The organism is Caenimonas koreensis DSM 17982 (genome assembly GCF_009646335.1).
In the GTDB taxonomy this organism is placed as follows: Bacteria; Pseudomonadota; Gammaproteobacteria; order Burkholderiales; family Burkholderiaceae_C; genus Ramlibacter; species Ramlibacter koreensis.
Genome location: NZ_WJBU01000023.1, coordinates 1 through 56,070 on the forward strand (window position 1 = coordinate 1; position 56,070 = coordinate 56,070).

Below are 56,070 nucleotides of genomic sequence, written 5' to 3' on the forward strand. Positions count from 1 at the left end.
AGCCATCGCCGTGCTGCTGCTCCTGGCGGTCGCATCGGTGTTCGGCCTGCTCTACGTCTCGTCCGGGCTCCTCGTGAAATACCTCGCATTGCACGACGTGACGCCGCATCTGAGTCTTCCGTTCGAGCTGGCCAAGTTCGGAGAAAAAAAGCAGAAGGGCTTCGGCGTGATCGCGCTGGCCGCCAGCGTCGGACTGCCGGTTCTGGTGTTCGGTCTCGTCGGATTCGCCGCCCTGATGCCGAAGAAGCGCGAGCTGCACGGCTCCGCGCGCTTCGCGACGCGGCTGGAGCTGGTGAAGGGCGGTCTTCTTCAGCCTGACCAGGCCGGCGACAAATTTCCGTCCATCGTCGTGGGGAAGCTGCAAAACGAGTTCCTGCTGTTCCGCGGGCAGCAGTTCATGTTCCTGGCCGCGCCGACCCGATCGGGCAAAGGCGTCGGTGTCGTGATTCCGAACCTGCTGCACTACCGCGACTCGGTGGTGGTCCTGGACATCAAGGGCGAGAACTTCGAGGTCACTTCGGGCTTTCGCGCCAAGTGCGGGCAGGAGGTGCATAAATTCGCGCCCGACGACGAAAACTTCCTGACCTCTTGCTGGAACCCGCTCGGCTATGTGCGTGACGACCCACGATTTCGCATCAGCGATCTCATGTCGATCACGAACATTCTCTATCCCCCATCGGATGACGTGTGGTCGTCGACGGCCGAAAGCCTGTTCCTCGGCCTGGCGCTGTACGTGATGGACACCGCGAAGCTGCATTCCAGCTTCAACGTGGCCACGATCAAGAAGATGCGCGTCGGCCTGGAATGTCTGAAGGACGAAGAGACCTTCATGCAGCACGTCAAGGAGCGTGAGCCCTTCGAGCCGCTGTCACCCGACTGCATCACGCATCTGCGCAGCTACGCGCAGACCAGCGACAAGCTGCGCAACAGCATCGGAATCTCCTTCGATCAGCCCTTGGCCATCTTCGCCGACCCGATCACGGCCCGAGCCACGGCCAGGAATTCTTTCGACATGCGCGACGTGCGTCGCAAGCGGATGAGCGTGTACGTCGTCATCAAGCCCGCGAGCATCGACAAGTTCGGCAAGTTCTTGAACCTGTTCTTCCAGCAGCTGCTGGTCCTGAACATGGACAAGTTGCCTCAAGACGATCCGAGCCTGAAGTTTCAGTGCCTGCTGCTGCTCGACGAATTCCCGGCAATGGGCCGGATCGCCATCATCGAGAAGGCCTCGGCGTACATGGCGGGCTACAACATGCGCCTGCTGCTGATCTTCCAGAGCAAGAGCCAGGTCAAGGATCGCAAGCTGTACGACGAGACTGGCGCGCAAACCATGCTGACCAACATGGCCCTGCAGGTGTGCTTCGCTCCGCGCGACGAGGACGACGCGAAGGACTACAGCGAGATGATCGGCTACATGACCGAGAAGGGCCTCTCGAAGTCGCGCCAGTTGTCCGGGAAGACCGGACGCAGCGAGTCGGAGAGCGATCAGCGGCGCGCCGTGCTGTTGCCGCAGGAAGTCAAGGCCATCGGCCAGGCTAAAGAGATCGTGAGCATGGAGAACATGCCGCCCGCGCTGGTGGACAAGATCTTCTGGTACCAGGAGCCGATTTTTCAGGCGCGTGCGAACCTGCCGCAGCCGGCGGTGCCGGACCAGGGCGAGCGATTCAACGTGATCGAGGCCGCGCCGGCGTCGCCGGCATTGCACTTCGCGGGCGCGATCGACGAGCAGGCGATTCCTGCCGGCGCGACCTTCGAGGTCGGTTTCTCACCGAAGCGCAATGCGTTGGAGGTCGTGATGTCCTTCATCCTTGGCGCCAAGTCCGAACTGCTGGTGGCCGCCTACTCGTTCACCAGCAAGGAAATCGCCTTCGCCCTGGTGGAAGCAAAGCAACGCGGTGTCGATGTTCGCGTGGTCGTCGACCACTCCCAGAACAGCGATGAGCAGGGCGGCTACAAGGCGGTGGATTTCCTGTCGGCGCAGGGCATCCCCGTATTCCGCAGCGAAAACTACGCGGCCATGCACCACAAGTTCATGGTCGCCGACGGCGAGCACGTGCAGCTCGGCAGCTTCAACTACACGGCATCGGCCAATTCGCGCAACGCCGAGACAGCGATCGCCATGCGCCATGCCGGCGTGCTGGCCAGCGTGTACCGCACGGAGTGGCTGCGGCTGTCCACCGAACCGAAGGTGTCGGTCGAGACCGTGATGGCGGTGGACCGCAGCCTGGCGATCTTGAAGGAATTCGGAATCTAAGGAGAGGCAATGGCGACGACACCCACCAACGACGATTTGCGCACGAGGCTCCGCGGCGAGCCCGAAGTGACGCCCGAGGACACCCGCACCGAACTGCTGCAGGACCTGGAGACCCAGGACTTGCGAGGCCGCCTGCGAGGCGAACCCAGTGTTGCTCCAGAAGACACGCGCACCGAGCTCCTCGAGCGCGACGAACACCTGGCCGAGGAGCATCGCAAGATGCTCGAAAAGGAGGAACGCAAGGCAGCTGACGCAGCAGCAATGCGGCAAGAGCGCGAAGCGCGGGCCCGCGCCTGGACGCAAGAGCAGGCGCGGGCTGAGGCGGCTCACGACACCGCTGATCACGGGGTACTGGCGGCGATGGGTTCTCGTGGCGAGTCGGATGCGTTCTATCTCCGTAGTGACATGGCCGAACGCGCGAAGGCAAGCCCTCTTTACGACACGGCGCTCGAGCAGCTGGCGCCCGAGCTCTATTCGCGGGTGCAGGACAACGAGAAGGACATGGTGACTGTGGATCTGGCCGCGAGTAGAGCCGCCGGTGAGAAGAGCATGGCCGCCGGCGCCGACCAGGCGCAGCCCGAGGTCGTGCAGCGCGCACTGGACCAACAGCTGGAGGATGAGGTGCGTCGTCGCAAGGCACGCGAACAGGAGCAGGCTGGCCAAGGCCTCAACGCGGTCGACGTGCAGCGCACGGGCAAGGAACTGGAGCGTGGCGAATTCATCGTGCCGCGCCGAATCACGCAGGTCTACACCGAGGTGGACGGCAAGTTCTTCGCGAAGGAATCGAACCGAGTCATGTTCGAAGACAAAGGTGAGAAGCTGGCCACGTCGACCACCGACAAGGCCGCGATCGCTGACATGGTGGCCTACGCGAAGGCCAAGCAGTGGGAAGCGCTGAAGCTCACCGGCTCGCAGGAGTTTCGGCGCGAGGCTTGGCTGCAGGCGGAGTCGCAAGGCATCAAGACGCAGGGCTACACGCCCAGGCAATCCGATCTGTCGGCGCTGGAGACGCTGCGGCAAGAGCGATCGACAAACGCGATCACGCCGCTGCAGGAGCGCAGGACGGAACGTCCAATCCTCGCCGCGTCAAAGGAAGCAGCTGCGCCAAGGCACGACTTGAACAAGAACCAGGCCGTGATGCACGTCGAGGCCTCGAAGAACGTCACGACGAACATGGAGGCCTTGCGCAAGCAGCCCGGCATGCTGGACAAGTCGGTGGAAGACTTGACCCGGCTCGCGTATCTGCGAGGCATCGTCTCCGAGGAGAACAAGTTGCAGCCTAAGCCCGTTCAGGACGAAGCCTTGGCCCGATTCGACAAGCAAGCCATCGATCCGCAGTTCATGAAGCGAATCACGCAGGAGACCGAGCCCAAGATTCAGGATAAGACGACCGAGCGCGTTCAGAAGCGCGATACGCTCGAACAATCACTGTGAAGCTGAGAGGAACAGCGAATGACGTTCTTGACCGTCGTATGTTGGATCATGGGTCTCAGCGCGGCCGGGGTTGTCGTGCTGTGGATCGTGGGATGCGTCCTCAGCGTGTTCAACGACGAAAAGCGCAACGCCGATCTCGCCTCCGAGTACGACCACTAGATGGGACAGTAGGTCATGAGCGTCTTTGATCCGCTTGATGGATGGTTCGAGAAGGGCTTTCGCGTTCGCTCGCAGAAAGCCGCGACGGCGCGGCGCGACCAGGCGCGATCGCGCTCTGGCTCCGCGCCGTCGTCCACCAGCGGAGTGAAGTTTTCAGCCGGCGCGAAATCGAAGAACGTGGCGAGCGTGATTCGAAAGGCTCCGGAAGTGATGGTGAAGATCACGGGCAGCAGCTCCGGCCTGGCCACGGTCAAGCACCATCTGGACTACATCAGCCGCAACGGCGACGTCGAGCTCACGAATGAATGCGGCGAGAGCATTCACGGCCGCGAAGAGGTGAAGGAGCTGCGCGAACAGCTCAAGGCCTCGCAGGTTCCCCATGACAGCAACAAGCGCGAGTTCTTGCATGTCGTGTTCTCAATGCCAGCAGGAACACCCGAGAAGGCGATGCGCGAGTCTGTCGCGCAGTTCTGCCAGGAGGAATTCGCGAATCGACGTTACGTCATGGCGTTCCACGGTGACACGGATCACACGCACGTTCACGTTTGCGTGAACACTCGCGACATCGATCGAGCAGACGAGCCGCGCCTCAGTCCACGCAAAGCCGATCTGTTCCGCTGGCGCCTCGGGTTCGCCGACAAGCTGAGGGAAAACGGCATCGACGCGGCCGCCAGCGAGCGCCGACACCGGTTCAACTATCGCAAGCCGGAGCATTCGGCGGTGCGGCAGATTCGAGCCGACAACCCGTCTTCTGCCGTCTACAACGTGCGGCGAGCAACGGCAAATGCGGAGGATCGAGTGATCAAGGCTACGCTGCAGCCGGAAAAGGCCTTTGTCGGGCCCATCCGACCACCGCGCCTAGCCAAGGTGCAGCAAGCCGCGAAAAGCGAGCTGCAGGCCGCTTTGCGGGCTGGAACAAGACCGCCTCATCCTGCCGAGCAACGAATTCAGGCGAGCAAGATCAAGACGCTGGCCAGCTGGAGCGAGGTGGTCAGGAACCTGGACGCTGCGGGCGAACGGGACTTGGCGCAGAGTCTGGCCAAGATGATGCGCGAGGCAGACAAACCAGTGACCTCGCGGGCGCAAGAGCTTTACGACCTAGCCAAGTCGCGGCGAAGCCAAGACAGGGATCACGATAGATAGCGAGCGGCAGTCCTCCCGGTGCGATATGGACGGCTGCGCGATGCAGCCGCGCAGTGACGCCGCCGAGCGTGCGGCTGTGCAAGCCGAGGAAGGTCGCGGTGAACATCCTGCCGGCGTCGCAGCGAGGCGCTTTCGCCAAGTAGGACGGCCAGCGCGTTGTTGACGAACCGGACCGTTGAGTAGAGCCGTAGCGCTGAAGGCGCGACAGGCGCCGGCAATCGTGCTGATCGTGCGCTTCAGACGTGTCGGTGAGCACGCCCCCAACACGCGCGCGCTCATCACTTCCGCCTTGGCGAGGCCTGCATTGCGTTGGACCGGTTGAGGGCCAGGGCAAACGAGGAAGCCTTGGCCGCAATCGACGAGACGTCACTGCTAACGTCGATGTTCTTCGTGGGATTGTGGCGCTGCTGACCATCGAGAGGCGGGTCTAGTCACTGATACCGTTCGGACTACCGACTTCAGCACCCGTAGCCGGGTCATCGACGTCGCGCTACACTTCGTTTGCTCATGGTTCGACGTCCCGCCCACCGCATGACCACCACGTTTTTCGTGGTGCTGTCGCTGCTGTTTTCCCAGCTGGCGCTGGCGAACTACATCTGTCCCCCGGCAGTGCCCGCTCAGAGCGCGCCAATGGCCATGGAGATGGCATTTGGCCAGCCGTGCGAAAGCATGAGCATGGCAGCGGGCAAGACCATGGATCAGGAACAACCGGCCCTGTGTCACCAGCACTGCGTCAACGCGCCGCAGTCGTTCGACCCGGTGCAGATCCCTGTCGTCAGTCTGCCCGCCATCGTGCAGGTGCTCGTGGTGCCGCTCCTGCTAAATGCGAACGCGGGCGAATCGGTCGTCTTCACCCGCGCGGGCCGAGAGCGACCACCTCCAGACCCGCTCTTCCTGTCCACGCTCAGACTTCGAGTCTGACCTCTCCGTCGACAAACCGGCGTCGCCGCGGCATGCCCGCTGGCCGACAACTGCCTCGTTGTCTTCGGAGGTTCCATGATTTCGCACTTCCTCAAAGCGGCTGCCACGGCCGCCGCACTTCTCCCCGCGCTGGCCGCGGCCGCTCCACTAAGTCTTGAGCAGGCCATCGACCTGGCTGCACAGCGTTCGCAGGCCGCACGCGCCGCGCGGGCCGGCGCCTTGGGCGCTGAGCAGGCTGCTCGCGCTGCGGGCCAGCTGCCGGACCCCACGTTCAGCGTCGGCGTCGACAACCTGCCCGTGACCGGACCAGATCGGCTGCGCACCACGGCCGACTCGATGACGATGAAGCGGTGGGGTATTAGCCAGGAGTGGGTGTCGGCGGACAAGCGCGCGCTGCGCCAAGCATCGGCGCAAGCGCAAGTTGGCCGCGACGTGGTGGCCGAACAAGTCGCCCTCGCCGACGCCCGCCTGCAGGCCTCCTTGGCCTTTTTGGACGCGTACTACGCTGGTGAGAGCATCAAGCTCACCACGTTGACCGAACACCATGTCCACGAAGAGGCCGAAGCCGCGAAGGCGCGCTTGTCATCGTCGACTGGCACCAGCCCGGAGGTGCTGCAGATGACCGCGGCCCTGGGTGTGGCGCAAGACGAATCGGCCGACGTGCAGCAGCTACAGGCCTCGGCGCTGGTAGCGCTGCAGCGATGGGTGGGCATCCGTCCTGACGGGCTCACCGCGCCGGCGTTGCCCACCACTCCCGCAGAGCAAGCCTACGTCGCGGCGCATCCCGCGGTCGTGCAGGCGCAGCGCGAGATGGAGGTCGCTCGCGCGGAGGCCGCGGCGGTCGCGGCGAACCGGCGGCCGAATTGGACCTGGCAGGCCTCGTATGGTCAGCGCACGGGCTTCTCCGACATGGTCTCGATTGGCGTAAGCATCCCGCTCCCGGTCTCGCCTGGCGAGCGCCAGGACCGCGAGAGCGCGGCCAAGCTATCGCTCGTGGACAAAGCCGAGGCTTCCCTCGAAGAGGCAACGCGGATGGCCACCGCCGAATACCGCGCGCTCTCGGGCGACGCACAACGCCTCGCGCAACGCGTGGAGCGATACCGGTCGGCTGTCGTCGTACCCACGCAGCAGCGCACGCAGGCCGCGCTGGCGGGCTACCGATCCAATCAGGTTTCCCTCATGACGCTTTTCGAAGCGCGTCATGCAGAGGTTGACACGCTTCGCAAACTCCTGAACCTGCAGCGCGACCTCGCCAAAGTGCACGCGCAGCTTGCGTTCAAACCCATTGCCGGAGGTGCTCGATGAAGCGCACTCACATCGCAGCGGCGGCCGTTGCAGCCGTCGCACTGGCTGCAGGCGGATTCCTCGCAGGCCGGCACGCTGGGCCAAGCATGGAGACGGCCAGCGCACCGGCTGCCACGCAGCCAGGCGAGCGCAAGGTCCTGTACTGGCACGATCCCATGGTCCCAGGCCCTCGCTTCGACAAGCCGGGGAAGTCGCCCTTCATGGATATGCAACTCGTGCCGGTGTACGCGGGCGAGTCGGGCGACGCGGGCGTCAAGATCAGCGCCGGCGTGCAACAGAACCTGGGTATCCGCACGGCGACCGTCACGCGAGCCCAGATCGCGAGCTCGTTCGATGCCGTCGGCACCGTGCAGTTCGACGAGCGCCTCAACGAAGCAGTTCAGACCCGCGTGAACGGTTATGTGGAGCGGTTGCTCGTGCGCGCGCCCATGGAATACGTGCGCCGCGGCCAGCCACTCGCGACCATCTACGCGCCTGACTGGCTTGGTCCGCAGAACGAGTACCTGGCCCTGAAACGCACAGGCGTCTCCGAAGATCTCTTGGCCGCCGCGCGCGACCGGATGCGTGCGATGTCGATCCCGGATTCGCTGCTTCGCCAAAGCGAGCAGGCGGGAAAGGCGCAGGCACGGTTCAACGTGTCCGCGCCGGTCAGCGGCGTGGTCGCGGAGCTGGGTGTTCGCGACGGTGTCGCCGTGACACCCGGCATGACGCTGTTTCGCATCGCCGGTCTGGAGCGGGTGTGGGCCGTGGCTGAAGTCCCCGAGGCCCAGGCGGTTCGCCTTCGCCGAGGGCAGAAGGTCAAGGCCGCAATGCAGGCGGACTCTTCGCAAACATTCGACGGCGAGCTCAAGGAGATCCTGCCGCAGGTCAGCGCGAATACGCGCACGGTGCAAGCGAGGATCGAGCTGGCCAACGCCGGCGGCCGCCTGACGCCGGGCATGTTGCTTCGCCTGCAGGTTGTTGGACCGACTTCGTCGCGCTTGGTAGTGCCGGCCGAGGCGATCATCCGCACCGGCACGCGCGCGGTGGCCATCGTTCGCAATGCCAACGGCGCCTTCGAGCCGCGAGAGGTGAACCTCGGCGCCGACCTTGGAGAGCAACTCGAAGTGGTGCAAGGCCTCAATGAAGGCGACCAGGTGGTGGCCAGCGGCCAGTTTCTGCTGGACTCCGAAGCACGGCTGAAGTCCGTGTTGGGCGGCATGGCCGCTGCTGGTCAGGCTGCGTCCGCGGCGAGCGCACCCGCTTCGCAGGCAAGAGCTGCCGCCGCTGCCGGGATCTTCACGGCCGAGGGGAAAGTGGAGAAGGTAGATGCCGAGTCCATCACGCTCTCGCATGGTCCCATCCCCGCGCTCAAGTGGCCGTCCATGACGATGGGATTCAGCAAACCTGATCCGAAGGCCTTCGCCGGCGTCAAGCCCGGAGACACCGTCAAGTTCGAGTTCAAGCAAGGCGGCGCGATGGGCTACGAGCTGGTCACCGTGCAGCCCGCGGGAGCGGGCAAGTGATCGCCGCGCTCATTCGGTGGTCCATCGGCAACCGGTTCCTGGTCCTGCTTGCGACGGTGTTCATCGTGGTGGCAGGTATCTGGTCCACGCAGCGGATATCGCTCGACGCGCTGCCCGACCTGTCGGACACCCAGGTGATCGTGCGCACCCCGTATCCGGGCAAGGCGCCGCAGGTGGTGGAGGACCTGGTCACGTACCCGTTGACGACGACCATGCTCAGCGTCCCCGGCGCGAAGGTCGTGCGCGGGTACTCCTTCTTCGGCGACTCGTTCGTGTATGTGCTCTTCGACGACAAGACCGACCCGTACTGGGCCCGCTCGCGCGTCGTGGAGTACCTGAACCAGGTGCAGAGCCGGCTGCCACCAGGCGCCAACGCCTCGCTGGGCCCGGATGCCACCGGGGTGGGCTGGGTCTACGAGTACGCCCTGGTCGACCGCACCGGCAAGAACGACATCTCGCAGTTGCGCGCGCTGAACGACTGGTTCCTGAAGTTCGAGCTCAAGACCGTGCCCGACGTGGCGGAGGTGGCCAGCATCGGCGGGATGGTGCGTCAGTACCAGGTGGTGCTGGACCCGGACCGCATGCGCGGGCTGGGCGTCACGCAAGGCATGGTGACGCAGGCGCTGCAGAAGGCCAACCAGTCCGCTGGCGGCTCGGTAGTCGAACTCGCCGAGGCCGAGTACATGGTGCGCTCACGCGGCTTCCTGCGCTCTCTGGAGGACTTCCGCACCATCCCCATCATCGTCGCAGGTGCGACGCCCGTGCTCCTGCGTGACGTCGCGTTCGTACAGATCGGCCCGGAGATGCGACGCGGCATCGCCGAACTGGACGGCCAGGGTGAGGTGACCGGTGGCGTGGTGATCATGCGCTCGGGCAAGAACGCCCGCACCACCATCGAAGCCGTGAAGGCGAAGCTGGCAACGCTCAAGGCCAGCCTGCCGCCGGGTGTGGAAGTGGTTGCTACCTATGACCGCTCGCTTCTCATCGACCGCGCCGTCCAGAACTTGAGCTGGAAACTGGTCGAGGAGTTCGTGGTCGTCGCCCTGGTCTGCGCGGTGTTCCTCTTTCACCTGCGATCCGCGTTCGTGGCGGTGGTGACCCTGCCCGTGGGCGTGCTCGCCGCCTTCTTCGTCATGCAGTGGCAAGGCGTCAGCGCGAACATCCTGTCGCTCGGTGGTATCGCCATCGCGTTGGGAGCGATGGTCGACGCGTCCATCGTCCTCATCGAGAACGCACACAAGCACCTCGAAGCCTTCGAGCACCAGCACGGACGCGACCCAACACTTACCGAGCGCTGGGACCTGGTCACCGAAGCGTCGGTCGAGGTCGGGCCGGCACTGTTCTTCTCGCTGCTGGTTATCACGCTGTCCTTCGTTCCGGTGTTCACGCTGGAGGCGCAGGAGGGTCGGTTGTTCTCACCCTTGGCGTACACGAAGACCTACGCCATGGCGGCTGCGGCCGGCCTGTCGGTCACGCTGGTACCTGTTCTCATGGGCTACCTGGTGCGCGGACGCATCCCGCGCGAAGCGTCCAACCCGCTGAACCGGTTTCTCACGACCATCTACCGGCCCGCGCTCGAAGCGGTGCTGCGATTCCCGAAAGCTACCCTGGCTGTTGCCGCCGTACTGCTGGTCCTCACGGTCATTCCCGTGATGCGGCTCGGTGGCGAGTTCCTGCCGCCGCTCGACGAAGGGGATCTGCTGTACATGCCCTCGGCCTTGCCGGGCCTGTCGGCGTCCAAAGCGTCGGAGCTTCTGCAGCAGACCGATCGACTCATCAAGACCGTTCCCGAGGTGGATCGCGTGTTCGGCAAAGCCGGTCGCGCGGACACCGCCACGGACCCCGCGCCGCTGGAGATGTTCGAGACCACCATCCAGTTCAAGCCACGCGAGCAATGGCGCGCCGGCATGACCCCGGACAAACTGGTCGAGGAGTTGGATCGCATCGTGAAGGTACCCGGGCTCTCGAACGTCTGGGTTCCGCCCATTCGCAACCGCATCGACATGTTGGCCACGGGCATCAAGAGTCCGGTGGGCATCAAGGTCGCCGGCGCCGATCTCGCGACCATCGACCGCCTGACCGGCCAGCTCGAGGCCGCCGTGAAGAAGGTGCCCGGCGTGTCCTCGGCCCTGGCCGAGCGGCTGACGGGTGGCCGGTACATCGACGTGGACGTGGATCGGGCTGCGGCAGCCCGCTACGGTCTCTCGATGGCGGATGTTCAGGGCATCGTCTCGACCGCGATCGGCGGCGAGAACGTCGGGGAGGTAATTCAGGGCCGGGAGCGCTTTCCCATCAACGTGCGGTACCCGCGCGAGATTCGGGATTCGCTGGAGCGGCTACGAACGTTGCCCTTCGTCACCGATAAGGGCGCCCAGCTCCTGCTGCAGGATGTGGCCCGCGTGAACATCCAGGAAGGTCCGCCGATGCTTCGCAGCGAGAATGCGCGCCTGTCCGGGTGGGTGTACGTCGACGTGCGAGGCAGGGACCTGCGCTCGGTGGTGGGCGACATGCAGGCGGCAGTGGCGAAGGAAGTCCAGCTGCCAGCCGGTTACTCGGTCTCCTGGTCCGGTCAGTTCGAGTATCTGGAGCGGGCCACCGAGCGTCTCAAGGTGGTGGTGCCGGCCACGCTCGCGGTCATCTTCGTGCTGCTGTACCTGCTGTTCCGCTCGTTCAAGGACGCTGCGCTCGTGATGGCCGCCGTGCCGTTCGCTCTCGTGGGTGGCTTCTGGCTTGTCTGGGCGCTGGGCCACAACATTTCAGTGGCGACCGCGGTGGGCTTCATCGCCTTGGCCGGCCTCGCTGCGGAATTCGGCGTGGTGATGCTGATCTATCTGAAGAACGCGCACTCCCGGCGTCTGGCAGCGGGTGAACCCGACAACGACGAGACCCTGCTGGCTGCGATCCGGGAAGGCGCCGTACTGCGCGTGCGGCCCAAGGCCATGACGGTGGCCGTCGTGATGGGGGGCCTGTTTCCCATCCTGGCGGGCAGCGGGACTGGCTCCGAGGTCATGACGCGCATCGCCGCACCCATGGTGGGCGGCATGGTCACGGCGCCGCTTCTGAGCATGCTCGTCATCCCGGCCGCCTGGTACCTGATTCACAGTCGTCGTCGGTCCCGCTAACCGAGAGCTAATTGACTGCCCGGAAACGATCCATGGGCGTCACGGCCTGGTTCGTCATCCTGCCCTTTTCGCTCGCATCGCTCGTGACCGGCATCGTCCAAGCGCTCGGCACTGCATGGGGATTGCTGCGCCACTACTGGATCGTGTTCGCGACGGCGGTCTTGCTGATGAAGATGGCGCCGATCACGGAGTTCGCCGAAGCGGCGCGTACCGTCTCCTTCGATCCGGCGGTCTTCGGTGGGCTGAGCAATTCGCTACTGATCCATGCCGTTGGAGGCTTGGTCGTCTTGCTTGGCGCGGCGGCCCTGGCCATCTTCAAGCCACGCGGTCGCATTCCCGAGGGCACCTTTCAATGGAGCACCATGCCCGCTTGGGTTCGCGCCGCCGCCATCGCAACGGGCGCTCTCGCGCTTGCTCTCATGCTTGTGGGCGGGCATCACGGCCCTGGCATGCACATGCACATGCACATGCACGGAGGATAGCGCCGCCCGCATCACTTGCGCGGCAACGCATCGATCAAGACGTATTTGCCGTCGCGATAGACCGCCTTGAACCGCACCTTGTCACCGCGCTTGAGCCGGTTCAGAAGAGTGCGATCATCCACTTCGAATTCCATCGCCATCGGGTCCATGCCGAGGTTCACGATGAATTCGTGCCGCATGACGATCGTTCCCGCCTTCCGGTTCACCTCCAGCACCTCGCCGTTGGTGTATTGCGCCGGAATCGGTAGGACTTGTTGCTTGTTAAGCGTTTGCGCGAAGGCGAATGGTGCACCGAAGAAGCACAGGGCCGCCGCGACTGGCACGATCCACATTGGCTTCATCATTCCACCTTGAAAGTCCGCAGGCGCAGCGCATTGGCGATCACGCTTACCGAGGACAATGCCATGGCCGCCGCGGCGACCACCGGCGACAGCAGAAGCCCGAAGAACGGATAGAGCACGCCCGCGGCCAAGGGAATCCCCGCCACGTTGTACACGAAGCTCAGGAACAGGTTCTGACGGATGTTGCGCATGGTCGCGTGCGAGAGCTTGCGCGCGCGCACGATGCCCATCAAGTCGCCCTTGAGCAAGGTGACGCCGGCACTTTCCATCGCGACGTCGGTGCCCGTTCCCATGGCGATGCCCACTTCCGCGGCAGCCAGTGCCGGTGCGTCATTCACGCCGTCCCCAGCCATGGCGACCACACGGCCTTCCTTTCGCAGGCGCTCGACGATGTTCGCCTTGTTTTCGGGGAAAACCTCCGCTTCGACCTCGTCGATGCCGAGTTGCTTGGCGACCGCCTGCGCGGTCGTCTTGCCGTCACCCGTGAGCATCACGATGCGCACGCCGGCCTCCCGCAGGCTTTTCAAGGCTGCGGGCGTGGTGGCCTTGATCGGGTCGGCGATGGCCACGAAGCCGGCGAGCTTGCCGTCGAAGGCCACGAAGATCACCGTCGCGGCCTGGGCACGCTGGCGTTCGGCCACCGCTTCCAAGGCGCTCACCTCGACGCCTTGCTCTGCCAAGTACTTGGCTGCGCCGCTGACCACCTGCACACCCCCCACGCGGCCGACCACGCCCTTGCCGACTGGGGAGTCGAAATCCAGGACGTTGGCCAGCGGCAAATTCCGCGCGCGCGCTGCGTCGACCACGGCGGTGGCCAGCGGATGCTCGCTCGCACGCTCGACGCTGGCGAGCTTTTGAAGCAGGTCATCCGCGCTCACGCCTTCCACGGGCTCCACGTGGACGACCTTGGGACGTCCCTCGGTGAGCGTTCCAGTCTTGTCCACCACGAGCGTGTCGACCTTCTCCATGCGCTCAAGCGCCTCAGCATCCCGGATCAGCACGCCATGCTGCGCACCGCGCCCGACACCGACCATGATTGACATCGGCGTGGCCAGGCCAAGCGCGCAGGGGCACGCGATGATCAAAACGGCGACGGAGGCGATCAACGCGTACGAGAACGCCGGGCTGGGTCCCCAAATCATCCAGGCAGCGAACGTGACGATCGCGACGATGATGACCACGGGCACGAACCAGCCAGCCACCTGGTCGGCCATGCGCTGTATCGGCGCGCGGCTTCTTTGGGCAGCGGCGACCATGTGCACGATCTGCGACAGCAGCGTATCGGCGCCGACCTTCTCCGCGCGCATCACGAAGCCACCGGTCTGGTTGATCGTGCCCGCCGTCACCTTCGAGCCCTGAACTTTGACCACCGGCATGGATTCACCCGTGACCATGGCCTCGTCGATCGTCGCCTTGCCTTCGACAAGCTCACCGTCCACGGGAACCTTCTCGCCGGGTCGCACCCGCAGCAGTTCGCCGACCTGGATGGTGTCGATCTGCACCACTTCGTCCGAACCATCGGCTTTGACGCGCACGGCTGTCTTGGGCGCCAGATCCAGCAGCGCTTTGATGGCGCCGGAGGTTTTCTCGCGCGCACGCAACTCGAGAACCTGACCGAGCAGAACCAGCACGGTGATCACGGCGGCTGCTTCGAAATAGATCGGCACCGCGCCTTCCATGCCGCGCAAGTCGCTCGGGAAGAGACCCGGCGCAAACGTGCCCACCATGCTGTACAGCCAGGCGGCTCCGGTGCCCAACGCGATCAGCGTGAACATGTTCAGGTTGCGCGTGCGCAGGGATGCCCACGCGCGCACGAAGAACGGCCATCCGGCCCACAGCACCACGGGCGTGCCCAGCAGCATCTGAATCCAATTGGAAACTTGCGGCCGAACCAGGTGCCCGATGTTGAACACGTGTCCGCCCATCTCCAGCACGAGCACTGGCAGGGACAAGACCAAGCCGATCCAGAATCGCCGGGTCATATCGCGCAGCTCCGGGCTGTCTCCGCTTTGCTCGGTGGCGATCATCGGCTCGAGCGCCATGCCGCAGATCGGGCAATGACCCGGACCCAACTGGCGGACCTGCGGGTGCATCGGACATGTGTATTCGACGGCCTTCGAGGTGCCCGCCTTCGACGTGGCGCCCGGCGTTGTGGCCGGCGGCGGCGCACCGTGATGATGATGGTGTTCGGGTTCGTACTGCATAGCTCCCTCGATATGTTCGGATGATCAGGATGTGAGCCGCATGACCATCCATCCAAGCGTCGCGCCCAGAAGTGCCCAGCAAAGCCAGTACAGCGACCGCTCCCAATAGAGGGGCTGCCGCATCTGGCTTTCCATCCGGTGCTTGAGCGTCATACCCGCGGCATGAACAAGGATCCCGGCGCCCAGAACCGGCAGTGCGATTTCGCGCAATGATGACGGCGCCACCAGGCCAAGACCGATGCCCAGAACAATGGCGCCCAATGCCGACGCGAGTTCCGCCGCCTTAATCGCGCTTCGGGGTGTCATCGCGTTGTCCATGACCATGGGCGCCGTGGCCGTGGCCGCGGTGCATGAATAGATGCATGAGCGGGCAAGCCGCGAGGAACGCATACGGCAACAGTGCGAGCAGATGATTCCTGTGCTCGATGTAGAGATAGATGCTCGCGGCCACTGCGATCACAGTCGCGCCGATGCCGAATGGCGTCTTCCAGAAGGACGGGGTTGGCTTGGAATCGTTCATGCGAGCTCCACCGGGTTGGGTCTGCACAGCTTGCCTGAGGCCACCGCGCCGACGGTTGACATTCATCAACACGGCGGCAGTGCGTCCTCAGGCCTTTGAACCAGCGCATCGACACTCGATGAAGCCGTGCACATCGCAAGCGCTATTTAGTCGCCTTGTCCATGGGATGTCCATGCTGCGCGAGGAACTTGTCGATCTGGGCGATCTCCTTTTGCTGCGCGGAGATGATGTCCTTGGCCATCTTCTTCATCTTCGGTTCCTTTCCGGCGCTCAACTCAGCCTGTGCCATGAAGATGGCGCCTTGATGATGAATCCGCATCATCATGGCGAAATCGATGTCGGCGTTTCCGGTCATCTGCATTGAAGCCATCTTGTCGTTCATGTCCTTCATCATGGACTTCATATCCATGCCGCCAGAAGCCATCGGCGCCATCCCCGTCATTGGGGACTTCGAGGCGGTTGCGCTGGCGGACGCCTGAGCCTGCGCCAGTGGCGACATCTGCGCAGAAGCAAGCGCGATGGCGGCCAGGACCAGGAATTTGCGAATGGTGGTTTTGTTGATCATGTTGTTTGCCTTCAGACAATATGTGGTGGTTGTGTGCGTCACGCCATGGCTGACATCTGGCGGCACTGCTCGGCGCAAGCGCGGCAATCCCGCGCGCAAAGCTGGCAGTGCTCCATGGGGTGCTTCCCACATTCCTTCGCGCAGGACTCGCAGATTTCCGCGCACAGTGCGCAGATCGCCTTGATATGTTCGCTGCCGCGAGCCATTGCCGCCGCCGCGAGCTGGCAGATCGCCGAACAGTCGATATCGAGCGCAACGCAGCGCGCCATCATCGCTACGTCTGGCTCGCGAAGGCACGAGGCTGCGCAGTGATTGCACGACACGGCGCACGAGTTGCAGGCTTCGATGCATGCGGTGAACTTCTGGTGAGGCATGGAATTTCTCCAAAAAATGTACCGCCGGGACATTCCGGCTGAACGGATGCGGCAATTGCCGCACCCTCCCTTCCGATGCAGTCGCACCGGCTGCCCCTTCTCCATAGCCACCCCGTTGAATTCGTGCAGGGTTCGGCACTCTCATCTGCAAACAACGCCACCGCCGACCGTCGCGGTGGAGGAGTCATAGGTTCCTATTTACTCGGCTGAATCTCGACGACGGTCATCTTGCCGCCCTCGTTCAGCGCCTTGAAGCGAACCTTGTCGCCGTTCTTGACCTTGTCGAGCGCGGTGGCGTCCTTGACGTCGAACACCATCGTCATCGGTGGCATCCCGAGGTTCTTGATCTCGCCGTGCTTGAGCGTGATCTTCTTGTTTTCCTTGTCGACCTTGCGCACTTCGGCGTCCGTGTAGTCGGCGGGCGCCGCGGCGCTCGCCGCAGGCATGCTCATCTGAGCGTGGGCTGCGCCGTGCGAGATCGAAGCGCCAAGCAAGGCAGCAAGAACGAAGCGATTGAGGGATTTCATGGTTTCTCCTTTGAAATGGATGGAAGAGTTCAGGGGTTGACGGTGATCTTGCCGACCATGCCGGCCTGGTAGTGGCCGGCCACGAGGCAGGCGAAGTCGAACTGACCGGGCCGATTGAAGGTCCAGACGAGCTCGCCGCTCTTGCCCGGCTTGACGTGTGTCATGTAGGGCTCGTCGTGCTCCATGTTCGGAAACTTCATCATCAGCGCGGCGTGCTCATCAAGTTCCTTCTTGGTGCCGATGACGAGTTCGTGCAGCATCTGGCCCGCGTTCTTGACGACGAGCCTGACGGTCTCGCCGCGCTTGACTTCGATGCGATCGGGGGTGAAGCGCATGTTGTCGCTCATCGTGAGCTCGACCGTGCGGGTGACCTTCTTGGCATCGGCCGCGATGCCCCACGGTTTCTGTTCTTTGCGCACGGCGCCCGCCTTAGCTGGATGCTCTTCGTTGCCGTGTGCGAAGGCTGCCGTGCCGGCGACAGCGATCAGGCCTGCGATAAGGAAGTGGATGGATTTCATGTCTTGTTCCCGTCAGTGGTGGCCGGAGTGGCCGTTCGGTTTGCGGATCTGTACCTCGGTGTCTTTGGGCGGCGCGACCTTCGCCGGCATCGAGCCGGAGCCTTGCGTTTGCGCCTTGGGCGCGGTGGGCAACTCGCCCCGCCACTCGTAAGCCTGCGTGCCGGGCGCGTGCTTGTACCAGCCCGGGTTGCGATAGTCGCCCGGCTTCTGATCGCGCCTGACCTTCACGACCGTGAACATGCCGCCCATCTCCACGGAGCCGAACGGGCCGTCACCGGCCATCATGGGCGCGGTGTTGTCCGGCAGCGGCATCTGCATGTCCGTCATGTCGGCCATGCCGCGCTCGCCCATGACCATGTAGTCGGGGATCACCTGCGTGATCTTCTTGACCACCTCGCGGTGATCCACGCCGATCATCGTGGGCACGTCGTGGCCCATCGCGTTCATCGTGTGGTGGCTCTTGTGACAGTGGAAGGCCCAATCGCCTTCCTCGTCCGCGATGAATTCGACCTGCCGCATTTGCCCGACGGCCACGTCGGTCGTCACTTCCGGCCAGCGCGCGCTCTTGGGCGTCGGGCCGCCGTCGGTGCCGGTGACCATGAACTCGTGGCCGTGCAGATGGATCGGGTGGTTGGTCATCGTCAGGTTGCCGATGCGGATGCGCACCTTGTCGCCGCGCCGCACGTTCATCGAATCGATGCCCGGGAAAATGCGGCTGTTGAACGTCCAAAGATTGAAGTCCAGCATCGTCATGATCTTGGGCGTGTAGGAGCCCGGCTCGATGTCGTAGGCATTGAGCAGAAACACGAAGTCGCGGTCGACCTCTTCGATCAGTGGGTGTTTGGACTTCGGATGCGTGACCCAAAAGCCCATCATCCCCATTGCCATCTGCGTCATCTCGTCGGCGTGCGGGTGATACATGAACGTGCCGGGTCGCCGCGCGACGAACTCGTACACGAAGGTCTTGCCGGGCTGGATCGACGGTTGCGTCAGGCCTGCGACGCCGTCCATGCCATTGGGCAGGCGCTGGCCGTGCCAGTGCATGCTCGTGTGTTCCGGCAGCTTGTTGGTGACGAAAATCCGCACGCGGTCGCCTTCGACGACTTCGATCGTGGGTCCGGGAGACTGGCCGTTGTAGCCCCACAGGTGCGCCTTGAAGCCCGGTGCCATTTCGCGCACCACGGGTTCGGCGACCAAATGGAACTCCTTGACGCCGTTGTTCATGCGCCAGGGCAAGGTCCAGCCATTGAGCGTGACGACGGGGTTGTAGGAACGACCGCTCGATGGATGAAGCGGTCCGGCCGTATCGGCCTTGGTCTGCACGGCGGGTTCGGGCAAGGCGGCCATGGCCACCTTGCTCACGCTGGCAGCCGCCACGCCCGCGGTGATCGCGCTGGCGCCAGTAAGGAAATTGCGTCTGCTGGTGGTCATGTCAATGGCCCTCGCTGCTGCCGGATGTGCTGTTATTGATTGAAGCCGGTCCGAAGGCGACGGGCTTGCCGATGAGGGCGGCGGACATGGCGGCATCGGCCAGCCAGAACTGCTGCTGCGCGTTGATCGACGCCATCACGCTGGCGATCTGCTCGCGTGTGTCGGCCAGCAACTCGAACACGCCGATCAGCATGCCGTTGTAGCGAAGCACGTTCTCCTCGGACATGGTCTTGCGCAGCGGCACGATCTCGTCGCGGTAGTGCTTGGCGATGTCGTACGCAGTGCGGTAGGCCGAGTAGCCTTCGCGAAGCTGGGAGCTTGCCGAGCGTGTGACCAGCTCATAACGGCTCACGGCCGCGAGCGTCTGCGCGTTCATCGCAGCGCGCTGCGCGCCGCCCCAATCGAACAAAGGCAGACGCACGTCCAGTTCGTAGCCCCGGCGCGTCGCCCGCGAGCCGGTCGCGTTGTCGAAGACGGTGTCGCGCCTCACCCCAACTTCGGTGTCGACAAGCCGAGAGAGCAGGTCGAGGCGCTGCGCCTTGCCGGCTGCCTCGAGCTGCAGACGCGAGAGTTGCCAGTCGAGCCGCTGCTGCAGCGCGGCCTGGCGGGTGTCGGCAGGCGACGGCGGCGCACCGGGTAGCTCGGGCAGTCGATCAGGCAGCTTCAGGCGCGCGGCCTGCGCATCGTCCAAGCCGAGCAAGCGAATCAACTCTTCTCTCGCGGCCGTCGCCGTGTGTTGCGCTGCGGCCAGCTGCGCAGTGGCATCGGCGTAGAACACCTGCTGCCGTGCGCGCTGCAGCTTCGTGAAATTGCCCACTTGCTGCATTCGGCGCGCGAGCTCCGCACTGGCTTCGGCGGCGTCTTTGATCTGCTTTGCGTACTCATGCTGCTGGCTAGCCGCTACCGCGCGAACCCAGGCCTGCCGCACGAGCGTGACTTGTTCGATGACGCTGCCTGTCAGCTGAAGCTGCGACTGGGCCAGGCGGTTGCGCGAGATCACCTGCCGCTGCGGCAGGGTGAGCAGGTCCAGCAAACCCATGGAGAGCAGCCGGCCGATCTCCAGTTCGTCCGCAAAGCGCATGCGCTCGAAGCTGAAAACTGGATTGGCGATGCGGCCGGCCTGGTCGGCGGCCGCCAGCTGCGTCCAGCCCTCGGCGATGAGCGACTGGAAGGCCGCACTGTTGGCGAGCGCGAGTTGAACGGCTGCGTCGCGAGACAACGGCGTGTCCAGCAGCTCGTCCACCAGCTTCTGCCGCTTGGCCTCCGGCGCATCGCCACCGCGCGCGGCCAGCTTGCCCTGCGTGAAGGATGCGGCTGTCTCGTTGGTCTTTTCGATGGCCTGATCGACATTCACCGAAGCGCAGCCCGCGAGGACCAATGCCGAGGCCGGAATGAGGAGGTTTCGCAAGTGTGTTCGCATGCCCGCTCCTAGTGCTGATGGCCGCTGCCGACCTGCGATGCGGGGCGCTGCGACCCGGACGCGGCTGGAGTCGCCGGACCCGCTGCAGCAGGAGCGGGCTTTCCCTGAACCTCAGCGGCGTAGGCGCGCCAGCCACCGATGCGGCCGACCGTGCCGTTGGATTCGGGCCAGGTCAGCACCTTCTCGTCGGTGAAGGGGCGGTAGCCATCGAAGGCCGATCTGTACGTCGCCGCAGCGGGCGGCTGCGGACTTGAAGCCACAGGCTGTGGCGGCTGCTGCGCAATCGCTGTCGCGCTGATGAAGATCAGCGCCAGCCAGCGCACGGGCTTGAAAGAAGACATGTGCATCCTCGCGAATGGACGGACGACGCCGCAGCGTGAGCAGCGACGGACGGACGTGTTGCGTCACGCCGTGCGGGCTTGCCGCACGGCCGAAGCGGGATTCACGCGCGAGGCGGTTTGTCGGGGACCGGCGAAGGCCGGGTGGGGAAGGCGACGAAGAACTCGGACCGCAGGACATGCGGCACCGGCGTCGGGTTCACGAGATGAGGTGTTTCGGTGATTGCCACGCTGTGGCTGCACGCACCGCAGACTCCGCAGCTGTGGCCGGCATCGGGCAGTTGCTGGTCTGCCTCATGAGGCTGAGAACCTGGCGACACGTGATCGTGTTGATGATCATGAGCCACTTTGCCGTCGTGGGCATGCGGTTCACCGTGGGCATGCGTGGCCACGCTCGCCAGCGCGGCTTTGCCCGCCGGCCCGCAGTAAAGCATCGAAGCAGCGGCGAACCCCTGCAGCGGAAGCGCGAGCAGGAGCAGCCAAGCTAGAACGACACGAAGACGGAGCATCAAGAATTGATTCTAAGCAACCCGGCGAGTGTGAACCTTGCCCCCAGGGCAATGTCAAGCTCTACAGTTCAAACGGAAGAGCATCTGTTCGTATCACACCTTCGGCTCGCCGCTCAGCAATGCGTCGTCGCACCCTTGGAGGGCAGCGAAGCGACCCAACGTCGGGTAATTGCGGACAACAGTAAGGCTACCGGGTGCGTCTAGAGCGATTGTCCGACCTCGCTGCGGTCCCGCAGTAGCGCAAAAGGCCGTTCGAATTCGCCCATATCAGGGAGCTTGCCCAGCGCCGCGCGATCGGCAACCTTAGCGTCGAACTTCTCAAAATTTGGTACGAGATCGTGGAATTGAGCTGCCTTCTCGTGAAAGCCTCGAAAGTAGGCCGCCTTAACCAGCTCGTTGCCAGTGTGCTGGGCAAAGCGCGAGTCCCTGGCGAACGTCGCGGCGTTGGCATTCAACCTGGTCATCGCATGATCGTGAATCCGCGCTTTCTGCATGTCCTGGACTCGTCGCTCGTGCCCTGCGATAGCCTCAAGGTAGGCTGATGGAGCGCTGCGGGCCGCCGCCGCAGCCTCGACGGCCGTCCACGCCTTGCCAAGCGCGCTGAGCTTGGCGTCCGACAACGCGCGGCCGGTGGCCAGCGCTTCAAAGGCGTTTCCCTGACTATTGCGTGGCGAGTTGCTGTCGTACAGCAACTCGCCGGTACGATTGACCACGCGCACGCGATCGAGCTGCGTCGCCGTCTTGGCCACGGTGGTATCGAAGCCTTGGAGCGCATCGTCGTGATACGACTCGGCGATGAAGCGCGGGTTGTTCGAGCCGGCGGCGTGCTGCATCTCGTGGCGCTGATAAACGCCTAGCAGACTTTCCTCGCGCGGCGTGGCCACAGCCACGAGCTCGACCCTGTATCCCTGCTCTCGAAGACTTTGAATGAACTTGCCGGCACCGTCGGCATTGCGGAACGTGCCCTCCTCCACCATGTTGCGCCGTCCTTGCATGGCCAGCTCGCGCAGCGAGGTGACCAGGCGGCCAGCGTCAGCTTGTGTCTGCTCGGATGGCGGCCTGCTGTCTCCGATGCGGATGCGTTCGCGCATCCGGTCGGCGTCGACATGAATGAACCCACCCTGCGCGGCAAGCTCGGAGCGCACCGCGGCGGCCGCCACGCTCTTGCCCGCGCCAGGCTGACCACCTACCAAGACGATGGTGGGTCGGTTTTGCGCTTGCGTCTTCGCTTGTCGATCGGAGAAGTACGCGGACGCAATCTCGCGGACCTCTGCGTCGGACAGAGGCTGATAAGCGGCCGTCGCCACTACTAAGCGCGGAATACAGGATCGCTCTTGGACAGGATCCGTTCGATCGTGGTCCTGTCGGCCGGCTGCAAACTCTCCTGCAGCTCGTCGATCGCCTTCAGGCGAGCTTCGCAATACGCAATCAAGGCTTGCGACGGTGCGACCTTGCGGCGCTCGTCGTGAATCGCTTGCATGAATGGTTGGCGGCTTTGGCCCAGCACTTCGAGTGCCACCTCGTAGCTAATGCTCTCGCTGTTGATGCCCAGGTCTAACACGGTCTTCCCTTCAATAACTATGAACGCTTGCGCACGCGCTGCCCGCGTCCCTTCTGTTCCCAAACTGTAGTGCCCGCATTCAGCACCCGCAACACCTTGCCGACGTGCTCGGTGATCTCCTTGCGCAGCGAGGCGAGCTTCTTGCCGACTTCCGGCATTTTCTCGCCGCCGCGCATCTTGACCAAGGAATTGAAGGCGCGCGCGATCTGGTTCAGATTCGTGCCCACCTTGGCCAGCTCGTAGTTGGAACGGCGCAAAACCTCGATCTCGTCACCCTGCAATTGAGGCTGCCCCAGGTGGGCAAGGATGAGGCTCGTGATGTAGTAGTTGCGCGCCGAGAATCGGCCTTCGGCCAGGTCATTGATCTTTTCGACGGCAACGCGCGGCAAGCGCAGCTCCACGCGCACCGTGTCTTCGGCCTGGTCGGGAGTCAGCGGCAACGCCGTCGCCGGCGACTTGGCCAAGTGCGACGCGATCAGCGAACGGACCATCAGGGACGCATTCGCCTGGCCATACAGATGTCTTGCAGCTTCCTGAAGCTGTTCCCTGGTGTCGGGTGGTACTCCGTCCACCCTGAGCATGTCACGCGCCACAGCGCTCTCCCTTCACGTCGTCAAGCGTGCCTAGTTGTAGCAACAACTTCCGGCGGTAGCCTATCCTGCATTAGCAAAATTATATCCCTTATCACCACCTTTAGATTGCCATTTCTCCAATGAACATACAAACAAATCACCAATACAAAAGCGAAATATCACCACGACTCACAATATCACCAATTGCAAAGCAAGTTGTCACCAAACTACTGAGTTTCTGGTGGAAAGGACCGACAATACGAGCGCGCAAAAAGGATGCGAGCCAATGAATCGAACGCAGAGCCTGGCTGGGTACATCAGGGAACATCTCAGTGAGCTTGAGGAACGCCTGTCGTTCGGGGTACGGCAGGAAGTCTTCGTGTCCGAGCTCGAAGCCCGCGGATACAAGACCACGCTGAAAGGCTTCCGCAATTTCTTGTATCGCGCCCGCCTTGGAGCCGCGCAGAAGCAGGTCCGCCCTCCGCCCATCCCGGAAACGCCGACAGATGCGCCATTCGTGACGGCCGCCTCTTCGAGACTGCCCCCGCGACCTCCGAACAACCCGCTGACGAAGAGCAAGGGGTTCGAGTTCGTTGGAACAAGCGCCATTGACGAATCCGAATTGATCTAGGGGAAACCAAGAACCCATGGCCACGAACACAGCGAAGAAGTCTTTGAAGTCTTCCGTCCATTTCACTTTGCAGGGCAAGGGCGGCGTCGGCAAGTCGCTCGTCTCCGCCCTGCTCGCTCAGTTCTTCCAGAGCATCGACGGGTGCACCGTGAAGTGCGTCGATACCGATCCGGTGAACCAAACGCTGGCCAGCTACAAGGCCCTGGGCGCTCAACACATTCAATTGCTGAGCGGCTCGAAGATCGACGAGCGAAACCTCGACCAGCTGATGGAACGCTTGATGACCGAGGACGGCATCTTCGTGGTTGACAACGGCGCCTCGAGCTTCGTCCCATTGTCAAACTACCTCATCGAGAACAATGCAATTCCCATGCTGCAGGAGGCCGGGCGCGAGGTGTTCATTCACAGCGTCGTAACCGGTGGCCAGGCCCTCACGGACACGCTCGCCGGCTTCAAGCAGTTGGCCGGGCAGGCCGAGACCAAGAACATCGTGATCTGGCTGAATGCATTCTTCGGCGCGATCGAGGCCAACGGAAAGACTTTCACGGACATGAAAGCCTATGCCGACCATTCCGACAAGGTGCGCGGCATCATTCGCATCGCCAAGCGCAATCAGGACACGTTCGGCAAGGACGTGGAGGTGATGACCTCGAAGAAGTTGACCTTCAACGAGGTCCTGAGCAGCAGCGAGTTCACGTTGATGGCCAAGCAGCGGATCAAGACCATGCAGCGCGAGATCTTTGAGCAGCTCGCCGCGGTGGACTTCTAAGTGGACCGACGTCAACTCATCGCGGCGCTCGTCGAGAAGACGGGCGTCAAGCTGGACGAGGACGACCCGGCCTTCCTGCTCGTCGACCTGAACCTGATGGTGCTAGACAGCCGAACCGATGCGGCGGCCGAGAAACTCGCTGCGGCGACCCGGGACTTCAATGCGGTGACGACACGAAACGTCGATGACTTCGTGGCGGTGGCCAACGAGGCGTTGTCTAAGTTCATGCAACGCACGGCTGAACTGAAGTCAACGCTCGACGCATTGCCGCGCGGCGGGCACCCCGCGCCTGTTGTCGCGACGGCACCCGCGGTGGCAGTTGCTCAAGTGGTGGCGAACAAGTCTCCGGCTTCGGTGCTGTTGTGGCTGGTGCCGCTGGTTTTCGCGACTGGTTTGGTTGTTGGGCTGGGCACTTCTTTCATGCTCGGGAAATAGGACTCAAGATGCTGACCTCTCTTGAATGGACCGGTTCGCTGCTCGGCCTAGTCGGCGCGTACCTCCTCGCCACTCACAGCCGCGTCTCACGCTATGGGTGGATCGCCTTCTTGGCGGCGAACGTCGCCATGATGGTCTTCGCGCTCGGTATCGACCGCTACGGCCTGCTCGTTCAGCAGGCCGGTTTCATGGGTACGAGCTTGCTCGGCCTGCATCGAGCCGGTCTCTGGCCGCGACGGCGCATTGCCGAATAGGCATCAGCCCGCGGCCAACACGCCGGGCCGCAGCCCCGCGTGCGGCATCACGCCTTGAGCTTGCGCATTTCCTCCGCGAGCATCCACAACGCGCGATTCATCTTCACCGATTGATCGATGCCCTGCACTGCCCGCGTGCGCTGGCGGCGGCCGTTGGCACTGCGCATCGCCAATCCTCCGCGAATCATGTTCTCCTGAACACGGTTGAACGTGGTCCACAAATCCGGCTTGTCGTCGGCCGAGCGGCGCGGCAGGAGCAGCTGCGCTTCGGTGATGGGCGCGGGCTTCGTTTCCTCGGGCTCGTACTTCAACGCGAGCGCGGAGCGTGCGAAGATTTCCGCCTCGGCCGGCTCGAGCGTGATGGCGCGCATGGAGTCGCGCACCTCGCGCACAAGCTCGAAACCATCGAGCACGTCGAACGCGCCTTGAATCACGTTTTCAACCACATCGCCTTTGTGATGCACGCGTACGTCGCCCACTACGTCACCGCATACGAGCCCGTTCGTACACACGAAGCGCAGCATTCCAGCCATCATCTGGTAGCTGCTCGTGCCATCGTGGCTGTTCAAGAGGATGATCTCGTTCGCTTCAGCGTCGTTGATTTGGCTGGCGTGCCGAAGGCGCAGCAAGTGTTTCGTGAACTCGCGTTTGCTTTCGTCGCGCACGCGCGTTTGCGCCACGACGAACGGCTGAAACCCTTCGGTGCGCAGCTTGGTCAACACCGTTGCCGTGGGAATGTAGGTGTATCGCTCCGACCTGCTGTCGTGAGGTGCAGGCGCGAAGATCGAGGGCGCAACCTTGCGCATCTGGTCCTCGGTCAATGGCACCGTACTCCGCAGGCAAGAAGAGTTGCGGCCGAAGCGAGATGCGAGTCGTGTGGTCATGATGTGATTCCTTTCGGTTTTCAGTGCTGCCGGGTCCCTAGATTCAGGAGCCCTCTTCGTTGAGGGTTCTTCAGGCGCTCGGGCCGGCTCCCGGATGTCGCCGCCGTTTCCCTGAGTTCGTTCGCCCAGGGGAAAACAGCGGGCAGGCGCGATGGGGAGCAAGGGGAAGCATTCGTAACGCGCAGCGTTATGAACACCCCTTGCAGGCGCAGCCGGTCCTCAGCGAGCCGGGCCGCAAAGTCCCCGGTGAAGGCGAAGAACACAGGGAATCGGAGATCCAAAGCGATCCGGCTCACGCGACTGAAGAACCGCCGCGCGGCGAGCGCTTCTAGCGCCGAAGGCGCTCACTCGCGACGGCACACGCCGGCGCCCAGGGCGAAGCCCGCACCCCGATCTGGCGTTGCCAGGTCGGAAGCCTTCACGGGGAGATCAAGCGAAGCGCGATGGGGGATTGCGCTTGCGCATTCCCCCTGTAGGCAAGCCGTGCGCGCAGCTGCGCAGCAGCGTAGGCGTCATGGGATCGTCACCCGCATGGCCAGGACCGGCAGGACCTGGTCGCAGCGGCCCTGGGCCGCGCAGATAGAGCCCAGTGGCCAACGGCCAGACGCCCACACCAAAGTCGCCCCCGTGCGCGGGTAAAGTGCCGCCTCACAACGAACAAACCTCACACCACGGAGCGATGCACATGGCGAACTATCACGGACTCGAATTCAGAACGGCACTCGAAGCGAGGTGGGCCGCATTCTTTGACCTGGCTGGTTGGCAATGGCGCTACAACCCAGCCGCCGTCGACGACTGGAAGCCGGATTTCGAAGTGACCTTTCCGTGCGGCCACTCAGAGTGCCCCGACACCCACACGCTGCTGATCGCGGTCCTGGCCACCAAGGACCTGGATTCGGTGCGTGGACATCCAGCACTGCAATACACCTACCAGGAACACTTCACTGCTGATGCAGGAGCACTGTTCGGAAGCGAACCCGCCGCCACGACATGGGACATGTCCCACGGCGCCGGCGGTGGACATTTCGACGTGGCGTTTTGGGTCGATGACGCGGCGAAGCTCTGGGCCCAAGCCGGCGCGCAAGTCACCGCCCCAACGCGTTAGGCTCGCCACACATCGCATTCCGTGGACGAGGCGACGAGGACTGAACCGTCGTCGTCGCCCCTCTTTCCTCCGACCAACGGATAGCAGCTACCGGCCGCAGGCGCGTGCTTGACACTTCTACAATCGAATCGCGCGCGAGCACTAACCCGACACGGGTCCCTCGACGTAGTAAAGACCTCCCTCGGGAGGTCGTTTGCTTTCTGGCCACCGCGCAAGCGAACGCGCGGCGCTGCCCTTGCGCATAGCGCGAAGCGCTGTGCGCGGACCCCAGGGATAAGCCGAGCGGCGAACGGGATATCTGGCCCGCGGTGGACGTGGTTGCTGCCCGGCGAGGGCGGCGTTCCGGCCATTGCGGGCTAGATTTCCCTTCTTGAGCGACCTGCGCTTAAGCCAGGCGCGCAGCGCCTCTCTTGACGCCGCGCGCCGGCGAAGCCACTCGACGGCCGTTACCCCAACGGCATGGGATTGCGGTAGACAAACGTCCCCTTGATCGGATGCCATATCTGGCCGTTTTCGCCGGCCGCAACGCGGCATGCCTCAAAGAAGGGATGCGACAGCGAGTAGTCGTCATCCAAAGAGCACTGGCGAATGTGAACCCCCACTATGGGAAAGCCTGTGTGCCCTAAGCGCCGAATCGCTTTCGTCACGAACTCGGGAACGATTGGCAGTTGAACGTCGATGATCGTGATGTCGTCCGCGCGGACGTGCCAATCGATCCCATGAAAGAGCTCGTCCTCCGCCAGAGGATCGGACAGCGGCGATTCATCGTCGATAACGAAAGTGGCCAGCGAGTACAAAGAGCCTCGGTCATCTTGGACATTCTCGGTGCGGGCGAGAAACAATGGAGCACGGACCTGCGCTTCCTCCTTGTCGCCGCCCCAGTCGTAGTTGAGTTGCGCGCTTTCGACCTCGAACCTCGCGTGGGCGAGAACCGATCGCCCGAGCCGCTCCAGGAACAGCGAGGCGCGCACGTCGACCTTGTGACCCGAGTACGGCCGCTCGGTATCGACCTCCATCGTGACGTGACCGACGATCTCCTCCTCGTGCACGTCACCGATTCCCGGCAGATCGGCGATCGACACGTCAAACGGCATGTAGATTTCCCTCACGCCATCGTTGTTCGTGACCGCCATCGCGCTGCCGGTCTGTCCGTCGTTGTACGTTTCGCGCTGGACCATATCGTGCATCGCGTCGAACCAGGCGTTCTCCGACCCGTGCACTGCGGCCCGAGGCAAACACCCCGAGACCGCCTGACGGATCAACGCCGCGATCGAGGACACTTCGGCTTGCGGGACCAACGCCGAACATCGTTCCTCAAGGACATCCGCCTGGATCACGACATGAGCAACCTCGGCCAGATCGGACGATTCGTCGCCCGCAGATACCGCGGCCTGGTAGGCCGCGAGTGACCCATAGCCCAATGCGGCAACGACCAGCTGCTGGGCGTGCCCGAGCTTGAGGGGATGAAGGGTTTTTTCGCTGGCCTTGCGAAGTTCATAGGCCAAGCGTGAGACATCAACTGTCATGCAAAGCTCCAATATCGGCACAGGGCAATCCAGCGATTACTTGCCCCACACCGTGCGGAGTCGCATGCGGTTGAAGGAAGGCGAAAAGGAAACCGATCTGTTTTGAGCCGCTGGAAGCTCGGGCGGATGCCTAGCGTGCATTATGCCGAGCATCGAGCATGGAGCCAAGCCGCAGATTGATCGCGGCCCCGGCCGTGCATGGCGCGAAGCGCCAAGCAAGGACGCAAAGGACAAGCCGCGCAGCGGCTCACTTCAGGCCGTCCTCACCCGCCCACAAAAAAGCGGGCCGAAGCCCGCGCAAAGTTCACACCACACACAATCAATCGGCAGCGACTTCCTCGCGCTGCTTGCGGCGCAGCGGCTTCGGCAACCACCGCTTGCCGTGCAGTTGCGCGGCCGCAGCAGCCACGGCCGCATCCTTCTTCATCGCAGCGATGGGTTCGCCCGCCTTCGCGTCCACCGCCTGCGTCACGGCGTCGATCAGCTTGGCCTTCGGCACCGCCTGCAGGTAGGTGTCCGGCGTGGCTTCCCACCAGTCGGCCATATCGTGAGACAGCGCCTCGGCGAGCTCGTCGCTCGGCTGGAAGTGCTCGCGCTCACGACCGTGGACAGCATCGATGCTCTGCGCGGTCAGGTACGTAAGCAGGTCCAGCAGCACGTCCATCGACTGCGTGATCAGCCACGCAAACCACTGCCCTTCCTCTTCGGGAAGCGCCTCGTCCCATCGCTGGGCAACGGCGTCGAGGGACTTGATCGCGCGACCGTCAGCCGATCCAGCGGCCAAGTTCTCCGTCCTGTGACGGCTCTCGGTCAGACTCACCTTCGCGCAGCTGCGGTCACTGCAATGGCGCGAGGACATCAGCAGACCATGCGCGAGCGTGGCGATCGCCACATGCTGGTTGTCGAGCAGCGCAGCTTGAAGAGCGAGCGTGCGATGACTGGTCAAGGACAGCATCAGCTTCTCGGGAACGTCGGGCTTTGCCTTTGCAGGCCTGTCGCATTCGATCCCTGCGGCATCCAGCCCGCGCGTGGACTTCCGGTCCTCGGGCCGCACCAAGCCGCGATGTGCCGCCAACACGCCGTTTTCCAGCGTCACGACCACACCGGCCATGGCCTTGCATTCGTCCGTCCAGCAAAGCAGCCCTGCCCGCATTGCCGTCAGCTCGTTGTCCAGCCGATCCGATTCATCGGCGAAGCGTTCCCAATTCTCATCGCCCGCCTCTTCGCTCGCTTGCTCGTTGGCTTCGATCTTGCGCTCCAGTGCAGCGAGCGCCGCAGCCTCGCCCTTGGTCAGCTCACGCATCGCAGGACGAATCGCCGAGTACGCGGACTTGTCCGAGTAGTCGAAACGCGCGCGCACTTCCACCCAACGCCAGCCCTCGGCACGGATAGCGTCGGCCTCGCCGTCGAGCTTCTCTGCCAGCAGAAGGTCGAGCAGCGGAACATCGGTGAGATACGTCTGCTCCTTCGGTGAGAACAGGTCGAGCCGCGTGGTCCCGCCTGCGGCCTTGTACGCGCTCAGGCCAACGAACTTCACGCGCGCATCCGTCGTTAGCACTTCCTCGATCAAAAGGCGATTGCGCAACGTGTGCGCGTGCCGCTGGTAGCTGTCCAAGGAATTCCAGACCGCGACCTGATGCTCCTGATCGTCCGTCGCAGCCAGCGCCTGCATCTGATCGAGCGTAGCCTTGCCCTGCCGATACTGCGCCAGCAACACCGGAGCGACGTTCGCCAGCTTGAGCCTACGCTGTACAGATTTCACCGTCACGCCGAAGCGCGCGGCCACGTCCTCGATGCTGCGGCCTTCTTCGACCATTTTCCTGTAGCCCTCGAATTCGTCAGCCGGGTGCATTGCCTCGTGGTGGTTCTCGGCCATGCTCACCTCAGTCGCGTGATCGCGGCACACGACCTTGCATTCGACCGGCGAATCGGCCTCAAGCCTTCCCTGCTTCACCAGCAGCTGCATCGCACGCAGGCGACGCCCACCAGCGACAACCTCATAGCGCCCCGTCTCGCGACCATCGACCAGCTCGGGCACTACGTGCAACGCCATGAGCAGGCCTTGCGAGTAGATCAACGCGGCCAACTCAGCGATGCCGTCCGCGCTCGCCGTCGTCCGCACGTTGTCTTCGGACACCACAAGCATGTTCAAGGCGATGAACGTCGAGGGCTGTGAAGCCAGCGCGATGGCATTGTGTGCAGCCTTCGCGGCCTTGATCTTGTTGGTGGTCTTTTCATTGGTGCGTGTGAGCATGTCGATTCCTTTTGCGTGTGTTGATGTGATTCGGACTTCCCGAACCCCGCTGACCGGATTCCAAGATTCAGTCCAGCGATTTGTGTTGTGCTGAGACTGGAAGGCCTTGGAAGCCTGCCGCCGTTTTTCCTGAGTTCGTGTCCGTGGTCCGCTCAGCGAGTGAATGAAGGGCCGGCCGGCAATGGACCGTGGAATAAATGAGGGGACCCGCGCAGCGGGGAGGCGCGTTTATCCCGCGAAAGCCATTGCCGGATGGACCGCACTCGCTAAGGTCCACGAACAAGACGCGAACTCAGGGAACACGCGGTACAGGCCCACTCCGATCGAGGCACAACGGCGCGCGCCGAGCGCCTCTAGCGCCGCAGGCGCTCACTCGCGACGGCTTCGCCGGCGCCCAGGGCGAAGCCCGCACACCGATCTGGCCCAGCCAGGTCGGAAGCCTTCAGGGGGCGGCCAAGTGCAGCGCGGCGGGGGATTGCGCGTGCGCATTCCCCAAAGAGGCAAGCGGTCGCGCGCAGCTGCGTAGCAGCGCAGGCGTCATGGGATCGTCACCCGCAGGGGCCAGGACCGCAGGGCCTGGTCGCAGCGACTGCGAAGATAGAGCCCGGTGGCCAACGGCCAGACGCAAAATCAATCTCGACATCAAGCTGCGCCGCTCGGTTGCGCCTGCAGAGAATCGCTGCTAGAGTGTTCGGTCAGAGGGAAACCCCTCACGTTTGTCAGCGAATGCTGGCCTGTCTTTATTTGGAGAATCTATGCAACCCGCCAGACCGCGGATCATCCGCGCGTACGTCCCCGACCGCGAAACGAAGGTCGAACCCTCCCCGCCATGCGCAGTGTTGATCGACGGATCCGCACTCTATCTCGCAAGCGCACATCGGCCCGATAACCAGCGCCTCAACTACCCTGTCTTCGTCGACGTCCTTGCCTTCAAGGTGCCCGGACTGCATCCGGCGGGCGAAGGCGAACCGAAATCCATCTGGTCCATGTGGACCAGCGCCGATCCCTCCAATTCCAGCCAGACACGATTCCTCGATTTCGCGGAAAAGCGGCTGCAATGGGAAGTTCGCGCATGCAGACCTTGGCAGGCGCACGTAGTGTCGCCAGACCTGCTCTTTGGCGTTGGCGCCGACCTGGCAAAGGCGAACCGCCTCATGCGTTTTGACACGTCGATCGCCTTTGCGATGGCACGCCTGTGCGACACACATCGCGTGATAGTGGTCTCGGATTCATTCGCACTGCGCGAGCCGATCGCACGCGTCAACGAGTACCTACCCAAGCACGGCAAGGTCGTTCTCGCGTTTTTCGGGCAGGCCTTGGACCCGCGCTGGCGCGGCAACCTGCAAGATCCTTTCTCCCCCGAATTCATTGACCTCGACGATCACGAGAGTGAATTGTTCGGAGTCCCCAATCAGGAGGTGCGTGAGCCGGAAAAACGATCCGGCCTGATTTTCTAGTTCAACGACCGGGAATCCGGTCATCAAATTATTTTGAAAGGCTACACATGAAACGAGTCCATCACGGGATGAACCGTGCCGACTTCGACCATATCTGGATCGAGCTCGTCGGCGAAATCCTTCACGCCCGACGCACGGGCGAAGTCGTCTACCGTCACTCACTGCTCGACTACAGCGTTCGAGTGAATGGGAGACGAAAGGACACGACGCGCAGGCTGACTGCTGCCGGCATGGCCCTCGAGCGCCTACTCAATACGCCAGCCGCAAACGACGACAACTTCTAGGGCTGCACGCCCAGGGCGCGGCAAGATGCCGCGCCCGTTCGCGGCGCCTTGACGCCGATTACGCCGCAAGCCGATGCTCGTAATAAGGCCGCTCGCGATCATCAAGAATCGCAAAGCACGCAGCGAGATTCGCAGGATCTGGATTGAGCCAGGCATCGATGTTCTCCGGCTTGATCGGGATGATGCAACGATCGTGCCCTGCAGCTGACACTTCCGCCGGCGGCTCGTCGGTGATCGCGGAGAACGAAAGCAGATCCTGCTCGCCTGGCGCCGACCAATGCGACCACAAGCATGCGACAAGCATCGGGTCGGTCATCGACGGCTTAAATTCGAGCACGACGTTCGACCCATCGCGATCGACGTTCTCATAGAACGCGGTGACCACCTCGATCGCGTGATGCCGGCCGAACTGCCCTTTCCAAAATCCCTCGAGGTTGTCGCGACGCGCGTTGTAGGTGCCGGGATACTTCGTGTCGTAGAAGGCCGGCTTGCCGGCGGGCCGACAGCCATAGCGCATTGGCCGCAGCACGCGTTTCCCGTTTTCCGAAACGACGACGTGCGTGAACACATTCGGGTAGATGCGCGCGTCGCGCGGCTTTGATTCGGTGCGCTCCAGATCCGCCAGCCAACCGAGGATCTGCTCAGTCTTGCTCGACGCGATGCGCTGGTCGTGCTGGGCTTTCTTCGTGATCTTCGTCGCGAGAATTCGCTCCGCGGCCGCCAGGCGCTGTCGCTGCTTGAAAAGCTCCTGCTGCAGCCGTGTTTGTTCCGCCTCGCGCCATTCGTCGATCAACGCCTTCACGTCGCGCTCGGCCTGCGTCTGCGGATCGGCAAAGCCGTCCTCAAGCGCCTTGGGAATCTTGATCTTCTCGCCGGCACGCCGGCGCCAAAAGAGATCGAAGTAATCCTGCACGCTGATCTCGACGCCGAAATTGCGCTTGTACTTCTTCCACTCCGCGACGATCTGGGCCGAGTAGCACATGGGCAAAGTATCGCCTCGACCGCGGCTTTCCCGCTCCTGGTCAAATACTGTATGCTTGACCAGTGTTTGTAAAGGTGTGCCTCGGCTACGACGGCGGGGTTCCGACGCCCGGCCACGGTGAGCAGCGGCCGCTGTTCGGGCAGCTGTACTCCGACAAGGTCCGCCACGTCGACGTGCTGCTGCTTTGGCCGCTGGACTTCGCCACGAACACGCGAGCGTCGACAACGACAAAGCCGCTAGCGACCCTTTGGCGCCCTACCCTCAGCACCGTGATGGTCAATGAGATGTCATTCGGCGGATTCGAGCGCGTGCAGCTGGCCAGCCGGCGCCGCTGGATGATTCAACGGTGGCGGTGCGAGCCAATGACCTACCAGGACGCGAAGCGCCGCGAGGCCGAATGCAAGGCCGAAAAGTGGCGGTGGGCATGAAGCGGTAAGGTACGCCGCGCGGTCGTATATTGCCCGTATGGCTGACTTCGTCATCCTGCGTTTAGAGCGAAAAAGCGTCGCCGCGCTGAACCTGCGCGCGCCGCTATACGCGCTTGAGCAAATGATCGTGAGCGCAGGCGCCGTCCGCGAGTTCGCTGGTCGTGTGCGAATCGAATTCGAGGGCTGCTACGAACTCGGCGAAGTCTGGCTCGACGCGTGCGTACAGCGGTACATGCGCGAGCTCACCGACCTATTTCCCTACTGGCTTCATTTCGTCGATAAAGAAGACGAGTCTTTGCGTATCCTCATGTGCTGCTTGCTGCCGCCGCAGCAGGTCGAGCCGCACGGCAACGGCGAGCCACAAATGCAAATCAACGTCTTAGCCTGGAACGATCAGTTGCGGCGCCTGCGCCTCTACATGAGTAGGCTCCACGCCCAGTACGGTCTGTCGCCGGAAGAATCCAGTGCAATCGATCAATTGATCGCGGCTTGGTCGAGGCGCGTCGGGTTGACTCCCGCCTAGGCCTCGTTGTCCGTCATTGGAACAGGCACAGCACCTTCGAAATCAGAAGCCGCGAGCGGCGTTGCTTTTCCTCGAACATTCGCCAAGAAGGTTTCATAGTCTGTCTTGGCCTTGGCCGTCAGCTCAGCGCGCTTATCTTTGGTGATGTCTTCCACCGCGACCGCGTTGTCGTCGCAATACTGCCTCACCTTGCGAGCGAGCAGGTCCTTTGCAACTCGCTTACGGCACGCGATGCGATCGGTCTCGACCAGTTTCTGCAGCTCAGGATCAACAGGCGTCCAGAGTTCGAGAAGGAGATAGCGATACTTCGGCCATTCGGCGGGCTGCATTTCGCCTGTAAGCACGACGCCGCGAAAGGTCGGTCCACCAAGGACCACGCGCACGTCGGGATCAGACTCTAGCTTCCCTTCGAATGTCTGCATGAGTCGTTCCAGGTCCTTGAGGCTTCCGGGCCGGAAGAATTTGTGCAGCGAGTCCACATAGTTGTCGAGCGCTGAAGCCTGGGCCGACTCATCCGCGATTTGTGCCTGCTCGATAGCTTCCGTGAACGTGCAGATCAATGCGGTTTGGAACGCAACTGTCTCAAAGACGTTCTCGTACATGCGATCAATCGCGTCGCGAAGGCCTTGATGCATCTGTCCGTCCGGTGCGAGCTTCTTCAGCGTCGCGGTTGACAGTGCCTCAAGAAGGTGTGCGGCCCGCTTAGCTCGCATCTCTCCAATCAGCTCGCGCCGCTTCTTAACGAGCCCTTCGACCCGAGTAAGCGTCTCCACGATTGCCGGCGAGGTCCAACCGGGCTCCTTGTCTTTGAATCGGCGGTCCAAGCCCTCTCGAAATTCATCGAATGTGCGTGCGGTGCCTTCGCCGTCAAAAAGGATGCTTTCAAGCTCTGGCTCGTGGCGCCCCTTCAATTCCTCCTTCAACCACAGCGTTGCTCGCGCGAACGCGGACAGCGGCACGAATTTTCCGAAGAGCTTGTCGATTACCGGCACGTAGCGAGCGCGCCATTGCGCGCGGAACTCTTGAGCAATTTCGTCCGAATAGTTCGTGCGAGTATTCGCCTCTCGCTTGTCCTGCGGAATGGTGTCCTTCAGACCCAAGCGCTGATATGCCTCGGCGAGCTTGCGCTTTGGAGCGCCAATTTTGCTGCGCGCTTCTAAGCCGCGAACGTAGTCGCTGCTCATTAGGATGTGCTCGGCCATGTGGTACAGGTGGCTCACACCGCTAAAAGCAACGTCACTATTGACCTTGACGCGATCCCCCTCCTGGTCCAGCTCCACATTCCATATGCGCACTGCGGTGTCGTCCTTTTCCGCAAGCTGCTTGATGTGCGACAGAGTCTCGCGCAAGCATTCCGCAACAATGTCCTGGTCGTTAAGCAATCTATTGCGCGACTCGGAAACCTTCTTGGCCGTCTTGTTTAGGGTCAGAAATACGCGGCGCGCGGCCCGGACAACGTCGAGATTGTCTTTGCAATCGACGTCCAACTGCGGGAACGTGCAAATGATCATCGGCATCTGCAAGTCGTCAAGGTTGTACGACCGTATTTCTTTCTCAGGCCAGACCTTGTAATACCGTTCGTACGGCGCTCGACGAGAGTCCGTCCACGTACCCGTCAAGTTACGATGAAGGGCTAGGAGCGCCATGGCACGATGCTGCCCGTCCACAATCGCGAGCGCGCAGTTATCGCGCGACAACAGCAATCGCGCGCTATCAGGAGACACAGCTCCGTTCGAGTCGACGTACTCAAGAAACTGAAATTGCTCCTGCCCCAGCTGGCCGGCTGTCAGGCGCTGCTCGGAATATCCCGAGTGGGCAGCGGAGGGTGTCTTGGCGAGTTCGACCTTGTTATACAAGTCAGCCGGCATCTTGCTCAGCGGCTTCAATGGAAGCACGATCACCACGATCGGCGGGAAAAGCTTGATCTGTCCGGACACAGAGGCGTCAAGCAAATATGGAATTAGCTCCAGCGACACACGAGAGTCCTCGATGTCGCGTTGCATTATTTCGTCGAAGTCGAGTTGCTTGAGGTCGAAGACCTCACGTACCGGTGCGAGCATATCCAATAGCTGCAACTGACCTGCCTTTTGCGACAGCGTTACGTGCGTCAGTATGTACTTGACCTCTACTCCTGCCTTTTCGCCGTCCTCTTTTGAGACCCTGAAAGAACCCACGGTGCCAGGGATGTCTACGTTCAATGCGGTGCTTTTATTTGAGAGAAGGACCATGATTAGTTCCGTCCAAAGATAGGAAAGTTGATTCGATTTAGGATGTTCTCGATATCGTTGTGCTCTGACGTGTCGACCGGCACTTCGACAATCATGACAAATAAGTTCGTTGGTTCGAAACCTCGTGCCGCGATTTGGTTGGCGAAGCCAGCGTCCACGATGTCGTCTGTGGATGGACTTCCACCCGTGTCTCGCAGTTCGATAATGCGGCGCTTGTGCTTCCTAAGACGCACCCGAAGGTTGGCGGCCATGCCTATGTAAAGCGGCGCCGTGAAACCCGGGGCAACGCCAGCAAGAATTTCCGCGATGCTTTTGAAGCGGTCCGGTTGCTCCACAACACGATCCACGAGCGAGCTCGAACGGCTCGGTTCGTGGTTGACTTCTCCACCATAGCGCGGCTTCAACGCACCGCGGAGCTCGACCCGATATGGCGTCTCGCGGTAGGGATTGAAAACGAAGCGATCAAGTGCCCGCTCAACCGCCATCTTGGCTCGCTGTTCGTCGCCACTCGTCTTGTGGCTTTGAATATCCGCTACCACTGCCTCCACGTCGGCGCGACTGATCTGCAGCCTCGAGTACCAAGCGTAGACCCCAGATGTCTCTGGCGCCTGGTCGATTTCCAGCCACGAGTACGCGCTTCCTAAATCGACCTTCATTTGTGGCACACAAGGCAAGCGCCGCCGCCTTCTTCCTCGTAATACAGGTCATCAATCTCGACCGGGTCGCAGCTCACAGGACGCAAAGGGTTGGGCTTGCGCCTAGCCAATTCGCGCTGCTTCCGGATCTCAAAGTCAGCCTCAATCTCCGCCATCCGCTCTGGCTTCTCAAGCTCCGTCAATGACTCTCTGTGCGACCAGGTAAAAGGCGACCCGTGTTCGATCGCCGACTTTTCGTAGGCCTTCGCCTCCTCGAACGCCTCTGGGTGGATCCTCTTGAGCTTGACCCACTCGACCTTCTGCTGGAAGAAGCAGAAAGTGCATCCACTGCGCGAACGCCAGTCGTAATACTTCGGCAGGCCGAGACCCGATGCCTCGAGGATTTCCAGCACACCTAACCTGTCGACGCCATGATCCCGAAACGGAAACTTCACCACCAGGTTGTCATGTTGGGCCACCATGCCGTCGCGGTGATCTTCATCGGCGCGGATCGCGACGTAGCTGTTCACGATGTCACCAGCCTGCAGCAGAGGACGAATCCAATGCTTGAACGGCAGCAGCTTGAGCTGACGGGTGCACCAGCGCGTCTGCGCCGACGGCAAGAAGTGGCCGTATTGGCGCAGCCAGAAATCGAAGTCGCGGTGCGGGTTGAGATATTCGATAGGTCGTCCGAGAAAACCTTCGAGCCGCCCAAGGAAGTCGTATACCTCGGGCAACTCTTTGCCCGTGTCGGTGAAGAAATATCGGATGTTGAGATCCGGGTAGTGCTGGCGCATGAAGACGGCCAGGGCGGCGCTGTCTTTGCCCCCAGAAAGTCCCAGAACGTGGTGTTCAGCCATCACGCCACCTCCTTTCGCGTTTGTTGGGTCATCAAGAGTGCGCCCGTTTCGGCAAGAGCTGCGAGGACGATGTCCGGACGCTCTGTGTGCACTGTGGCCAGGAGGCGCTTAACAAGCGTGTCCACCTCTGCCGCATCGGCTTCGGCCACATCTACCGAGCCGCAAGCATCTTGGCCATGTTTTGCGCCGAAGACGACGCCGATTACGCGGCGTGTAGCCGGGCGCCCGCGGAGTGGTGCCATTGTCTCAGCGCGACGAAACTCCAACGCCCACTCGCCCAACTGCAATAACGCCGCGTCGATGTCCCGATCGACCCAATTCGCATTTGGCTTGCTCACGGCGAGGCTGATTAACCCCTCGATGGCATCGCTTGATCCGTCGTAAACCTCCAAGCGCGCAGCAAACGCATCCAGTCGGAAGTCGCCGGTTATTCCCTTGACGTTAACGGCGCGCGCATGAAGTTCCTCATGCGTCCGGCCCGTGTGGTCGAGTGCCGACAGGACAGCCCGCTCGACTCGCCGCAGCATCGTTTCGTACGCGGTAGCAAGCTCTGTGGTGATCTCGCGAAGCGTATCTACCAACCTGGTTGGGTCCGAAGTCTGCAACAGGGCTGGTAGGGCCGTGAACAGCACTCGATGCGGATCGTTGGCTTTCAGTAGCATCCCGCGTACATCTTGCGCCAGCTGGCCCACGAGGGCTGTGCGCTTGGTCCAGCCCGGAAGATTCAGGACCATTCCCACGAGAGCGCGCGCCGCATCGAGTGGCACAGCGGCCACGACCGTCTGCGTCTGCTCGGACACGGTCTGAGCAATTGCACTGACCAACCGCTTTTGGTCCTCGTTTGCCGCGACGAATTGGAACTTCACTTGCTTGGGATCGAGCAGCCACTCATCAACCCCGGACTCGGACATTTCGGGTGTGAACACGCCGCCGATATACATCGCCAATGTTGACCGATGCGCCATGTAGAAAGCGAGGGCCAAGACTGGCATCACGCCGGCGCGCACGCCGAATGGCGGCGCGGCCCAAAGCGCATAAAGCTCGGAGAGCGTGATCTCCTTGCGCGGTTGGCTAACATGCTTGTGCGTCCAGCTCCAAAAGGGACTCATCGAGCGGCCGCGTTCGCTCGAGTTGGGCGGACCAAAGGACCACCCCTGTTCTTTGCGTTCCGCGTGAAGCCCAGGCGCGTGCAGCAGGTTGAAATACAAGCCCGCGTCCGCCGGCATCCCCTCGTAGCCAAGCTTGGCGCTGTCCGAATGACTCACCATTCGGTACATCAGGTCCTTGCGCGCCTTATTCGAGTTGCTCGACGGCTCCTCGCGATTGACCAGCTCGCTAAAGAGCCAAGGCGCCTTGTCGTACAGGCTCGCACCAATAGAGGAGGCGATCGCTGAAAGCGAAGCGGGCCGCTCCTTGCTCTGAACTTCGCCTTTGAAGTACCACTTGCACAGACTGAAGGCGTCGGTGAGTTCCTCTTCAAGATTGCCTCGCACCGCGGCAATTCGCCCGAGCAATTCACGTCGGGCCACCGAGTCGCCCTCCAGCTCGGGGCGGCTCTTGAACACGCGCTCCGCCGCAGCAAGTTCAAGACTCAGTTCCGCAATCTGCTTGGCGTTTGCCGGCACGCCAAGCAGGGCCGGAACGTCAGCGAACTGCTCGCTCAACTTGTGCATGCGCGCATCGGCGCTCTTGTCCGAATGTTCGGCATCGTGCAAGCACAAGATGAAAGAACCGAGGCTGCCGCGATCAGGCTTGAAGCGCTGCAGGACAGCCTCGATGTCGTTCATTCGAACGATCCGCCGTGTCATCCACCGCATCGTGCCCGTCTGCTGGTACAGGCGCTTGGCCAAAATCGGCTGCAGGTCAGTGAGCGCCGAGACCCGATCGAGCGAGGGCTCACCCAGCTCACCGCGTGCCTGGTTGATCGCGCCCTCGATGTCGAAGTCGCTACCCGCATATACGCCGTAGGCCCCAAGGTGCTTGCGCTCAATGAGGATCTTCCACTCGACGAGCTGCCGAAGAGCCGCCTTAATCTGCGCCGGTTCGAAGCCTTGAACGGACACGGCCAATATGGCCTCTTCGGGAGCCAATCCCGAGCCGTTGCGGAACATCTCGATCAGGGCAACCGTCTTTGTCACTTCGACGTGCTGCGTCTCACCCTTTGCTTCCGACCGCTCTACGGCTTCGAGTGCGACCGCCCAGCGATGAGCGTCAGGTGACGCGAGGATCGCCGGCTCAAGATTCGCCCGCAGATAGTCCCAGAATCGCGCCGGTCCATACATGGACCGCCAGTCAGCGGGTTCGGCCTCCAGGAACTCCGCGAAACCCAGCGGCTCGCGCGACGCGAGGAAACCGAATGTGCTGCGCTCGTTCTGTCCGAAGCGGCGTTTCGATATAGGCCCTAGCAGTGCCGCGGTGACGGGGTGAAGCGGCCAGCAGCGAGCCAACCCAGATCCAATTCCCGCTGGCGTACCAGGCCGCCGGGCCCGAACCGCCTGAGCGACAACGCTCACGACATCGACAGCACCTGGCGGGGGTTTGCGATCCAATGAAGGCGATGCCTTTATCGCTCGGCCGATCAACTCAATCACTTCGTCGGTCGCGGACACCAGCGGAATGTCGACGAATCGGCCTTGCACCTTCGCCCAATCGTCGCGCGCTTCACGACCGAGACGCGAGGCGTAAGCCTCGAAGGCTTGATGCAAGATGCCAACGACTACCAGCTTTCCGGATGCGCGGCTCGCGGCCTCGGCGAGCTGCTGGAAGAAATAGATGTCGTCGCCGCCTTCCTGCGCAGACGCCTCCAGAAACTTTCCGAGCTCGTCGATCACCAAAATGACGCCCTGTCGATGCTGATTTGCTTCAGCAACAAGGTCCGAGACCACGTCTAAGTGCTTGCGCTTGCCACCGGCATATGGCTCACCCTTTGCCATGGCCAAAGCAGCGGCTATCTCTGCCGCTGCGCTCGCTCGCTTGCCCACGACGGGCAAGACTAGCCACCCGTTCCCGCGCGCCTCAAATGCTTTCTGCACACGGCTATCGCTTGGGAGATCGAGAATCTCGTTTGCTTTGGCCCTCAGCTTGGCGCTTGGACCCACGAGAGAGCACAGCATGAGTGCCAGCGAGGATTTGCCGCCGCCGTATGGGCCCGTCCAGGTAAACGCGCGCTGCTTGGTGTCTGTGAGCTGACGCGCCATGCTTTCTAGCAACCCGCGCGCAGTGCCTTGGCACACATAGCCCGACAGCGCATCCTCGCGCCCGAAATCGGCGTCAATGCGAACAGAGCGGAGGAACTGTCGCGAGATTTCAACCGCACTCGCCAACTTGTGGCCCTCACGGATAGGTTGACGCTTAGTGCTTCGCATAGGCCGCCTTCAAAACTCGTCCCATGGTCTGTTTGATGTCTTCAAGGGCAGCTCCCTTGCGCGTCACCTGTCGAATCCCCGCCTGTTCAGTCCACTGGATTTGACCGTGCGTGAGATCTTCGAGCGCGATTAGCCTGTCGGCAACGGCGGTCTCATCGAGCTTGAAGACGCGCCCCGGCGAACCGTAGTCATGCGCGACCCGATCGAAAGCCATCACTGAACCTGCATGCTCAAGCCGTTGCCAGTAGTCGAGCAGCGCAAACGCGAAGATGCCGTTTGGAAGCGAGCGCTTTGCGCCGCGCCTGAATTCGAAGCTGCCCTTTGCGTTCTGCTGAATGAGTCCAAGTTCTCCAAGCAGTGGCTCGCTCATCTCCTCGGGACTGTCACCCCCCAAACGCGGCACGTAGCTGCGTATGCAGCACTCGACGTCGCGCTTCAAGGTCGAAAGTGAGATGCGCAGCCCGTGCTCATCGATCATCCCCGCGAGGGCATTCACGATTGCCTCGCGATCGAACACTTGCTGCACGACGTAGTTGAAGAGGAAGTACCACGTCGTCGTCTTGTGCGTTTTATGCGGCTTGCTCGCAAGGAACCAATGCATCAGCCATGTCGTCGCCGATTTCTCGCAATAGGGGTCGAGGCCCTTTTCTGGGTCGAAGAGCAAATGGGCAAGGTCGGTCGCCGCGTACCCGCCTTCGACTTCATCAAGCATCCTGCACGCCGTCGCCCAAAATCGGATCGAGCTGACCATGTTCTTACCGACGCCGAAGCGGACGATTGCCTCATCGTCACCAAAGGTCGCACGAGGTGCAGCGCCTTCGTACTCGGTGACGGCGTCAAAAGCTTTGCGCAGCCAGAGTTGGCGCAAGGGGAAAGTTTCGTGGCCGGAGAACTGAGGCCTGACGCCGGAGGGCATTTGCAGCATCTTGTGATCTTAACCGCCGCCGACTGGACGAAGCCACCAGTCGCCCCTATTCCATGGGGGTGGTACTGTCAAAAACAACAGTGACTATTGTTGGCTCAAATTAGGCCAGGGTTTCCCCTGAGCGGCGTCGCTCCAGCGAATTGTCAGTGCGCTCGGCTCCGATACGCAGCTTCGGGCGACTCACGGAGTGAGCGAACGGTTGTGGAATGTCCCGTAGTCACCGCGGCGCAGGCTCTCGCTCAACCAGAATTTTCCGTCGCGTAATTCCGCCAGACGTCGATCGAGCAGTCGATGCAGGTCAGTGCGAATGAGGATGCCATCCTCCGCTTGGTTGTCGGTTCGCCAGTCCTTGCCCGGTAAGTGCGCTGCATCGAGTACCTCCCTCACTGAAGTGCCCGAAACAACACAGCACCAGCCGCAGCGCTTTCCAACGCGCAATCGAAACGCCTGTTGTCGCATGCGTAGCTCCAGTTCAGCCGTCACCTTCTTGACGTCGATCGTGCCCTTCGGACTCGCGGTGACGCCACAGATGGTTGACAGCGGCAGTTCCAGTTCAGTGACGGCCATGACCGCGTCGGTGTCTGGAACGCTGCGTGAGTCCTCGAACCACAGCGTGGGCGTCTTTGTGTTCCGCGCCCGCTTCGGCCAGTGGCCTATCTGCCGTCGATACGCCTCGGCAACGTCGTCAACTTCCAGCGCCACATAGTTGGCGACCTCGCCCTCAAGCATGTGGACGAGGAGCGCGTGGGTCGCTCCCTTGGCTTTGGCGCTTGCGACACGAGCCTCCACATGCTCGATGAAGTGCGAGTTCGGAAACGCCGCAGCGCCAGGTTCGTCGAACAATCCGAACTGAATGGCCGAATACTTGCGCGAGCCCGTCCAACCTTGCTTGAGCCAGAACCGGACGTCGGAACCATCCGCCGCCTTCGCGTCGACGAATTTCATTCCATGCTCGCGCTTGCTCGCGACTGCGGCGAAGCCGTGCTGTTCGAGCAAGGGCGGCATAAGGGCGACCACCAGTGCCTCGTTTTCGTACGACTGTGGGCTGCGCGCAATATCCTTCGACATCCCGTCTCCTCGTCACTTGGCGTCCGCGGTGCAACAGTTCTCGTCGTCGAGCGGCCTCGCGACGCAGAGCGGTCGCACCTCTATTCTGTTCCGGGCACCCACGGGTTGATCACCTGCACGTCGATCCCCGCAAAATCCCCCACATTGCGCGTGACGAGACTGAACCCGTGCTCCTTCGCGGTGGCCGCGATCAGCGAGTCGCGCCACGAGCGTGGATCGGGCACGTGCCAGGGCGCACACACGCGCGCGCCGCGCAGCGTGAAGGGCAGGATGCGTCCGTCGAACTGCTCTTCGAGTGCGTCGAGCCAAGCCTTGAGCACCCTGCCCTGCGGCGCGTCCACGCGCGCCTTGCGCTCCACGCCAATGCGCAGCTCGAGCACGGTGACGCTGGACAGGTACAGCGTGTCGAACGCCTGCTCGCCCGCCCAGGCGCGCACTTCAAGCGACTGCTCGCGCTTGCCCGGCCGCAGCTCGGAGATCACGTTGGTGTCCAGCAAATGCATCGGCTTGCCTTCTTCGCGTCAATCGTCCAGGTCCGCAGGCTTCACGAGGCCTTCTAGGCGCGGCGGCTCGAACTCAATGCCGGCGGTGCCAGGCAGCGCGTCCATCACCTCCAGGAACGATCGCGCCGGCGCGCCCGAGTTTGCAAGGCGCCGGAAGTCCTCGATTTTCATGAGCGCGTAGGTTGGCGTGCCGCGGTCGGTGATGAACACGGGACCCTCCTGCGCAGCGCGTTTGACGCCCGCCAGGTCGTGCGCGAACTCGCGCGAGCTGAACGTGGCAACGGGCTGGGGGTGAGAGTGGTGTTGAGCAGCCATGACAGCGGCCTCCTATTGATGTAGTAACGTTATCACATTTCGCGAGGCAGATCAAAAACCAGAAATACCCTACAGATAATCGTCATAATCTGTAGGCACTTTATTGATGAACTTTTTCGTCTGCACAGCCTGGAGCAGCACTGTATGCCCTCGCCTCGCCCACTCTCTCCTCTGAAAACCGACCTGGGCAACGGACGCCTAGCCACCCATCACTTCTCGTTCCTGCGGGCGCTCGCCGAAGGCCTGCCCGCGCTCGATGCCGCGCGACGCTACCTGGGCGTCGAAGGCGTGGCCGAAGCGCACGCCGCGCACCGTGCCGTGGTCGACCAGGTACAGGCCCTGGCCCGCCGCCGACGCGAGAAGCACTGGCGCCTGGTCGGCATCGAGATCCGCGCCACACCGCCCTCCTCTGTTCCTTCGATGGCCGACTGGGCCGAAAGTGAAGGCCTGGACGGCTGGTCCGAGGCCGAGCTGCTGGAGATGTACCAGCAGCGTTTCGGCGCTCTGGACGCCAGCGCCCGCCGGCGCGCGGCGCGCAATGAGCGCATGCGCGCGCAACGCCTGCAGCTGCTCAAGGACCTAGAAGTGACGGCAGCCGAGCGGCCCTCCCCGCTCGATCCGCTGGACGGCTGGCTCAATCCCGAGCTCGCGGACGAGCTGCTCAAGCTCGGCGACCTGACACTGGCCAACCTGCGCGCTCGCATCGCCCGCGGCGGCCAGTGGTGGCGCGGCCTTGCAGCCTACGGGCCAACCAAAGCCGCACGCCTGGCTCGGTATGTCGAGTTGCTGCTGGGCGAGCCCATGGACAGCCGGTCAGGTGCCTGGCCGCTGGCCACCGCACAACAGCGCCTGACGGTCCTGTCCGGACGCGAGGGGGTCAACCGGGCCGATGCAGGCGCCTGCGCCACCGAAGCGCGCGACGATCGCGAAGCCGTGCGCGCCTGGATCGCCGCTCGTGCGGGCTCGCCGCACACGGCCGCGCAGTACGAGCGCGAGGCCGAACGCTTCTTGCTGTGGTGCGTGATCGAGCGGCGCAAGGCGCTGTCGGACGCCACGGCCGAGGACTGCCGAGCCTACATGGACTTCATCGCCAACGTGCCCTCCTCCTGGATCAGCCGGCGCAAGGTGGCGCGCCTCGCGCCGGGCTGGGCACCGTTCAGGGGACCGCTCACGCTCGCGAGCCAGGCCGTGGCGATCGCGGCAGTGCACTCGCTGTTCGCGTGGCTGGTGCAGGCGCGGTATCTCGTGGGCAACCCCTGGGCGCTGGTGAACCGCAAGCTCGGCGACGACCCCCGCTCGGCGGGTGACGATCCGGCCGGCTCGCGCGCGTTCACGCCCGCCGTTTGGGCCGCGATCAAGGTGCACCTGGCGCAGCATCCGAACACGGCGTCAGCGCAGCGCCTGGCCTGGCTGTGCGTGTTTGTGGAAGCCACGGGCCTGCGCGCCGCGGAGCTGCTGCGCGCCAGACGCGGTGACCTGAAACCAAGTGGCACGGGGTGGCTGCTGCGCGTCCACGGCAAGGGCCGCAAAAACCGGACGGTTCCTGTGCCCTCCTCCGCCCTGGCGGCCACGCGGTACTACTTCGAAGCCCGGGGGATGGATTTCGACAGCGCGGATAATGAGGCGCCGCTTTTGGCCTCGCTCACAGACCCGACCAAGGCGATCACCTATCGAGCGCTCGCGGAGACCTTTTCACGGCTGGTCAAGCGCGTTATACCGACCCTCCCCTTGGACGAGCGGCGCAGCGCTGAGCGGGCTTCGACTCACTGGCTGCGCCACACGCACGCCACGCGGGCGGCGGAGCGGGAGGTTCCGCTCGACGTGCTTCAGGAAAACCTCGGGCAAAGCGATCCACGGACAACTGCCAGGTACTACCGGGCGCAGATCGTCAGAAGGCAGGACGCCATGGAACTCGCGTTCGGAAGGTCGTTGGACCAAGTCGGATGAGGACACGACTCCCAAAGCTTCTCACCTTTGAGTGCCGCACGGCACAGCACCCTTGGCGGAAAAGGCCTGAGCACAATCACTCCCAAAACTTCTCACCTACGCCTTGGGGTGGCGGGGGTGGTCACCGTCTGGAGGTGCTGCACCGTGCAGCACCCTATGCCTTTAGGAACTTCGCCAGGATTCGGTGAAGCTCGTCCAGCTTATCGGTCGCTATGACCCCCGGCACAACTTTGACCGTCACAGCACCCGACTTGTCCTGCTTGATCTTGGCAATCGCCTTCTTCGCGCCCTGAGGACGGATGTCCAGCTCAGTCGCTGGGGTCGATTCGCTATGCCCCAACAACCGAGCGAGCACATCACTCGGGCCATATTTTTGTCCAGCCGCTTTGATCTCCAGCGCCCTTTTGATTACGCCTTCCGGGTCCTGCTGTAGCTTGTCGGAAAGCTCCTTGCCCCAACGGAATTGAATTTCGGTACGGCTCGAAAATGCATCGAGGACCTCGGGCGGTAGAGTCGCGATGGCATACGCTCGGGTCACATACCCTGAGTCCAGGTGCAAGCGACTAGCCAAAGCTCGGAGCGACGGAAACAGCTCGTTGTGCAGGGCGCGCCGGTAACTCTCTCCTAGTTCAAAGGGCGACGGGTTCTTGCGCTCCCTATTCTCCATGTCCATGGCGAGAAACAGCTCCTGGTCCGAGGCCTCGACCACGACCACCCAAACCGGAATTCCCAAGTCTTGGCACGCGCGGAGCCGTCGATGTCCGAACATGACTTCAAACTGAACGCTCCCCCTCCCCTTGACACCGCGCACCATGATTGGCTGGACGTTGCGGCCAGCGTTTTGAATCTGATCACGCAGCGAAGCAAATTCGGGCGTCGAAAATTCATCCTCGTGCCTGTTGGCGTACGCGGAAACCCCCACGGTCGCGGAATCGACCATCTTGGATGGAACGCTGTCCGCATAGGCTTCAAGCTGCGCCCTGAGCGTCGCAGTTTCCGCAGCGCTCTCACCCATCAGGTGGCGCACCGCAAGCATCTGACCCGGCCCGGTCCGCGGACGCTGTGCGGCGCTGCCGCCCGCGTCGGCGGCCTTCACCACCGGAGTCGTGGGAAAGGCGCCTAAGCCCTTCGTACGCGCAGCCAGCTTGTCCTTCATCGACATTTTCGGTCTCCTTTTCTCAGGGTGCTGCACCGTGCAGCACCCCCGCTTAGTGGGTCGCCCAACTTGCTTGCACAGCCTGCTCTATAAGATCGGTGAGCCGGTCGTACGCATCGCGCGCCCGCTTGTAGGTGCGCATGCTGCCGTCGTATTTCGAAATGTCATAGATCGTCCCGAATTCGGCCGAAGAAACCGATGTCACCGCAGTCTTTGGAATCTCGACCGGCAGCACTTTCTCCGCATAGGTCGCCTGAATCCATTCGCGGACAAGGCCGGACGCTGAATCTGACGTGTCAACACGTGCGAGCAGGATATTGATGAAATCGAAGGTCTTGACCAGCCTCGCGGATTCAACGAGGCCCGATGCCAGGTCACTGAACAGACCCCAGAATTGTGCAGAGCTCGCGAAGTCAAGGGCACTAGGCGGAAGGGGCACGATCAGCCCGTCGGCGGCCATGAACGCATTGATGGTTACGTAGGAAAGGGCAGGGGGAGTGTCAATGACGATGACGTCATAGTCGTCCCGAACGTCCTCGAGGCCGAGGTTCAGCACGTCCCAGAACTGAAAGCCGGGATCCCGCATCTGCCGCGACGGCAAGACGAACTCCGCAGAAAAGAGCGACGGTGCCGCAGCGACAAGGTCCACCCCATCCCAGTACGTCGTCTGAATGGAAGGACGAATGCTGCTCTCCTCGCCATGGACGAGCGGTGCGATCGTCTGACTCTCATCGACCATCGTGTCTGGAAGGACCCCAAAGAGAGTGGTGAGCGAACCCTGAGGATCGGTGTCGATTGCCAGAACCTTGTGCCCCTTCAAGCTCAAGCCCTGCGCAAGCGCCATCGTTGTGGTGGTCTTGCTGACGCCGCCCTTGAAATTGCCGACCGCGATCGTGACGGCCCGTGACTTCGCCGGACGCAACTCCTCTGCACGGAAAGCCCGAATCCACTGCCTGGACTCCGCCAGAGAGAACTCTCTCCGCGAACCTGTAGCGTTCAAGGTTCCACCGGGTAGATCAGCCTTGCTGAGACGGTAGGAGATTTGGCCCTTGTCAACACCACACAGGTTCGCAAGCTGCGAAAGGGAAAATGCGGGGGGGCGCTTCTGTTGCTCAGGCGCCAGCATTCGAGTTCGGAGTTCCCCGACGATCTGCGCAGCACGTTCAGCCTGCTGCGCAACATCGGCAATTGTGATCTTCTGTCGGGCGACAGGTGATTTTCTGACGGCCATCTAGTCCTCGCGATTTGGGAGATTCATTGAAATTTCCGAATTTCACGGAAATCAAACAGTCTCCACTGGAAACGTGAAGTGATTCTAGCCTCAGTCAGTGAAAGCTGTTTGGTTTTCTGGGTATTCCTTCGCAGATCGTCGATACAAGTACCTTGAATCCCTAAAACCACCTTCAATACCTTTAGATCGCAAAATACTCTTTCCTGACAAGGACTTAGCCCACGTTGGGTGAGTGGATTTGGGACAGAAGGTGAGAGGATTAGGGAGCACAGGTGAGGCGCGATAGGAGTCAAAGTGAGGAGCTATGGGAATCAGGGTGAGTGGATATAGGTCATCACCTCAGACGGTAACCTTAGACTCATTCGCTGCCAGATTTGAGCGGCCGGAGTCAAACCACCGCGTGCCGTTACCGAGCTCCGTAGCGCCTAATGGTGAGGAAAATTGGGAGACGACCAGCGAACAAGTAAGGTGAGTTTGACTGTCACGACGACCTCACCTTAGAATTGCTGACCATGGAGATTGTCCAGCAGCGCGAAGAAAAGCCAGTTCATGTACTCCCCACGCCGCATCAGGGTGCCGTGGTTCGCAAAGCCGTCGATACCCTGGCCATAGTTCCGACGCGCGACAAGATCTCGCTGCTTACTCGCAAGATCTACAACGTCATGATGCATCACGCCCAAGCCCAGGGAGGCGGGCAGACGATCTATCGTGCGCGGTTGAAGGACGTGATCTACCTAGTCGACTTCAACTCGCACAACACCGAGTTGCTCAAAGAATATTTCCGGTCGATGGTGAGCACCAAAGTCGAGTGGCAATCTCCGACACGATCGGAAGGTGAAGGCGCTACGTGGGGCGTGTCAGGAATGATCGCGCACGCTGAGCTGATAACAGGTAGGGCGGGGGAGGTCATGCTCGAGTGGAGCTACTCGCCAAAATTGCAGCAAGCGATCCTGGACCCCCAGCGCTATGCGCGCATTTCGCTTTCAGTGGTTGCTCAATTGCGCACACATGCGGCACTGGCTTTGTTCGAAATCTGCAGTCGGTATATCGACAACCCGGCCGGGCTAACAGCACGCAATCACTGGACTTGGTGGCGACCGGTGCTAACAGGAGCACCTGACTCCCAAGCCGAAACGTACAAGGAATGGAAGTACTTCAAGCGCGACTGCATTGCAAAGGCCGTCGCAGAGGTCAATCTCATCACCGACATCGAAGTTGAGGCCGTGGAGCACAAACAGGGCAGGGCGATGGGAGACTTGCAATTCACGGTGCGTCGAAAAACGCAGCAGAAGCTACCGCTTGCAGCGCTGCCGTCGCCGATCGACCTGCAGCTGATCGGGCGCGCAATAAATCTCGGCGTCAATCAGGCCAGGGCGGAAAAGCTTTTCGAGAAACACGGTGCCGAAGCTATGTCTCGTGGACTCGAGCAACTGGCGATTAGGATGCGGCGCACGGGAATGGAGCCGGTACGCAGCCCGGAGAAATTCCTCGCTGCGCTGATTGTGAACCCGGTGGAAACAGTGATCGTGCCCATCGAAGACACAGCCAAGAAAAATCGGGCCTCGCGTATCGCATTGCTGGAGACTTATCGCGCGCGCCGCCGCGCGGAAGCGGAGAGTCTGTTCGGCGAGATGCCTGCGAACGAACAGGAACGAATGTTGGGTCGATTCGCAGAGTCGTTGCGCTCGACACCATCGGTGGCGAGGACATACGAGAAACGCGGCCTGGATGCGCCCATGACCCGCGCCGTCTTTGCTCGATATATCGCCGATGCGCTTTTTGGTGAGGGCTGGGACAATCCGAGCGACACCGAATTGCTGGATCACGCGATCGCATGATCCAGCGTGTTCAGGCATCCATCAGTTCAAACTGCCTAGGCGACCCCACTATCTGCCGTGAGTACAGTTTCGACACCTAGCCACTTGGCTAGGTGCGCCGATATCAGGGCATAGTCAATGCTGCTTTACAGAGATGATCCGCCTTTTGTTGCCGCAGCCAAGAATAGTACCGCCCATGAAATCCTCTTCCGTCAAGCCTCTTCGAGTGAACAGCGGTCTTGCATTCATTGATGACGACGCCCACTATCTGGAGACCCTGAGGCTCGTCCTCGCAAAATACTCGCCTTCGATTGTCTTCTTCGATCACCCGGCGCCACTGGATGCAATTCTCGAAAAAAACGCTCAACTGTTGGAACACGAGCGCACTACGCTCCACGCGATCGCGGTAGCCCAAGATCCGGAGCAGGATGGAAGTGCCGCAGCGCTCGCCCTCAAATACTTTGCAAGCCCGTGGCGCTTGGAAATTATTGGCGTCCTTGTCGCAGACTATGACATGCCGGTTGAGGCTGGCGACATCTTCTGTGATCGTCACACCACTATTGGCCTCCAGAGAGTGCTCTTGACAGGCAAAGCCGACGAGGGTCAAGCGATCAACGCGTTCAATAGGAGGCGCATTGATCATTTTCTAGGCAAGAACGTCGAAGAAAAGACGCTCGACGCGAATGGAAAATCCACTCTCGTGCCAATGCTGGCAATACTGCGCCGGGAGTTGGACCGACACCAAGAGCTATCTGCAGAGCGACGAGGCGAGCCCCTCTTGCCTGTTTTGAGTCGGGCGACGCTAGAAATTCTTCAGTCTCCTGCAGTTGCCGCGGAGGTTGTAAAAGTCATGGACGAGCTTCAAATTCGCGAATACATGACCATCGGTCTCCCGCAGGGAATCTTTGGACTCAGCCGCGACAAAAGGACATATTGGATTCAAATCGAAACAGCTGAGAGCAGAGTCTCGCAACTTGAGCAACTTGAGGGCAGTGGCTGGTCTGCCGAGGTCATTGAGCGCGTCAGTAGCGGCGCGACGACGTTGAATTCCGCCTTGATGAGTCAATTGAATCTTGCCGCCTCAGAGGTGCCGCTGCGTGTCCTCTCTGACAGTCCCTACCTTGCCGTCGGAGTCAGTTTGCTGGATGGGCTACCGACCGAACTGTCCCCTGTCTTTTGGCCTGGCTCGAATTGATGGAAAACCGACAGCACCGGCAGCAGATCCTTTACCGCGGTGAAACTTACGTCGTTTGCGCCGAACGCACTGCGATGTCTATACGAGTCTGGGTCGAACGCGGCGTCCCTGACAGTTCGTATTGGACAACGCTCGCCGATGGTCAAGCCACGGTGCCTGACGGGCCGGATCAGAGAAACGAATTCGCGATCTCGCGTGATGCATTTTCCGAACTGGCTGAGGAAATCACAATTGCGACAGGCCTGTTCCGTCGCACAGGACGCTCCTACACGTGGAGTGGTCGCGTCTCTCCGATTTGGAGTTTGAGTCCGTCATCACCGCTGCGTATTCGTAGCATCGGCGAGCCAGATGCGCGCGCTCTTCACGATCCGTTGGGACTCCAGAGCAGTGATATCAACGCGACGGTGAGTCGCCTCGTCAGCTTGCTCGGCGAGTTTGGCGCAATAGGTATCGTGGTCACGGGTCCTGACGTGACTGATGTTGATCCCGAACGACGGGAACTGACGTTCGCTGCGCCAACGGACTTGTGGCAACTGAATCCTCAGCTTTTCGCCTGTGATCGTCGCCGGCTCCATCCAGCCTCGGAATGGGGACGACTCGAAGACGCGCAGTATGTAGGCTCGTCGACGTTGCACGGACTCGGATACGAAGCATGGGTTTCCGTTCGAATACCACTGGCTGATGGTCACTACTACGAGATCGTCATGCTTGGCATGCGATCGCTTGGCGACGCGCCGCAAGCCTGCATGGCGGCGGCCACCGCTTTGAATCTGATCGTTCCCTTGAGGCGCGCCGCAGCCGAGAAACTCAAACTCTCTGCCCGTGAACTGGATGTACTTCGTATCGGCTCACTCGGCGTCATAGAGACGGCCGAAATCCTAGGCCTGAGCGTTGCAACCGTCAAATTCCATCGCGACAAGATTCGCCGGAAGATTGGTAACGAGCCCACCTGGCAGCAAGCCTACGTTCGCGCTCAGAAGGTGGGGGTTCTCGATTGAACAGCCTGGCCAAAGTTGCGAGCTTCGCCTCCGGTTTCGCACGTCGCCGCTTCGACGGTTTCGTCACGCATCACCAAAACGGGACCAGAATGTTCTGGTACATGGGCGTGTTGAGTCTGGTCGCCTACCCCAGTTTGTACTTCGTCCGGTACATACGAGCAGGACCATCCTACGACGATTGGTGGTTGCGAGCCATCAGCTTTCTTCTTGGCTTTTTATTGTTGCAAATCGGCTGGCCGGAGAGGCTCAAGCGCTACTACATGCCTTTCGCGTATGGCGCGCTAATCTTCATGCTTCCCTTCAGTTTGATGTTCGTTGCGTTGAAGAACCAAGGCGGCAGTGCAGCCGTGGCGAACGCAATGACAGGACTATTTCTTGTGATTTTGCTGACGGATTGGCGCAACACTATTTGCGTCATCTTGATTGGCCTCTCACTAGGAATCCTGGCCTACCTGGCGGTCGAGCCAATTCCTGTGTGGCCCAAAGACTTTGTTGAGCGCGGTCCATTGGTTTTCGTGGCCGGAGTAGCTGCGAGTTTGATCAAAGCGGCGCTTATAGAGACAACCGGCGAGCGGATCACAAAATTGGAGCGTGAACAACGCGAAGGCCGTGTGGCTGCGCTGCAGGAGACGATCGGATTCCTAGCACACGAATTGAACACACCGCTTGCTGAGGTACGACTGTTGGCCGGAAGCATGAGAGAGATGTGTTCCCAAGGTTCCCTCGATGCTTCGCAGGCAAATGATGCGCAATTGATGCTTGAGCGAGTAGAAAAACGTGCTCACTATTCGCAGGAACTTGTCAAACGCTTGATGCGCTCTGCATACCATGTTCGCTATGACGGCGGGCCGCAGGCGCTCACTGCGAGTAGCCTCGTCCAGTCGTTGCTGGAGAACTATCCGTTTCCCGACGACATGGGGCCAGACATCGTCGATGTGCAAAGAGAAGTCGACTTCATTTTGCCAGGCTCGCGCGAGCTGCTGTATCTAGTTTTGTCCACATTGACCCATAACAGCCTTATGGCGTTGCGCGGCAATCCTTCTCCGCGACTGCAAATTGAGATTGTTGGTCACTCGACTGGCGCGCGCGGCGGCATGATTCGCGTAACGGACAACGGCTGTGGCGTACCCCTTGAGGTTCTGTCGAAACTAACGAAGGGGGCGGTTCCCAGCAGCTGGAAAAATGGACAGGGTGGCGGCATGGGGCTTGTATTTGCTCAACGCGTGATGGACGCAAATGGTGGCGCCGTGACTGTCGAGTCCGTTGCGGGTAAAGGAACCACAGTGACTCTCTCATTCGCACGCTGACTGGCGCTGACGGCCGTTCAGACTCGGCTTTGGTAGGCTCTGGTGCGAAATGCTGTGCAAAGCAAACCACTAAGATTCATGCAATGAAGGCATATATGCCCCAAGATCGAAACGCTCCACGCGAGCTCCAACAGCGGATGGCGCGAGCTGCAATTTCCAAGGAGTTGGGCCCTGAGCGGCTGGCAACCTTGCACAGGCAAATTCCAGTACTCGACTTAGCGGCAGTTTTCGGCTCGATAGTGGCGTTTGCGCTTCTGGCCTGGCAGCTAGCCGTCCGTGAGTTGGCAGACCCGCTTTGGTGGATCGCGTTGTTCGTGCAAGGCAATCTCGTGGTTGTAATGAGCATCATCAATCACGACGTATTTGTTCATCGGAAATTTCTACCCGTCCCAGTGAGATGGGTTGTGTCATCGATTCTGGTGGCGCCAGCGATGCTTCGCGGCTCGCTGTATGAAAGCCGGCACTTGACGCATCATCGTGCTCTGGGTACCAAGGACGACACCGAAACTCTGAACCTCGGCATCAATACGGTATTCCGGCGCGCTGTTTATGCGACGCCAGCCTTGTTGGTGTTCCGCGCGCTCTTCTATCGCGGCCTCGTTGTTGCGTCCAACGACAAGCCGGCATTTGGCGGTGTACGGCGTGCCGTGTGGGAGCGGAACACGCGCTACAGCCTCATCGTGCTTGCACTTGCAAGCCTGGCATTCAATTGGCAGCTCTTGATTGTTGGCTACTTGCTTCCGCTCCTTGTCATTGGGCCACTCGTCAACACGATGCGCATCGTGCTCGAGCATTTCGACCTGGAACCGCGGAATCCGTTCTGGGTGGGGACGTTTTATCGATGCGGCCCATTGACGAAGTTGATGTATTGGTGGGGAGCTGGCGATTGTCATATCGTCCACCACTTCTACCCGACGGTTCCTTTCTACCGCATGAATGCGGCACTCCGATTGATCGTCCCGATCCTCCGCCGCGAAGGTGTGTATGAGCATCGATCGCTGCTGCCGCTGCTGCGCGATTGGTTCATGGCATCGCGTGGTCACTGGTCTGTTCCGGCAGAGGTTTCGTCCATGCCGCCAAAGAGTAGCTAACAGTGCGATATGGAGTCGGTTCGCTGCTGCTTTGATGCAACAGCGGCACGACACGACTGACACGTTGGGTCACTCGCTGTCGCTTCGACACGCTGCGTTGATTTCGACGCCACGTGCGTGTCCAGTTCGCTCCGTAGATCGCAGCCCTCAGCGGGACAGCGCGACCCCTGACAAGCGCATATAGGCGCAGAGCGCGACTTTACCGGCTATTTCGCGCGACCTCACCAAAAAGCCAGTTATCAACTTGCGTCGACCTTCATAAAGTTCGTGACGTCACGGCGGTGTCATCTTTCGACACCGGTGGCTCGCAATTCAAGAGGGGGCTGTGTATGCAGGTCGGGAAACTTCGCGTGGCTATCCAGGCCGCGGTCCGGAGGCGAATGGGTCGATGGATTGCCATTGCTGCTGTTATCGCAACTCTGTTGCCGACAGCGCGCGCTGGACAAGATGGCATCTTTTCAGGTGATGTGCGTTTGGCATGTGAGGCGATTCTTTGCCTTTCGTCGTCTGCGCAGCCAAGCCAATGTTCCGCATCACTGCAACGGTACTTCAGCATCAAGCTCAAGTTCTACTCAGACACGATCAAGGCGAGGGCCAACTTTCTCGCGCTTTGTCCGGCAGCCTCAATGAATAGCAGCATGAAAGCGTTAGTAGAAGCAATCGCGAATGGCGCCGGACGTTGCGATGCAGCT

General features: G+C 61.7%; 55 protein-coding genes (1 of these 55 only partly in view). 25 read left to right on the forward strand and 30 right to left on the reverse strand.

Features of this window, described 5'->3' with window-relative positions:
* The 3 genes from GHT07_RS18790 to GHT07_RS18800 form a co-directional block, all read left to right on the forward strand.
* Nucleotides 1-2,254: type IV secretory system conjugative DNA transfer family protein (locus GHT07_RS18790; RefSeq protein ID WP_153586644.1), on the forward strand; the 2,254-nt coding region annotated here is incomplete at its 5' end.
* A gap of 9 nt (nucleotides 2,255-2,263) precedes the next feature.
* Entirely contained in the window at nucleotides 2,264-3,688 is a 1,425-nt protein-coding gene (locus GHT07_RS18795) for an LPD7 domain-containing protein (protein ID WP_153586645.1), read from the forward strand.
* An 18-nt stretch (nucleotides 3,689-3,706) separates the two neighbouring features.
* A complete protein-coding gene (locus tag GHT07_RS18800; RefSeq protein WP_153586646.1) occupies nucleotides 3,707-3,847 on the forward strand; it encodes a hypothetical protein in 141 nt (46 codons plus the stop codon).
* On the opposite strand, the gene GHT07_RS21570 is transcribed toward GHT07_RS18800, so the two are convergent.
* A complete protein-coding gene (locus GHT07_RS21570; protein ID WP_228488443.1) occupies nucleotides 3,844-4,071 on the reverse strand; it encodes a hypothetical protein in 228 nt (75 codons plus the stop codon). The two genes, GHT07_RS18800 and GHT07_RS21570, sit on opposite strands and share 4 nt — an antisense overlap.
* Here GHT07_RS21570 and GHT07_RS18805 point away from each other — a divergent pair.
* The 6 genes from GHT07_RS18805 (at nucleotide 4,058) to GHT07_RS18830 (ending at nucleotide 12,325) form a co-directional block, all read left to right on the forward strand.
* Nucleotides 4,058-4,990, forward strand: coding sequence for a relaxase/mobilization nuclease domain-containing protein (locus GHT07_RS18805; protein WP_228488448.1), 933 nt, complete (start codon nucleotides 4,058-4,060; stop codon nucleotides 4,988-4,990). The two genes, GHT07_RS21570 and GHT07_RS18805, sit on opposite strands and share 14 nt — an antisense overlap.
* Nucleotides 4,991-5,497: 507 nt before the next feature.
* Nucleotides 5,498-5,911, forward strand: coding sequence for a hypothetical protein (locus GHT07_RS18810; protein WP_153586648.1), 414 nt, complete (start codon nucleotides 5,498-5,500; stop codon nucleotides 5,909-5,911).
* Nucleotides 5,912-5,986: 75 nt separating this feature from the next.
* Entirely contained in the window at nucleotides 5,987-7,216 is a 1,230-nt protein-coding gene (locus GHT07_RS18815) for a TolC family protein (RefSeq protein ID WP_153586649.1), read from the forward strand.
* Nucleotides 7,213-8,721 carry an efflux RND transporter periplasmic adaptor subunit gene (locus GHT07_RS18820; protein ID WP_153586650.1) on the forward strand — a complete coding sequence of 503 codons (1,509 nt, stop codon included), beginning with the start codon at nucleotides 7,213-7,215 and terminating at the stop codon, nucleotides 8,719-8,721. The genes GHT07_RS18815 and GHT07_RS18820 overlap by 4 nt, the downstream gene beginning before the upstream one ends.
* A complete protein-coding gene (locus GHT07_RS18825) occupies nucleotides 8,718-11,843 on the forward strand; it encodes an efflux RND transporter permease subunit (RefSeq protein WP_323741013.1) in 3,126 nt (1,041 codons plus the stop codon). The genes GHT07_RS18820 and GHT07_RS18825 overlap by 4 nt, the downstream gene beginning before the upstream one ends.
* Nucleotides 11,844-11,875: 32 nt before the next feature.
* Complete coding sequence (locus GHT07_RS18830; RefSeq protein ID WP_153586651.1) at nucleotides 11,876-12,325, forward strand: hypothetical protein; 450 nt, start codon at nucleotides 11,876-11,878, stop codon at nucleotides 12,323-12,325.
* Nucleotides 12,326-12,336: 11 nt separating this feature from the next.
* Here the strand turns inward: GHT07_RS18830 and GHT07_RS18835 are convergent, their stop codons facing one another.
* The 15 genes from GHT07_RS18835 to mobC form a co-directional block, all read right to left on the reverse strand.
* Entirely contained in the window at nucleotides 12,337-12,669 is a 333-nt protein-coding gene (locus GHT07_RS18835) for a copper-binding protein (RefSeq protein WP_153586652.1), read from the reverse strand.
* Nucleotides 12,666-14,870: a copper-transporting P-type ATPase gene (locus GHT07_RS18840; RefSeq protein ID WP_153586653.1), complete on the reverse strand. Its 2,205-nt coding sequence runs from the start codon at nucleotides 14,868-14,870 to the stop codon at nucleotides 12,666-12,668. The genes GHT07_RS18835 and GHT07_RS18840 overlap by 4 nt, the downstream gene beginning before the upstream one ends.
* A 24-nt stretch (nucleotides 14,871-14,894) precedes the next feature.
* Nucleotides 14,895-15,188, reverse strand: coding sequence for a hypothetical protein (locus GHT07_RS18845; RefSeq protein ID WP_153586654.1), 294 nt, complete (start codon nucleotides 15,186-15,188; stop codon nucleotides 14,895-14,897).
* Nucleotides 15,154-15,390: a DUF2933 domain-containing protein gene (locus GHT07_RS18850; RefSeq protein WP_153586655.1), complete on the reverse strand. Its 237-nt coding sequence runs from the start codon at nucleotides 15,388-15,390 to the stop codon at nucleotides 15,154-15,156. Before GHT07_RS18850 ends, GHT07_RS18845 begins: the two co-directional genes overlap by 35 nt.
* A gap of 142 nt (nucleotides 15,391-15,532) precedes the next feature.
* Entirely contained in the window at nucleotides 15,533-16,087 is a 555-nt protein-coding gene (locus GHT07_RS21770) for a DUF305 domain-containing protein (protein WP_323741014.1), read from the reverse strand.
* The gene (locus GHT07_RS21575; RefSeq protein ID WP_407646660.1) at nucleotides 15,994-16,434 is read right to left on the reverse strand and encodes a four-helix bundle copper-binding protein; all 441 of its coding nucleotides are present in this window, start codon (nucleotides 16,432-16,434) and stop codon (nucleotides 15,994-15,996) included. Before GHT07_RS21575 ends, GHT07_RS21770 begins: the two co-directional genes overlap by 94 nt.
* Before the next feature lie 89 nt (nucleotides 16,435-16,523).
* The gene (locus tag GHT07_RS18860; protein WP_153586656.1) at nucleotides 16,524-16,856 is read right to left on the reverse strand and encodes a copper-binding protein; all 333 of its coding nucleotides are present in this window, start codon (nucleotides 16,854-16,856) and stop codon (nucleotides 16,524-16,526) included.
* Nucleotides 16,857-16,885: 29 nt separating this feature from the next.
* Nucleotides 16,886-17,374: a cupredoxin domain-containing protein gene (locus GHT07_RS18865; RefSeq protein ID WP_153586657.1), complete on the reverse strand. Its 489-nt coding sequence runs from the start codon at nucleotides 17,372-17,374 to the stop codon at nucleotides 16,886-16,888.
* A gap of 12 nt (nucleotides 17,375-17,386) precedes the next feature.
* Nucleotides 17,387-18,805 (reverse strand): multicopper oxidase family protein, encoded by a 1,419-nt coding sequence (locus GHT07_RS18870; protein ID WP_153586658.1) that lies wholly within the window; start codon nucleotides 18,803-18,805, stop codon nucleotides 17,387-17,389.
* A gap of 1 nt (nucleotide 18,806) precedes the next feature.
* Entirely contained in the window at nucleotides 18,807-20,225 is a 1,419-nt protein-coding gene (locus GHT07_RS18875; RefSeq protein WP_153586659.1) for a TolC family protein, read from the reverse strand.
* Between the two features lie 8 nt (nucleotides 20,226-20,233).
* Entirely contained in the window at nucleotides 20,234-20,566 is a 333-nt protein-coding gene (locus tag GHT07_RS18880) for a hypothetical protein (RefSeq protein ID WP_153586660.1), read from the reverse strand.
* A gap of 101 nt (nucleotides 20,567-20,667) precedes the next feature.
* Complete coding sequence (locus tag GHT07_RS21795; RefSeq protein WP_407646661.1) at nucleotides 20,668-21,072, reverse strand: DUF2946 family protein; 405 nt, start codon at nucleotides 21,070-21,072, stop codon at nucleotides 20,668-20,670.
* A 200-nt stretch (nucleotides 21,073-21,272) separates the two neighbouring features.
* The gene (locus GHT07_RS18890) at nucleotides 21,273-22,379 is read right to left on the reverse strand and encodes a zeta toxin family protein (RefSeq protein WP_323741015.1); all 1,107 of its coding nucleotides are present in this window, start codon (nucleotides 22,377-22,379) and stop codon (nucleotides 21,273-21,275) included.
* Nucleotides 22,380-22,381: 2 nt separating this feature from the next.
* Nucleotides 22,382-22,633 carry an antitoxin gene (locus GHT07_RS18895; RefSeq protein WP_323741016.1) on the reverse strand — a complete coding sequence of 84 codons (252 nt, stop codon included), beginning with the start codon at nucleotides 22,631-22,633 and terminating at the stop codon, nucleotides 22,382-22,384.
* A gap of 17 nt (nucleotides 22,634-22,650) precedes the next feature.
* Nucleotides 22,651-23,226 (reverse strand): plasmid mobilization relaxosome protein MobC, encoded by a 576-nt coding sequence (gene mobC, locus GHT07_RS18900; protein ID WP_323741017.1) that lies wholly within the window; start codon nucleotides 23,224-23,226, stop codon nucleotides 22,651-22,653.
* 265 nt (nucleotides 23,227-23,491) lie between these two features.
* On the opposite strand from mobC, the gene GHT07_RS18905 reads away from it, so the two are divergent.
* The 4 genes from GHT07_RS18905 to GHT07_RS18920 are packed head-to-tail and all read left to right on the forward strand — an operon-like array spanning nucleotide 23,492 to nucleotide 25,294.
* A complete protein-coding gene (locus GHT07_RS18905; protein ID WP_153586662.1) occupies nucleotides 23,492-23,836 on the forward strand; it encodes a hypothetical protein in 345 nt (114 codons plus the stop codon).
* A gap of 16 nt (nucleotides 23,837-23,852) precedes the next feature.
* Complete coding sequence (locus GHT07_RS18910) at nucleotides 23,853-24,605, forward strand: nucleotide-binding protein (RefSeq protein WP_153586663.1); 753 nt, start codon at nucleotides 23,853-23,855, stop codon at nucleotides 24,603-24,605.
* The gene (locus GHT07_RS18915; RefSeq protein WP_323741018.1) at nucleotides 24,606-25,040 is read left to right on the forward strand and encodes a hypothetical protein; all 435 of its coding nucleotides are present in this window, start codon (nucleotides 24,606-24,608) and stop codon (nucleotides 25,038-25,040) included.
* A gap of 8 nt (nucleotides 25,041-25,048) precedes the next feature.
* A complete protein-coding gene (locus GHT07_RS18920) occupies nucleotides 25,049-25,294 on the forward strand; it encodes a hypothetical protein (protein ID WP_153586664.1) in 246 nt (81 codons plus the stop codon).
* Nucleotides 25,295-25,341: 47 nt separating this feature from the next.
* On the opposite strand, the gene GHT07_RS18925 is transcribed toward GHT07_RS18920, so the two are convergent.
* A complete protein-coding gene (locus tag GHT07_RS18925; RefSeq protein ID WP_153586709.1) occupies nucleotides 25,342-26,178 on the reverse strand; it encodes a DUF932 domain-containing protein in 837 nt (278 codons plus the stop codon).
* Between the two features lie 685 nt (nucleotides 26,179-26,863).
* On the opposite strand from GHT07_RS18925, the gene GHT07_RS18930 reads away from it, so the two are divergent.
* Nucleotides 26,864-27,283: a hypothetical protein gene (locus tag GHT07_RS18930; protein WP_153586665.1), complete on the forward strand. Its 420-nt coding sequence runs from the start codon at nucleotides 26,864-26,866 to the stop codon at nucleotides 27,281-27,283.
* Nucleotides 27,284-27,729: 446 nt separating this feature from the next.
* Here GHT07_RS18930 and GHT07_RS18935 read toward each other — a convergent pair whose 3' ends face one another.
* Together GHT07_RS18935 and GHT07_RS18940 are read right to left on the reverse strand one after the other, a co-directional pair.
* On the reverse strand, nucleotides 27,730-28,809 hold the full coding sequence (locus tag GHT07_RS18935) for a hypothetical protein (RefSeq protein ID WP_153586666.1): 1,080 nt from the start codon (nucleotides 28,807-28,809) through the stop codon (nucleotides 27,730-27,732).
* 319 nt (nucleotides 28,810-29,128) lie between these two features.
* Nucleotides 29,129-31,063, reverse strand: a complete 1,935-nt coding sequence (locus GHT07_RS18940) for a ParB/RepB/Spo0J family partition protein (RefSeq protein ID WP_153586667.1) — start codon at nucleotides 31,061-31,063, stop codon at nucleotides 29,129-29,131.
* Nucleotides 31,064-31,818: 755 nt separating this feature from the next.
* Here GHT07_RS18940 and GHT07_RS18945 point away from each other — a divergent pair.
* On the forward strand, nucleotides 31,819-32,520 hold the full coding sequence (locus GHT07_RS18945; RefSeq protein WP_153586668.1) for a hypothetical protein: 702 nt from the start codon (nucleotides 31,819-31,821) through the stop codon (nucleotides 32,518-32,520).
* Between the two features lie 47 nt (nucleotides 32,521-32,567).
* Entirely contained in the window at nucleotides 32,568-32,804 is a 237-nt protein-coding gene (locus tag GHT07_RS18950) for a hypothetical protein (RefSeq protein WP_153586669.1), read from the forward strand.
* A 58-nt stretch (nucleotides 32,805-32,862) separates the two neighbouring features.
* On the opposite strand, the gene GHT07_RS18955 is transcribed toward GHT07_RS18950, so the two are convergent.
* Nucleotides 32,863-33,786 (reverse strand): SOS response-associated peptidase family protein, encoded by a 924-nt coding sequence (locus tag GHT07_RS18955; RefSeq protein ID WP_153586670.1) that lies wholly within the window; start codon nucleotides 33,784-33,786, stop codon nucleotides 32,863-32,865.
* A 62-nt stretch (nucleotides 33,787-33,848) separates the two neighbouring features.
* On the opposite strand from GHT07_RS18955, the gene GHT07_RS18960 reads away from it, so the two are divergent.
* Both GHT07_RS18960 and GHT07_RS18965 read left to right on the forward strand, forming a co-directional pair.
* Nucleotides 33,849-34,214, forward strand: coding sequence for a hypothetical protein (locus GHT07_RS18960; RefSeq protein ID WP_153586671.1), 366 nt, complete (start codon nucleotides 33,849-33,851; stop codon nucleotides 34,212-34,214).
* A 37-nt stretch (nucleotides 34,215-34,251) separates the two neighbouring features.
* Nucleotides 34,252-34,737, forward strand: a complete 486-nt coding sequence (locus GHT07_RS18965; RefSeq protein WP_153586672.1) for a hypothetical protein — start codon at nucleotides 34,252-34,254, stop codon at nucleotides 34,735-34,737.
* Here GHT07_RS18965 and GHT07_RS18970 read toward each other — a convergent pair.
* The 8 genes from GHT07_RS18970 to GHT07_RS19005 all read right to left on the reverse strand — a co-directional run bounded on the left by GHT07_RS18970 (nucleotide 34,734) and on the right by GHT07_RS19005 (nucleotide 44,636).
* Nucleotides 34,734-36,965: a ParB N-terminal domain-containing protein gene (locus GHT07_RS18970; protein ID WP_153586673.1), complete on the reverse strand. Its 2,232-nt coding sequence runs from the start codon at nucleotides 36,963-36,965 to the stop codon at nucleotides 34,734-34,736. The genes GHT07_RS18965 and GHT07_RS18970 overlap by 4 nt on opposite strands.
* A gap of 2 nt (nucleotides 36,966-36,967) precedes the next feature.
* Nucleotides 36,968-37,621: a hypothetical protein gene (locus GHT07_RS18975; protein WP_153586674.1), complete on the reverse strand. Its 654-nt coding sequence runs from the start codon at nucleotides 37,619-37,621 to the stop codon at nucleotides 36,968-36,970.
* Nucleotides 37,618-38,460 (reverse strand): phosphoadenosine phosphosulfate reductase domain-containing protein, encoded by an 843-nt coding sequence (locus tag GHT07_RS18980; RefSeq protein WP_153586675.1) that lies wholly within the window; start codon nucleotides 38,458-38,460, stop codon nucleotides 37,618-37,620. The genes GHT07_RS18975 and GHT07_RS18980 overlap by 4 nt, the downstream gene beginning before the upstream one ends.
* Nucleotides 38,460-41,825: an ATP-binding protein gene (locus tag GHT07_RS18985; RefSeq protein WP_153586676.1), complete on the reverse strand. Its 3,366-nt coding sequence runs from the start codon at nucleotides 41,823-41,825 to the stop codon at nucleotides 38,460-38,462. Before GHT07_RS18985 ends, GHT07_RS18980 begins: the two co-directional genes overlap by 1 nt.
* Complete coding sequence (locus GHT07_RS18990) at nucleotides 41,812-42,750, reverse strand: DUF4007 family protein (RefSeq protein WP_153586677.1); 939 nt, start codon at nucleotides 42,748-42,750, stop codon at nucleotides 41,812-41,814. Before GHT07_RS18990 ends, GHT07_RS18985 begins: the two co-directional genes overlap by 14 nt.
* 180 nt (nucleotides 42,751-42,930) lie before the next feature.
* Nucleotides 42,931-43,818 (reverse strand): HNH endonuclease signature motif containing protein, encoded by an 888-nt coding sequence (locus GHT07_RS18995; protein ID WP_153586678.1) that lies wholly within the window; start codon nucleotides 43,816-43,818, stop codon nucleotides 42,931-42,933.
* Between the two features lie 80 nt (nucleotides 43,819-43,898).
* Nucleotides 43,899-44,321 (reverse strand): type II toxin-antitoxin system VapC family toxin, encoded by a 423-nt coding sequence (locus tag GHT07_RS19000; RefSeq protein ID WP_153586679.1) that lies wholly within the window; start codon nucleotides 44,319-44,321, stop codon nucleotides 43,899-43,901.
* Between the two features lie 18 nt (nucleotides 44,322-44,339).
* Complete coding sequence (locus tag GHT07_RS19005; RefSeq protein WP_153586680.1) at nucleotides 44,340-44,636, reverse strand: type II toxin-antitoxin system prevent-host-death family antitoxin; 297 nt, start codon at nucleotides 44,634-44,636, stop codon at nucleotides 44,340-44,342.
* A gap of 144 nt (nucleotides 44,637-44,780) precedes the next feature.
* Here GHT07_RS19005 and GHT07_RS19010 point away from each other — a divergent pair, with 144 nt between their 5' ends.
* Nucleotides 44,781-46,583: a tyrosine-type recombinase/integrase gene (locus GHT07_RS19010; protein ID WP_153586681.1), complete on the forward strand. Its 1,803-nt coding sequence runs from the start codon at nucleotides 44,781-44,783 to the stop codon at nucleotides 46,581-46,583.
* A gap of 154 nt (nucleotides 46,584-46,737) precedes the next feature.
* On the opposite strand, the gene GHT07_RS19015 is transcribed toward GHT07_RS19010, so the two are convergent.
* Nucleotides 46,738-47,745 (reverse strand): ParB/RepB/Spo0J family partition protein, encoded by a 1,008-nt coding sequence (locus GHT07_RS19015; RefSeq protein ID WP_153586682.1) that lies wholly within the window; start codon nucleotides 47,743-47,745, stop codon nucleotides 46,738-46,740.
* Nucleotides 47,746-47,791: 46 nt separating this feature from the next.
* Nucleotides 47,792-48,970: a ParA family protein gene (locus tag GHT07_RS19020; protein ID WP_153586683.1), complete on the reverse strand. Its 1,179-nt coding sequence runs from the start codon at nucleotides 48,968-48,970 to the stop codon at nucleotides 47,792-47,794.
* A gap of 512 nt (nucleotides 48,971-49,482) precedes the next feature.
* Here GHT07_RS19020 and GHT07_RS19025 point away from each other — a divergent pair.
* The 6 genes from GHT07_RS19025 to GHT07_RS19050 all read left to right on the forward strand — a co-directional run.
* Nucleotides 49,483-50,808, forward strand: a complete 1,326-nt coding sequence (locus tag GHT07_RS19025; protein ID WP_153586684.1) for a replication initiation protein — start codon at nucleotides 49,483-49,485, stop codon at nucleotides 50,806-50,808.
* Between the two features lie 175 nt (nucleotides 50,809-50,983).
* Nucleotides 50,984-51,982 (forward strand): response regulator, encoded by a 999-nt coding sequence (locus GHT07_RS19030; protein WP_153586685.1) that lies wholly within the window; start codon nucleotides 50,984-50,986, stop codon nucleotides 51,980-51,982.
* Nucleotides 51,964-52,980, forward strand: a complete 1,017-nt coding sequence (locus GHT07_RS19035; protein WP_153586686.1) for a helix-turn-helix transcriptional regulator — start codon at nucleotides 51,964-51,966, stop codon at nucleotides 52,978-52,980. The genes GHT07_RS19030 and GHT07_RS19035 overlap by 19 nt, the downstream gene beginning before the upstream one ends.
* Nucleotides 52,977-54,287 carry an ATP-binding protein gene (locus tag GHT07_RS19040; RefSeq protein WP_153586687.1) on the forward strand — a complete coding sequence of 437 codons (1,311 nt, stop codon included), beginning with the start codon at nucleotides 52,977-52,979 and terminating at the stop codon, nucleotides 54,285-54,287. The genes GHT07_RS19035 and GHT07_RS19040 overlap by 4 nt, the downstream gene beginning before the upstream one ends.
* An 83-nt stretch (nucleotides 54,288-54,370) precedes the next feature.
* Entirely contained in the window at nucleotides 54,371-55,378 is a 1,008-nt protein-coding gene (locus GHT07_RS19045) for a fatty acid desaturase family protein (protein ID WP_153586688.1), read from the forward strand.
* Between the two features lie 380 nt (nucleotides 55,379-55,758).
* On the forward strand, nucleotides 55,759-56,070 hold the 5' portion of the coding sequence (locus GHT07_RS19050) for a TrbM/KikA/MpfK family conjugal transfer protein (protein WP_153586689.1). It continues 258 nt past the right edge of the window; 312 of the gene's 570 nt are visible here — the first part of the coding sequence; the start codon lies at nucleotides 55,759-55,761; its stop codon lies beyond the right edge, outside the window.

Bases quoted from the DNA above. Each gene is read 5' to 3' on its own strand.
- GHT07_RS18795 (WP_153586645.1), top strand. From the start codon at position 2,264: ATGGCGACGACACCCACCAACGACGATTTGCGCACGAGGCTCCGCGGC.
- GHT07_RS18800 (WP_153586646.1), top strand. From the start codon at position 3,707: ATGACGTTCTTGACCGTCGTATGTTGGATCATGGGTCTCAGCGCGGCC.
- GHT07_RS18805 (WP_228488448.1), top strand. From the start codon at position 4,058: ATGGTGAAGATCACGGGCAGCAGCTCCGGCCTGGCCACGGTCAAGCAC.
- GHT07_RS18810 (WP_153586648.1), top strand. From the start codon at position 5,498: ATGGTTCGACGTCCCGCCCACCGCATGACCACCACGTTTTTCGTGGTG.
- GHT07_RS18815 (WP_153586649.1), top strand. From the start codon at position 5,987: ATGATTTCGCACTTCCTCAAAGCGGCTGCCACGGCCGCCGCACTTCTC.
- GHT07_RS18820 (WP_153586650.1), top strand. From the start codon at position 7,213: ATGAAGCGCACTCACATCGCAGCGGCGGCCGTTGCAGCCGTCGCACTG.
- GHT07_RS18830 (WP_153586651.1), top strand. From the start codon at position 11,876: ATGGGCGTCACGGCCTGGTTCGTCATCCTGCCCTTTTCGCTCGCATCG.
- GHT07_RS18835 (WP_153586652.1), bottom strand. From the start codon at position 12,669: ATGATGAAGCCAATGTGGATCGTGCCAGTCGCGGCGGCCCTGTGCTTC.
- GHT07_RS18840 (WP_153586653.1), bottom strand. From the start codon at position 14,870: ATGCAGTACGAACCCGAACACCATCATCATCACGGTGCGCCGCCGCCG.
- GHT07_RS18845 (WP_153586654.1), bottom strand. From the start codon at position 15,188: ATGGACAACGCGATGACACCCCGAAGCGCGATTAAGGCGGCGGAACTC.
- GHT07_RS18850 (WP_153586655.1), bottom strand. From the start codon at position 15,390: ATGAACGATTCCAAGCCAACCCCGTCCTTCTGGAAGACGCCATTCGGC.
- GHT07_RS21770 (WP_323741014.1), bottom strand. From the start codon at position 16,087: ATGTGGGAAGCACCCCATGGAGCACTGCCAGCTTTGCGCGCGGGATTG.
- GHT07_RS21575 (WP_407646660.1), bottom strand. From the start codon at position 16,434: ATGGAGAAGGGGCAGCCGGTGCGACTGCATCGGAAGGGAGGGTGCGGC.
- GHT07_RS18860 (WP_153586656.1), bottom strand. From the start codon at position 16,856: ATGAAATCCCTCAATCGCTTCGTTCTTGCTGCCTTGCTTGGCGCTTCG.
- GHT07_RS18865 (WP_153586657.1), bottom strand. From the start codon at position 17,374: ATGAAATCCATCCACTTCCTTATCGCAGGCCTGATCGCTGTCGCCGGC.
- GHT07_RS18870 (WP_153586658.1), bottom strand. From the start codon at position 18,805: ATGACCACCAGCAGACGCAATTTCCTTACTGGCGCCAGCGCGATCACC.
- GHT07_RS18875 (WP_153586659.1), bottom strand. From the start codon at position 20,225: ATGCGAACACACTTGCGAAACCTCCTCATTCCGGCCTCGGCATTGGTC.
- GHT07_RS18880 (WP_153586660.1), bottom strand. From the start codon at position 20,566: ATGTCTTCTTTCAAGCCCGTGCGCTGGCTGGCGCTGATCTTCATCAGC.
- GHT07_RS21795 (WP_407646661.1), bottom strand. From the start codon at position 21,072: ATGCTCCGTCTTCGTGTCGTTCTAGCTTGGCTGCTCCTGCTCGCGCTT.
- GHT07_RS18905 (WP_153586662.1), top strand. From the start codon at position 23,492: ATGAATCGAACGCAGAGCCTGGCTGGGTACATCAGGGAACATCTCAGT.
- GHT07_RS18910 (WP_153586663.1), top strand. From the start codon at position 23,853: ATGGCCACGAACACAGCGAAGAAGTCTTTGAAGTCTTCCGTCCATTTC.
- GHT07_RS18920 (WP_153586664.1), top strand. From the start codon at position 25,049: ATGCTGACCTCTCTTGAATGGACCGGTTCGCTGCTCGGCCTAGTCGGC.
- GHT07_RS18925 (WP_153586709.1), bottom strand. From the start codon at position 26,178: ATGACCACACGACTCGCATCTCGCTTCGGCCGCAACTCTTCTTGCCTG.
- GHT07_RS18930 (WP_153586665.1), top strand. From the start codon at position 26,864: ATGGCGAACTATCACGGACTCGAATTCAGAACGGCACTCGAAGCGAGG.
- GHT07_RS18935 (WP_153586666.1), bottom strand. From the start codon at position 28,809: ATGACAGTTGATGTCTCACGCTTGGCCTATGAACTTCGCAAGGCCAGC.
- GHT07_RS18940 (WP_153586667.1), bottom strand. From the start codon at position 31,063: ATGCTCACACGCACCAATGAAAAGACCACCAACAAGATCAAGGCCGCG.
- GHT07_RS18945 (WP_153586668.1), top strand. From the start codon at position 31,819: ATGCAACCCGCCAGACCGCGGATCATCCGCGCGTACGTCCCCGACCGC.
- GHT07_RS18950 (WP_153586669.1), top strand. From the start codon at position 32,568: ATGAAACGAGTCCATCACGGGATGAACCGTGCCGACTTCGACCATATC.
- GHT07_RS18955 (WP_153586670.1), bottom strand. From the start codon at position 33,786: ATGTGCTACTCGGCCCAGATCGTCGCGGAGTGGAAGAAGTACAAGCGC.
- GHT07_RS18965 (WP_153586672.1), top strand. From the start codon at position 34,252: ATGGCTGACTTCGTCATCCTGCGTTTAGAGCGAAAAAGCGTCGCCGCG.
- GHT07_RS18970 (WP_153586673.1), bottom strand. From the start codon at position 36,965: ATGGTCCTTCTCTCAAATAAAAGCACCGCATTGAACGTAGACATCCCT.
- GHT07_RS18975 (WP_153586674.1), bottom strand. From the start codon at position 37,621: ATGAAGGTCGATTTAGGAAGCGCGTACTCGTGGCTGGAAATCGACCAG.
- GHT07_RS18980 (WP_153586675.1), bottom strand. From the start codon at position 38,460: ATGGCTGAACACCACGTTCTGGGACTTTCTGGGGGCAAAGACAGCGCC.
- GHT07_RS18985 (WP_153586676.1), bottom strand. From the start codon at position 41,825: ATGCGAAGCACTAAGCGTCAACCTATCCGTGAGGGCCACAAGTTGGCG.
- GHT07_RS18990 (WP_153586677.1), bottom strand. From the start codon at position 42,750: ATGCTGCAAATGCCCTCCGGCGTCAGGCCTCAGTTCTCCGGCCACGAA.
- GHT07_RS18995 (WP_153586678.1), bottom strand. From the start codon at position 43,818: ATGTCGAAGGATATTGCGCGCAGCCCACAGTCGTACGAAAACGAGGCA.
- GHT07_RS19000 (WP_153586679.1), bottom strand. From the start codon at position 44,321: ATGCATTTGCTGGACACCAACGTGATCTCCGAGCTGCGGCCGGGCAAG.
- GHT07_RS19005 (WP_153586680.1), bottom strand. From the start codon at position 44,636: ATGGCTGCTCAACACCACTCTCACCCCCAGCCCGTTGCCACGTTCAGC.
- GHT07_RS19010 (WP_153586681.1), top strand. From the start codon at position 44,781: ATGCCCTCGCCTCGCCCACTCTCTCCTCTGAAAACCGACCTGGGCAAC.
- GHT07_RS19015 (WP_153586682.1), bottom strand. From the start codon at position 47,745: ATGTCGATGAAGGACAAGCTGGCTGCGCGTACGAAGGGCTTAGGCGCC.
- GHT07_RS19020 (WP_153586683.1), bottom strand. From the start codon at position 48,970: ATGGCCGTCAGAAAATCACCTGTCGCCCGACAGAAGATCACAATTGCC.
- GHT07_RS19025 (WP_153586684.1), top strand. From the start codon at position 49,483: ATGGAGATTGTCCAGCAGCGCGAAGAAAAGCCAGTTCATGTACTCCCC.
- GHT07_RS19030 (WP_153586685.1), top strand. From the start codon at position 50,984: ATGAAATCCTCTTCCGTCAAGCCTCTTCGAGTGAACAGCGGTCTTGCA.
- GHT07_RS19045 (WP_153586688.1), top strand. From the start codon at position 54,371: ATGAAGGCATATATGCCCCAAGATCGAAACGCTCCACGCGAGCTCCAA.